At 61.4% G+C, this 56727-nt stretch carries 54 protein-coding genes and 2 pseudogenes (1 of these 56 only partly in view); 42 read left to right on the top strand and 14 right to left on the bottom strand.

All coding sequences use genetic code 11. The features are described 5' to 3' along the window. The 7 genes from nosZ to AC5ZG1_RS11205 all read left to right on the top strand — a co-directional run. Positions 1-493 carry the end of a TAT-dependent nitrous-oxide reductase gene (nosZ, locus tag AC5ZG1_RS11235; protein ID WP_496132885.1) on the top strand. 1454 nt of this gene lie to the left of the window's left edge, so only the last 493 of its 1947 coding nucleotides appear in the window; its start codon lies beyond the left edge, outside the window; the stop codon is at positions 491-493. Then, entirely contained in the window at positions 493-1890 is a 1398-nt protein-coding gene (locus AC5ZG1_RS11230; RefSeq protein ID WP_496132884.1) for a nitrous oxide reductase family maturation protein NosD, read from the top strand. Before nosZ ends, AC5ZG1_RS11230 begins: the two co-directional genes overlap by 1 nt. Next, positions 1887-2804, top strand: a complete 918-nt coding sequence (locus AC5ZG1_RS11225; RefSeq protein WP_496132883.1) for an ABC transporter ATP-binding protein — start codon at positions 1887-1889, stop codon at positions 2802-2804. The genes AC5ZG1_RS11230 and AC5ZG1_RS11225 overlap by 4 nt, the downstream gene beginning before the upstream one ends. Then, positions 2801-3634, top strand: coding sequence for an ABC transporter permease (locus AC5ZG1_RS11220; RefSeq protein ID WP_496132882.1), 834 nt, complete (start codon positions 2801-2803; stop codon positions 3632-3634). Before AC5ZG1_RS11225 ends, AC5ZG1_RS11220 begins: the two co-directional genes overlap by 4 nt. Then, a complete protein-coding gene (locus AC5ZG1_RS11215) occupies positions 3631-4182 on the top strand; it encodes a nitrous oxide reductase accessory protein NosL (RefSeq protein ID WP_496132881.1) in 552 nt (183 codons plus the stop codon). The genes AC5ZG1_RS11220 and AC5ZG1_RS11215 overlap by 4 nt, the downstream gene beginning before the upstream one ends. A gap of 10 nt (positions 4183-4192) precedes the next feature. Continuing rightward, on the top strand, positions 4193-5188 hold the full coding sequence (locus AC5ZG1_RS11210; RefSeq protein ID WP_496132880.1) for an FAD:protein FMN transferase: 996 nt from the start codon (positions 4193-4195) through the stop codon (positions 5186-5188). Between the two features lie 114 nt (positions 5189-5302). Continuing rightward, the gene (locus tag AC5ZG1_RS11205; RefSeq protein WP_130223795.1) at positions 5303-5659 is read left to right on the top strand and encodes a YbaN family protein; all 357 of its coding nucleotides are present in this window, start codon (positions 5303-5305) and stop codon (positions 5657-5659) included. 58 nt (positions 5660-5717) lie between these two features. Here AC5ZG1_RS11205 and AC5ZG1_RS11200 read toward each other — a convergent pair whose 3' ends face one another. Both AC5ZG1_RS11200 and ggt read right to left on the bottom strand, forming a co-directional pair. Then, on the bottom strand, positions 5718-6908 hold the full coding sequence (locus AC5ZG1_RS11200) for an ABC transporter substrate-binding protein (RefSeq protein ID WP_496132986.1): 1191 nt from the start codon (positions 6906-6908) through the stop codon (positions 5718-5720). A 60-nt stretch (positions 6909-6968) separates the two neighbouring features. Continuing rightward, positions 6969-8582: a gamma-glutamyltransferase gene (ggt, locus tag AC5ZG1_RS11195; RefSeq protein WP_130223793.1), complete on the bottom strand. Its 1614-nt coding sequence runs from the start codon at positions 8580-8582 to the stop codon at positions 6969-6971. Between the two features lie 163 nt (positions 8583-8745). Between ggt and AC5ZG1_RS11190 the strand changes: the two are divergent. Continuing rightward, positions 8746-8883 (top strand): annotated as a pseudogene (locus tag AC5ZG1_RS11190) (helix-turn-helix domain-containing protein); the annotation flags it as partial. 189 nt (positions 8884-9072) lie between these two features. After that, positions 9073-9651 carry a LysR family substrate-binding domain-containing protein gene (locus AC5ZG1_RS11185; RefSeq protein ID WP_496132985.1) on the top strand — a complete coding sequence of 193 codons (579 nt, stop codon included), beginning with the start codon at positions 9073-9075 and terminating at the stop codon, positions 9649-9651. A 55-nt stretch (positions 9652-9706) separates the two neighbouring features. Here the strand turns inward: AC5ZG1_RS11185 and AC5ZG1_RS11180 are convergent, their stop codons facing one another. Next, on the bottom strand, positions 9707-10090 hold the full coding sequence (locus AC5ZG1_RS11180; RefSeq protein WP_028164705.1) for a carboxymuconolactone decarboxylase family protein: 384 nt from the start codon (positions 10088-10090) through the stop codon (positions 9707-9709). Beyond that, entirely contained in the window at positions 10087-11634 is a 1548-nt protein-coding gene (locus AC5ZG1_RS11175) for an MmgE/PrpD family protein (RefSeq protein WP_456641959.1), read from the bottom strand. The genes AC5ZG1_RS11180 and AC5ZG1_RS11175 overlap by 4 nt, the downstream gene beginning before the upstream one ends. Before the next feature lie 11 nt (positions 11635-11645). Between AC5ZG1_RS11175 and AC5ZG1_RS11170 the strand changes: the two genes are divergently transcribed. From AC5ZG1_RS11170 to AC5ZG1_RS11125, 10 genes are all read left to right on the top strand, one after another. Next, positions 11646-12539 (top strand): NAD(P)-dependent oxidoreductase, encoded by an 894-nt coding sequence (locus tag AC5ZG1_RS11170; RefSeq protein WP_456641958.1) that lies wholly within the window; start codon positions 11646-11648, stop codon positions 12537-12539. A 29-nt stretch (positions 12540-12568) separates the two neighbouring features. Beyond that, the gene (locus AC5ZG1_RS11165) at positions 12569-13966 is read left to right on the top strand and encodes an MmgE/PrpD family protein (RefSeq protein ID WP_496132879.1); all 1398 of its coding nucleotides are present in this window, start codon (positions 12569-12571) and stop codon (positions 13964-13966) included. Positions 13967-14081: 115 nt separating this feature from the next. Then, positions 14082-15017 (top strand): branched-chain amino acid ABC transporter permease, encoded by a 936-nt coding sequence (locus AC5ZG1_RS11160; RefSeq protein ID WP_496132878.1) that lies wholly within the window; start codon positions 14082-14084, stop codon positions 15015-15017. Next, the gene (locus AC5ZG1_RS11155; RefSeq protein ID WP_496132877.1) at positions 15014-16792 is read left to right on the top strand and encodes a branched-chain amino acid ABC transporter ATP-binding protein/permease; all 1779 of its coding nucleotides are present in this window, start codon (positions 15014-15016) and stop codon (positions 16790-16792) included. Before AC5ZG1_RS11160 ends, AC5ZG1_RS11155 begins: the two co-directional genes overlap by 4 nt. Beyond that, the gene (locus AC5ZG1_RS11150) at positions 16779-17486 is read left to right on the top strand and encodes an ABC transporter ATP-binding protein (protein WP_028164711.1); all 708 of its coding nucleotides are present in this window, start codon (positions 16779-16781) and stop codon (positions 17484-17486) included. Before AC5ZG1_RS11155 ends, AC5ZG1_RS11150 begins: the two co-directional genes overlap by 14 nt. A 34-nt stretch (positions 17487-17520) precedes the next feature. Continuing rightward, a complete protein-coding gene (locus tag AC5ZG1_RS11145; RefSeq protein WP_496132876.1) occupies positions 17521-18756 on the top strand; it encodes an ABC transporter substrate-binding protein in 1236 nt (411 codons plus the stop codon). A 36-nt stretch (positions 18757-18792) separates the two neighbouring features. Continuing rightward, positions 18793-20028, top strand: coding sequence for an ABC transporter substrate-binding protein (locus tag AC5ZG1_RS11140; protein ID WP_496132875.1), 1236 nt, complete (start codon positions 18793-18795; stop codon positions 20026-20028). Positions 20029-20047: 19 nt separating this feature from the next. Continuing rightward, on the top strand, positions 20048-20818 hold the full coding sequence (locus AC5ZG1_RS11135) for an SDR family oxidoreductase (RefSeq protein WP_496132874.1): 771 nt from the start codon (positions 20048-20050) through the stop codon (positions 20816-20818). Positions 20819-20904: 86 nt separating this feature from the next. Next, positions 20905-21618, top strand: coding sequence for a GntR family transcriptional regulator (locus tag AC5ZG1_RS11130; protein WP_496132873.1), 714 nt, complete (start codon positions 20905-20907; stop codon positions 21616-21618). 27 nt (positions 21619-21645) lie between these two features. Next, positions 21646-22620 (top strand): tripartite tricarboxylate transporter substrate-binding protein, encoded by a 975-nt coding sequence (locus AC5ZG1_RS11125; RefSeq protein WP_496132872.1) that lies wholly within the window; start codon positions 21646-21648, stop codon positions 22618-22620. A gap of 11 nt (positions 22621-22631) precedes the next feature. On the opposite strand, the gene AC5ZG1_RS11120 is transcribed toward AC5ZG1_RS11125, so the two are convergent. After that, a complete protein-coding gene (locus AC5ZG1_RS11120) occupies positions 22632-23264 on the bottom strand; it encodes a GntR family transcriptional regulator (protein ID WP_456641950.1) in 633 nt (210 codons plus the stop codon). Positions 23265-23403: 139 nt separating this feature from the next. On the opposite strand from AC5ZG1_RS11120, the gene bioB reads away from it, so the two are divergent. The 4 genes from bioB to AC5ZG1_RS11100 are packed head-to-tail and all read left to right on the top strand — an operon-like array spanning position 23404 to position 27519. Further along, entirely contained in the window at positions 23404-24402 is a 999-nt protein-coding gene (bioB, locus tag AC5ZG1_RS11115) for a biotin synthase BioB (protein WP_496132871.1), read from the top strand. A gap of 47 nt (positions 24403-24449) precedes the next feature. Then, entirely contained in the window at positions 24450-25604 is a 1155-nt protein-coding gene (locus tag AC5ZG1_RS11110; RefSeq protein ID WP_496132870.1) for an 8-amino-7-oxononanoate synthase, read from the top strand. Next, entirely contained in the window at positions 25601-26233 is a 633-nt protein-coding gene (gene bioD, locus AC5ZG1_RS11105) for a dethiobiotin synthase (RefSeq protein ID WP_496132869.1), read from the top strand. Before AC5ZG1_RS11110 ends, bioD begins: the two co-directional genes overlap by 4 nt. After that, entirely contained in the window at positions 26230-27519 is a 1290-nt protein-coding gene (locus tag AC5ZG1_RS11100; protein WP_496132868.1) for an adenosylmethionine--8-amino-7-oxononanoate transaminase, read from the top strand. Before bioD ends, AC5ZG1_RS11100 begins: the two co-directional genes overlap by 4 nt. A gap of 16 nt (positions 27520-27535) precedes the next feature. Here AC5ZG1_RS11100 and AC5ZG1_RS11095 read toward each other — a convergent pair whose 3' ends face one another. Beyond that, positions 27536-29038, bottom strand: a complete 1503-nt coding sequence (locus tag AC5ZG1_RS11095; protein WP_496113903.1) for a UbiD family decarboxylase — start codon at positions 29036-29038, stop codon at positions 27536-27538. Positions 29039-29140: 102 nt separating this feature from the next. Between AC5ZG1_RS11095 and ubiT the strand changes: the two genes are divergently transcribed. From ubiT to AC5ZG1_RS11075, 4 genes are read left to right on the top strand one after another with little or no spacing between them, the layout of a single operon-like run. Continuing rightward, on the top strand, positions 29141-29692 hold the full coding sequence (gene ubiT / locus AC5ZG1_RS11090; protein WP_456642023.1) for a ubiquinone anaerobic biosynthesis accessory factor UbiT: 552 nt from the start codon (positions 29141-29143) through the stop codon (positions 29690-29692). Between the two features lie 2 nt (positions 29693-29694). Continuing rightward, a complete protein-coding gene (gene ubiU / locus AC5ZG1_RS11085) occupies positions 29695-30672 on the top strand; it encodes a ubiquinone anaerobic biosynthesis protein UbiU (protein ID WP_496132867.1) in 978 nt (325 codons plus the stop codon). A 57-nt stretch (positions 30673-30729) separates the two neighbouring features. Next, entirely contained in the window at positions 30730-31677 is a 948-nt protein-coding gene (gene ubiV, locus AC5ZG1_RS11080) for a ubiquinone anaerobic biosynthesis protein UbiV (protein ID WP_496132866.1), read from the top strand. A gap of 18 nt (positions 31678-31695) precedes the next feature. Beyond that, a complete protein-coding gene (locus tag AC5ZG1_RS11075) occupies positions 31696-32049 on the top strand; it encodes a hypothetical protein (protein WP_130576525.1) in 354 nt (117 codons plus the stop codon). 50 nt (positions 32050-32099) lie between these two features. Here the strand turns inward: AC5ZG1_RS11075 and AC5ZG1_RS11070 are convergent, their stop codons facing one another. Further along, entirely contained in the window at positions 32100-32801 is a 702-nt protein-coding gene (locus AC5ZG1_RS11070) for a Crp/Fnr family transcriptional regulator (protein WP_130223759.1), read from the bottom strand. Positions 32802-33009: 208 nt separating this feature from the next. Here AC5ZG1_RS11070 and AC5ZG1_RS11065 point away from each other — a divergent pair, with 208 nt between their 5' ends. From AC5ZG1_RS11065 to AC5ZG1_RS11035, 7 genes are all read left to right on the top strand, one after another. After that, positions 33010-33660 (top strand): alternative oxidase, encoded by a 651-nt coding sequence (locus tag AC5ZG1_RS11065; RefSeq protein WP_496132865.1) that lies wholly within the window; start codon positions 33010-33012, stop codon positions 33658-33660. After that, complete coding sequence (locus tag AC5ZG1_RS11060; protein WP_496132864.1) at positions 33605-34102, top strand: putative zinc-binding protein; 498 nt, start codon at positions 33605-33607, stop codon at positions 34100-34102. The genes AC5ZG1_RS11065 and AC5ZG1_RS11060 overlap by 56 nt, the downstream gene beginning before the upstream one ends. Positions 34103-34129: 27 nt before the next feature. Beyond that, entirely contained in the window at positions 34130-34426 is a 297-nt protein-coding gene (locus AC5ZG1_RS11055; RefSeq protein WP_496132863.1) for a hypothetical protein, read from the top strand. A 174-nt stretch (positions 34427-34600) separates the two neighbouring features. Next, on the top strand, positions 34601-35527 hold the full coding sequence (locus AC5ZG1_RS11050; protein WP_496132862.1) for a lactate/malate family dehydrogenase: 927 nt from the start codon (positions 34601-34603) through the stop codon (positions 35525-35527). Positions 35528-35707: 180 nt separating this feature from the next. Beyond that, positions 35708-37054 (top strand): cytochrome-c peroxidase, encoded by a 1347-nt coding sequence (locus tag AC5ZG1_RS11045; RefSeq protein WP_474417429.1) that lies wholly within the window; start codon positions 35708-35710, stop codon positions 37052-37054. Positions 37055-37112: 58 nt separating this feature from the next. Continuing rightward, positions 37113-37877, top strand: a complete 765-nt coding sequence (locus AC5ZG1_RS11040; RefSeq protein WP_496132861.1) for an ABC transporter ATP-binding protein — start codon at positions 37113-37115, stop codon at positions 37875-37877. Then, entirely contained in the window at positions 37867-38703 is an 837-nt protein-coding gene (locus AC5ZG1_RS11035) for an ABC transporter permease (protein WP_496132860.1), read from the top strand. Before AC5ZG1_RS11040 ends, AC5ZG1_RS11035 begins: the two co-directional genes overlap by 11 nt. An 82-nt stretch (positions 38704-38785) precedes the next feature. Here AC5ZG1_RS11035 and AC5ZG1_RS11030 read toward each other — a convergent pair whose 3' ends face one another. Together AC5ZG1_RS11030 and AC5ZG1_RS11025 are read right to left on the bottom strand one after the other, a co-directional pair. After that, a complete protein-coding gene (locus AC5ZG1_RS11030; protein WP_080663782.1) occupies positions 38786-39142 on the bottom strand; it encodes a hypothetical protein in 357 nt (118 codons plus the stop codon). Between the two features lie 626 nt (positions 39143-39768). Then, positions 39769-41097 (bottom strand): glycosyltransferase family 4 protein, encoded by a 1329-nt coding sequence (locus AC5ZG1_RS11025; protein ID WP_496132859.1) that lies wholly within the window; start codon positions 41095-41097, stop codon positions 39769-39771. Positions 41098-42000: 903 nt separating this feature from the next. Between AC5ZG1_RS11025 and AC5ZG1_RS11020 the strand changes: the two genes are divergently transcribed. Further along, positions 42001-42873 (top strand): hypothetical protein, encoded by an 873-nt coding sequence (locus tag AC5ZG1_RS11020; RefSeq protein ID WP_208820590.1) that lies wholly within the window; start codon positions 42001-42003, stop codon positions 42871-42873. Between the two features lie 149 nt (positions 42874-43022). Here AC5ZG1_RS11020 and AC5ZG1_RS11015 read toward each other — a convergent pair whose 3' ends face one another. Next, a complete protein-coding gene (locus AC5ZG1_RS11015; RefSeq protein ID WP_474417442.1) occupies positions 43023-43337 on the bottom strand; it encodes a hypothetical protein in 315 nt (104 codons plus the stop codon). Positions 43338-43352: 15 nt separating this feature from the next. Here AC5ZG1_RS11015 and AC5ZG1_RS11010 point away from each other — a divergent pair. Beyond that, a pseudogene (locus AC5ZG1_RS11010) lies at positions 43353-44282 on the top strand (glycosyltransferase family 2 protein); the annotation flags it as partial. Positions 44283-44489: 207 nt separating this feature from the next. On the opposite strand, the gene AC5ZG1_RS11005 reads toward AC5ZG1_RS11010, so the two are convergent. Then, entirely contained in the window at positions 44490-44618 is a 129-nt protein-coding gene (locus AC5ZG1_RS11005; protein WP_496132993.1) for a hypothetical protein, read from the bottom strand. A gap of 39 nt (positions 44619-44657) precedes the next feature. On the opposite strand from AC5ZG1_RS11005, the gene AC5ZG1_RS11000 reads away from it, so the two are divergent. Next, on the top strand, positions 44658-45395 hold the full coding sequence (locus AC5ZG1_RS11000) for a hypothetical protein (protein ID WP_496132992.1): 738 nt from the start codon (positions 44658-44660) through the stop codon (positions 45393-45395). After that, the gene (locus AC5ZG1_RS10995) at positions 45392-47740 is read left to right on the top strand and encodes a glycosyltransferase family 2 protein (RefSeq protein WP_496132858.1); all 2349 of its coding nucleotides are present in this window, start codon (positions 45392-45394) and stop codon (positions 47738-47740) included. The genes AC5ZG1_RS11000 and AC5ZG1_RS10995 overlap by 4 nt, the downstream gene beginning before the upstream one ends. A 238-nt stretch (positions 47741-47978) precedes the next feature. Here AC5ZG1_RS10995 and AC5ZG1_RS10990 read toward each other — a convergent pair whose 3' ends face one another. Next, positions 47979-48953, bottom strand: a complete 975-nt coding sequence (locus AC5ZG1_RS10990; RefSeq protein ID WP_474417433.1) for a Hint domain-containing protein — start codon at positions 48951-48953, stop codon at positions 47979-47981. Between the two features lie 179 nt (positions 48954-49132). Here AC5ZG1_RS10990 and AC5ZG1_RS10985 point away from each other — a divergent pair, with 179 nt between their 5' ends. Further along, on the top strand, positions 49133-50161 hold the full coding sequence (locus tag AC5ZG1_RS10985) for a helix-turn-helix domain-containing protein (protein WP_496132857.1): 1029 nt from the start codon (positions 49133-49135) through the stop codon (positions 50159-50161). A gap of 312 nt (positions 50162-50473) precedes the next feature. Next, positions 50474-53857 (top strand): tetratricopeptide repeat protein, encoded by a 3384-nt coding sequence (locus tag AC5ZG1_RS10980; protein WP_496132856.1) that lies wholly within the window; start codon positions 50474-50476, stop codon positions 53855-53857. An 8-nt stretch (positions 53858-53865) separates the two neighbouring features. Here the strand turns inward: AC5ZG1_RS10980 and rfbD are convergent, their stop codons facing one another. Both rfbD and rfbC read right to left on the bottom strand, forming a co-directional pair. Beyond that, positions 53866-54780, bottom strand: coding sequence for a dTDP-4-dehydrorhamnose reductase (gene rfbD / locus AC5ZG1_RS10975; RefSeq protein ID WP_130223735.1), 915 nt, complete (start codon positions 54778-54780; stop codon positions 53866-53868). After that, positions 54780-55334 carry a dTDP-4-dehydrorhamnose 3,5-epimerase gene (rfbC, locus tag AC5ZG1_RS10970; RefSeq protein WP_130223733.1) on the bottom strand — a complete coding sequence of 185 codons (555 nt, stop codon included), beginning with the start codon at positions 55332-55334 and terminating at the stop codon, positions 54780-54782. Before rfbC ends, rfbD begins: the two co-directional genes overlap by 1 nt. Positions 55335-55443: 109 nt before the next feature. Between rfbC and rfbA the strand changes: the two genes are divergently transcribed. Beyond that, a complete protein-coding gene (gene rfbA / locus AC5ZG1_RS10965; RefSeq protein ID WP_496132855.1) occupies positions 55444-56319 on the top strand; it encodes a glucose-1-phosphate thymidylyltransferase RfbA in 876 nt (291 codons plus the stop codon). Between the two features lie 25 nt (positions 56320-56344). Beyond that, positions 56345-56727, top strand: a 383-nt coding sequence (locus AC5ZG1_RS10960) for a GDP-mannose 4,6-dehydratase (RefSeq protein ID WP_496132854.1), incomplete at its 3' end; no start/stop codon positions are given.

The raw sequence follows: 56727 nt of genomic DNA, 5'->3' as shown, positions 1-56727 counted from the left end.
CCGCATGCGCCTCGTCCATGACGGCCCGAGTTTCGCCGAGCCGCATGACGCGGTGATCATTCATCGCTCGAAGCTCGACGGCCGCGTTCTCAGCATCTGGAAACGCGACGACCCGTTCTTCGAGGACGCGCGCAAGCAGGCGGTCGCCGACGGCGTCAAGCTCGAAAGCGACGCCAAAGTCGTCCGCGACGGCAACAAGGTGCGGGTCTACATGTACTCTGCTGCGCCCGCTTTCGCGCTCGACAAATTCGACGTCCAGCAAGGCGATGAGGTGACCGTCTACATCACCAATATCGATGACGTCGAGGACCTGACCCACGGCTTCTGCATCGTCAACTATGGCGTCAACATGGAGATCGACCCGCAGCAGACGTCGTCGGTGACGTTCGTCGCCGACAAGCCCGGCGTGTACTGGTACTTCTGCACCTGGTTCTGTCACGCCATGCACATGGAAATGCGCGGGCGCATGTTCGTGCACCCGCGAAACGCATGATGGAGCGGACAGCACACCATATGGCGTGCTTCGGGCTGGCGGCGCTTGCCGCCGCCAGCCTTATCGTGCAGGTATCAGCAGCGCAGCTTGCGATTGCGCCAGACGTCAGCGACGTGCAGGCGGTGCTCGACCAGGCGGTGGACGGTGATGAAGTGCGCCTCTCCGCCGGCACCTATCGCGGACCGCTGCGGATCGCCCGCCGTATTACATTTGCCGGCGAAACCGGAGCTGTCATCGCGGGATCTCGCCAGGGCAGCGTCGTGACGGTCACCGCCCCCGGCGCCGTGGTGCGCGGCCTTGAAGTGCGCGGCTCCGGGCGTTCGCTCGAGACGATGGACTCCGGCATTTTTGTCGAGCAATCCGCGCGCGACGCCGTCATCGAGGACAATCTTCTCGAGGACAATCTGTTCGGCGTCTATGTCCACGGAGCTCCCGATGCCGTGGTTCGCCACAACCGCATTGCCGGCTTGCGCCAGATCCGCATCAGCGAGGCCGGCAACGGCGTGTCGGTGTGGAATGCCCCCGGGGCCAAGGTGATCGACAACGAAGTCCGCTATGGGCGCGACGGCATCTTCGTCATATCGAGCCGCAACAATGTGTTCAGCGGCAACCGCTTCAGCAACCTGCGCTTCGCGATCCACTACATGTACGCCAATGACGGCGAGGTCACCAACAACGTTTCGACCGGGAACACCATCGGCTTCGCATTCATGTTCTCGAACCGGCTGGTCGTTCGAAACAATGTGTCCGACCACGATCGCGATCGAGGCATGCTGTTCAACGCTGCGAACGGTTCGAAAATCCTCGGGAATGCCGTGATCGGCGGATTGCAGCCGGCCGAGCGCTGGGCGACTTCCGACAGCCGCGCGGAACAAGGCATTTCGCAAGCGGACGCCGGCACCACCGCGCAGGCAAGCCAGACCAAGGCTCCACGCCTGGGCCCGGAAAAATGCGTATTCATCTACAACACCAACAACAATCGGCTGGAGAACAACTGGTTCGAAGGCTGCGAAATCGGCGTGCATTTCACCGCAGGTTCCGAAGGCAACGCCATCACCGGCAATGCGTTCGTCAACAACGTCAACCAGGTCAAGTATGCCGGCACCCGCTATCTCGACTGGTCGAAAAGCGAGCGCGGCAATTACTGGAGCGACAATCCGGCCTTCGATCTCAACGGCGACGGCATTGCCGATACGGCGTATCGGCCCAACGACCTGATCGACCGGGTGTTGTGGACCGCGCCTGCGGCCAAAGTTCTGATCAACAGTCCCGCCGTCCAGGTGATCCGGTGGGCGCAGCGACAATTTCCCGCGCTGCTGCCGGGTGGCGTCGTCGACAATCACCCGCTGATGTCGCCGCCAGCGCGCCGCAAGCTTGCGGAAGGAACTCGGCCATGAGCACGGTACGAATAACGGACGTCAGCAAACGGTATGGGCGCATCAATGCGGTGTCGGGCGCCTCGTTCGAGCTTGGCCAAGGCGAAATGGTCGCCTTGATCGGCCACAACGGTGCCGGCAAGACCACGCTGATGAAACTGATGCTGGGTTTGATTCACCCGACGCACGGCACGATCCGGGTTCTGGGCGAGGATCCCGCCGCTGGTCAGTTTTCGGCACGGCGCCGGCTTGGCTACCTGCCGGAAAACGTTTCCTTCGATGCAACGTTGACTGGCCGCGAGACGCAGCGGTTCTATGCTCGGCTAAAGCAGGAGCCGATCGCAAAGGCGGAGCATCTGCTTGACGTCGTCGGGCTCGGCGCAGCCGCGGACCGGCGGGTCGGCACATATTCGAAAGGCATGCGCCAGCGCCTCGGGCTGGCGCAAGCGCTGATCGGACGGCCGCAATTGCTGCTGCTCGACGAACCGACCACCGGTCTCGATCCGGAACTGCGCCAGACCTTCTATGACGCGATCCAGCGGCTTGCAGCCGAAGGCACCACGGTTCTGCTCTGCTCGCATGCGCTGACGGAGCTGGAGGAACGGGCGGGACGCGTGATCATCATGAACCGCGGGGTCAAGGTCGCCGATGGCTCGCTCGATGAGCTGAGGCGTCTGGCCCAACTCCCGACCCGGATCCGGCTGAAAATATCCGGCCTTGCTCCCGGCGAGATACCGGCCTGGCTACCCGCGTCCGCTCCGCACCGGCGGCTCAACGGCCACGTTGTCGAGATCGATGCGGCACCGGAGCAAAAGATCGAACTATTGCGCCGCGTTACTGCAACCGACACCTCGGTCGAGGATCTCGACGTGACGTCGCCGAACCTCGACGAACTCTACGCGCATTTCCTGCGATCGGCGGAGGGGCAGCGATGAATGCCGTTCTCACCATTATGGCCAAGGAAATCCGCCAGGCCGTTCGCAACCGCTGGGTGCTTGCTGCAACGCTGCTGCTGGCCGCCCTGGCGCTGTCGTTGACCTTCCTTGGCAGCGCGCCAAGCGGCAGCAATGTGGGCGCACGTCCGCTCGACGTGATCATCGTCAGCCTTTCTAGTCTTACGATCTTCCTGGTGCCACTGATTGCGCTTCTGATCTCGCACGATGCCATCGTCGGGGACATGGAACGTGGCACCATGCTCCTACTCCTGAGCTACCCAGTCGCTCGCTGGCAGGTGCTGATCGGGAAATTCTGCGGACATCTCGCCGTGCTCGCCTTCGCGACCAGTCTCGGCTATGGGGCCGCGGTCGCTGCCTTGTTGGCGACAGGCAGTGACATGGATCGCGAGGGGCTGGCAGCGTTCATCGCAATGATCGGCTCCTCCGTGCTGCTGGGAGCGGTCTTCATTGCAATCGGTTATTGGGTCAGCGCGCAGGTGCGCGACCGCGGCACCGCCGCTGGTGTCTGTATCGGCCTGTGGCTGTTGCTCGTGCTGGTCTACGACATGGCGTTGCTCGGCGTCCTCGTCCTGGACAGGGGCCAGAACATGTCGGGCCCCGTTCTCAACACCTTGCTCCTCCTCAATCCGACCGACATCTACAGACTCCTCAATTTGACCGGCTTTGCCAATGTCAGCGCGTTCTCGGGCATGGCGGGGCTTGCCGGCAGCGCGACGTTGCCCGTCCACGTCCTTGTGGCGGCGCTCGCGCTGTGGACGCTCCTTCCACTGACGGCCGCAAGCCTGTCGTTCTCCCGGAGGGAGCTGTGAAGCGTATTGCTGTTGTCGATGCGCTGCTCGCGCTGTTACTGCTCACAGGCTGCAACGAAAAGCAGCAGTCCGCGCTACCGCTGCCGCACGCGATGACGCCAGAGGCGATCGGCCGTTATTGCGGCATGAACGTGCTCGAGCATCCGGGGCCAAAGGGGCAGATCCTGGTAGCCAGCCTGATCGAGCCGGTCTGGTTCTCCTCGGCGCGCGATGCCATCGCCTTCACGATGCTGCCGGACGAACCGAAGGACATCCAGGCCATCTATGTCTCCGACATGGCGAAGGCGGCGAGCTGGGACAAGCCCGGCGCGGATAATTGGGTCGAGGCGCGAAAGGCGCTGTTCGTGATCGGCAGCGGCGTCAAGAGCGGGATGGGCGGCCTCGAAGCCGTGCCGTTCTCGGACCGGGGCGCCGCCGAAAAGTTTGTCGCCGAAAATGGCGGGCACATCGTTGGCTTCAGCGAGGTGCCGCGGGATTACGTGCTGGGATCGAACGAGTCCAGCGCATCGACGGATGACAAGACGGCCGCGCCGGGCTCGACAAACTGAGGAGGAGTTCATGGCCGAGATTTTATCGCGCCGCCGCTTCATCCGTATCAGCGCCGCGGCGGCGGGCCTTTTTCTCGTCGCTTTCAGACGCGGGGCAAAGGCGGACACCAACCTCGTCACCTGGCGCGGCACGATGCTCGGCGCCAGCGCCACCTTGAAGATCCATCACGAGCACCCGCATGAAGCGGAACGCCTGATCGCGGTTGCCTGCTCGGAAGCGCGACGGCTCGAGCGGCTGTTCAGCCTCTACCGGGAAGACTCCGCCCTGGTCGAGCTGAACCGGACGGGCGTACTGGTCGATCCTCCTGCCGAACTCGTGGATCTCCTGGAAATCTGCATGCGTTATGCGGAGCTGACCAACGGGGCGTTCGATCCGACCGTGCAGCCGTTGTGGCGCCTCTATGCCGATCACTTCTCGCGCGCCCACGCCGATCCCAACGGCCCTGCCCCGGCCGATGTGCAGCTCGCCCTCGCAAATGTGGGCTACCGCCGGCTTCACGTCAGCCGCGACCGCATTGCGATGCCGCGCGGGGCCGCGATCACTTTGAACGGCATCGCGCAAGGCTATGTCACAGACAGGATCGTCAACCTCCTGCGCGCGCAAGGTATCGCGCGCAGTCTCGTCGACATGGGCGAGAGCCGCGCCATCGGACCGCGTCCGGATGGACAGCCTTGGGAAATCGGGATTGCCGACCCCGATTCGATAGGGGTCACCGCGACGGTCATTCCGATCGTCGACCGCGCGGTATCGACATCGGGCAGCTATGGCTTCTGTTTCGATGCCGATGGTCGCTTCAACCACCTGTTCGACCCGTCGAGCGGCGGCTGCGCCGGACGCGACCGCAGCGTGACCACCATCGCCGCCGATGCGACTGCCGCCGATGCGATGTCCACCGCCTTCAGCTTCATGACGGAGCCGCGCATCCGATCACTGCTTATGCCCGCGAGGATCGAACGGGTACATCTCATCGATGCGCGCGGATATGCGTCTGATCTGGTCGCGTAAGACAACGCACCAGATGACCACTAGCCCTCTCGCGCAGCCGGCGCCGCCGACCTGGAACCATGATAAGCTCGGCATCCGTCACAAGCCCTCGCTCTTGCATGGTGGTTGCTGCTGATGCGTCGCGTTTATCTTGTTCTTGGCTTTATTTTCGTCGCCACCGGTTTTGTCGGAGCACTCTTGCCGGTGCTCCCGACAACGCCGTTCCTCATCCTTGCCACGACCTGCTTCGCACGATCCTCACCGCGGCTCGAGAATTGGCTTCTCTCCCATCCCCGCTTCGGGCCAGCCCTGCGTGCGTGGCATGAGCACGGCGCGATCCCCCTGAGGGCGAAGCTGCTGGCGCTTGCCGGCATGAGCGTTGGATTCCTGCTGTTCTGGATCGGAGCCGCGCCTGGCCCGATCCTGATGGCAAGCGTCGGAGTGCTGATGCTTACCGGTCTGGTCTACGTTTTCACCAGACCATCGGCTTGACTTGAACAGGCTGGTCGCGGCGCTCCCCCAAGCATCACGCCCCAGGACCAACGCAGAGCTATTTCCCTACCAGCGGACATTGGCTTTCGGGGAGCGGACGGAACGATTCCTCGCCGGACATCTCAGCCAACACCTTATAGAAATCGCCGCGATATTTGGATTCGGCGGGGGACTTCACCTTCATCAGGTAGGTCTTGTGCATCACACGACCATCGACCCGGACTTCAACGTTCTTGTTGTAGAAGTCGTTCACCGGCATTTCCCGCATCTTCGCGGCAACAGCCCTGCCCTCATCGGTACCGGCCGCCTGCACGGCCTTCAAATAGTGCATCACCGAGGCATAAGTGCCGGCCGTGATCAGATTTGGGATAAAGCCGCCGGAGCGCTCCATGAAGCGCTTGGCCCAGGCGCGCGTCTCATCGTTAGCATCCCAATAGAATGACGTGGTCAGCGTCAAACCTTGGGCGACGTTAAGTCCAAGCCCCTCGATATCGTTGATATAGATCACCAGACTCGCCAGGTTTTGCCCGGACTGGACGATACCGAATTCGCGAGCCTGTTTGATGGCGGTCAGCAGATCGGCGCCTGACATCGCCAGTCCGATTTCCTTGGCTTTGGACGCCTGCGCCTGCAAGAGGAACGAGGAGAAGTCCGGCGAGCCAAAGGGAAAACGCACGCTGCCGACCACCTTGCCGCCGTTCGCCTCGACGAAGCGGCTCGCGTCATTCTGAAGAGAGTGACCGAAGGCATAGTCGCTGGTCAGGAAGAACCAGGAAGTGCCACCCTGTTTGGTCACTTGGCTGGCGGTGCCCTTGGCGAACGCGTATGTGTCGTAGCTCCACTGCGTCGTGGTCGCCGAACAGGCCTTTCCGGTGAGCTCTGTGGTCGCTGCGCCCGAGATCAGCAGGATCTTGTTGCGCGGACGCGCAATCTCCTGCGTCGCCAGCGCGACCGCAGAACCGGCAACGTCCGTGATCGCATCGACGCCTTCAGCGTCAAACCACTTGCGACTTAACGTAGAGGCGATATCAGCCTTGTTCTGATGATCCGCGGTGACAACGACGATCGGCTTGCCGAGAACCTTCCCTCCGAAGTCATCAACGGCCATCTGCGTGGCCTCGACCGAATGCTTGCCGACGAGATAGGCGAATCCGCCCGAGTGGTCCGTCAACACGCCAATTTTGACCACGTCGTCGGAGACCTGCGCGTACGCGCTAGCGGACGACGCCAGCACAGCCGCGACGACCATTCCCAGGCTTGATGTCTTCACAATCGTTCCTCCCTCTCCAATTTCGTTGTTTTCAGCGACTCACACGGCCAGCGCGATCCCGTCGTGTCCGGGATCGGCTCCGCCGTCGAGCTTGTCGCCATCGATGCGGATGCCGTGGACGGCCGCGAATCCGAACGTGTACGGACTGCGGATCACCTCATATCCCTCGGCCTCGAGCTGTCGGGTGGTGCGATGGATGATCCGATTTGAGACATCGATCGCGTTGCTGGTTGCCGAGAACCGCGGCGCGCTCACCGCTTCGGTCATGGTCATACCGAAATCGAGGACGTTGAGGATCGCCTGCAGCACACCCATTGCAATCTGGGTGGCGCCCGGAGCGCCAATCACCAGGTAAGGCTTGCCATCACGAAGAATGATCGAAGGGCATACCGAAGTGAAGCGCGCCTTGCCGGGCGCAATGCTACCCGCCCGGCCCGGCCGCGGATCGAACACAGCCATGCATCCGTTATAAAAGAAGCCAAGGCCATCGGTGATAACGCCGGAAGGCATTCCCAGCGAATGAGTCATGGTCACGCAATTGCCGTCGCGGTCGATGACCGAAACCTGGGTCGTGTCCTTCGACGGAAATCCGGAATTGAGACGCGGCACATCTGCTTTGATCCGCGCCGCGATGTCCTTTGCCATGGCGGCAGCGTAGTCCTTCGACACCAAGCGTGAAGTGGGAACGTCGACGAAGCCGGGATCGCCGATGAAGTTATCCTTGTCGATCGTCGCACGCTTCATGGCTTCGCATACGACGCGGAGATACTCGGCACTGTTATGTCCGATATCCGCCAGATCGAAACGCTCAAGCATATTGAGCATCTCGACGAGCATGAGGCCGCCGCCGGGCGGATTATTAGTGGTGACTTCGTAGCCGCGATATGTACTTCGCAGCGGATCGAGCCATTTTGGTTGATACGATGCGAGATCCTCAGCGGTGATCAGGCCGCCATGCTCCCGCATATCGCGTGCGATGCGCTGCGCCAGTTCACCCTTATAGAAAACGTCAGAGCCACCCTCGGCAATCAGGCGGAGCGTCTTGGCATAGTCCGGATTGCGCACGAGATCGCCCACGCGCTTCGGCGTGCCGTCGTCGCGACAATAGAGGCTTCGGCCGGACGGCGAGAACGCCAATCGTTCCACACCGGACGCACGCCCCATCGTGCCGGGATCGGACCAGAAAAACTCGACATGCGGCCGCACCATCCAGCCGCGCTCAGCCCACTCGATCGCTGGAGCCACAATGTCGCGCCACGGCAGCACACCGAATCTGGCGTGTGCCTCAAAATATGCTTTCAGCGACGCCGGGACGCAGGCCGATTGATAGCCGACGTCATTCACCTTGCCCTTGAGAATGAAGCCATAGCCGTCCCGCGCCTCGCCTTCGATCAGGTGTGCCCACATATCGGGTCGCGCAGCGGCCGGCGACGGGGCATGGAAGTCGAGATATTTGTGAAAATTCTGCGTCGGGAAGTAGATGCCGGCGCTCCCGAACCCGGCGATGCCGGTCATCAGCGGGTCCACCACGCCCTGCACGAGCGCGCACGCGATCGCTGCATCGATAGCGTTGCCGCCGGCCTGCAGCATCGTCGCCCCTGCCTCCGCCGCTTCGGCTTGTGCCGCGACGATCATCGCCTTCGCTTGGGGCATGTTTCCTCCGTTTCGTTGCACGGGTTCTTGGGCGCTGCGGCAGCAGGGAACTCCAGGCCGCGTCCCGCACTCGCGTCATTGCCTACCGATTTGGCAAATAGTATTCATGCCTGTCCAATACTAAATGGGCGCCAATTGATAACCGACTGATATCAGTTCCCAGATGATTCATCCCTCGCTTCACGCCAAGACCCAATACTTCCTCGCCGTCGCGGAGACGCTAAGCTTCCGAAAAGCGGCTCAGATGTTGGGAATTGCTCAGCCGGCTCTCAGCCGCAGCATCCGGCACCTCGAGAGGCAGTTCGGCTTTCCTCTGTTTGAGCGCTCGACGCGTCATGTGGCGCTGACCCCTGCCGGCGAAACCCTCTATCGCGAAGCCGCCGAAGCGATGCGACGGTTAACACGTGCCTTTGCCCGCGCCGGCGCTGTGGCGCAGGGTCTCAGCGGCACGGTGATGGTCGGCTACTCTACGTTCGCCGCAACGGGCCCGATGTCGGATGTCATCATAGAGTTCCGCAAGAAGTACCCGGAAGCTCAAGTCGGCCTACGATTGCTTGCATCATCGGAGCAATCCGAAGCGCTGAACGAAGGCACTATCGACCTCGGCTTCATGATGGCCAATGTGTCGTCGGGTCCGCAGAAGAGCATCCCCATCTCGCGCGAGCGGCTCATCGCGCTTGTCCCCGCCAGTCACGCCTGGGCCAAGCAACGATCGATAACGCTGCGACGCATGGCGACCGCGCCGATCGTGATCGGTACCGCCAGTCGATGGCGCGGCTTCAGGATGCTTGTCGACGATATGACTGCAGCGAAAGGTCTGACATTGAACGTTATTGAGGAGGCCGACGACTTGCCGGTGCTGCTTCAGCTCGTGCGATCGGGCTTCGGCTGCACGATTCTCGATGCCTCGTTCATTCCGACGCTGCCACCGGGAATCAAGCCGCTCGAACTCAAAGATGCCAAAGCAACCCTGGATATCGCACTGGCCTGGCGAGAGGACAACCTTTCCCCGCTAACCGCGCGGTTTATCGAGGTCGCGAGAGAACTGATCAGAAACCCGACGGGCTGATCCGAGGAGGCCCGTCGGCCATCGCCCAAAAGCGGGCCGACGAGCCTCCTGCAGGTCACTTCGTCTCAACTTCGTTGAAAGCGTCGCGAGCATTGCGGAATGCGTCTATGCCGGCGGGCACGCCGCAATAGACGGCGACCTGTAGCAATATTTCCTTGATCTCGTCCTTGGTAAGTCCATTCTTCAGGGCGCCCTTGACGTGAAGCTTCAGTTCATGTGGCCGATTAAGCGCGCCGAGCATGGCCAGGTTGACGATCGAGCGAGTACGCCGATCGAGCCCGGGCCTTGTCCACAGCGCACCCCAGCAGAACTCGGTCGACCATTCCGCCATCGTCCGGGTGAATTCGTCGGCGCCTGCGATCGATTTGTTGACGTAGTCCTCGCCGAGCACTTCCTTGCGAACTTTGAGGCCTTTTTCGAACAACTCGCTTTTGCTCATAATCGTCCTTTCAGGTTTGGAGAGCGTTGCATCAAGTTGGAAACATCATCGAGCGCATCGATTTGCCGGACCGCCTCGATAACATCGTCCGGGTCCCAATCGCTTCCACCGGCCCGCACGCACGCGCGCAACTTCGCTTCGATATCGTGATCGGTGAGCGGATCGGCCAGACTGCCCCGTGGCGACGTGACGGTCTCAGTGAAGACTTCGCCCGTCACGAGGCGCACACTCACCCGCGCCGCGCCATCAGGCATCGTGTCGTCACGATCAGCCCTCACCTTCTGTCGCAACTGCACGACGTCAGGTCGGAACACCGTCTTGTGCGCAAATTCGCCAATGCCGGCCGCACCGATCAGTAAACCGCATGCCGCGCAATGATGGATACTCACGCGCGCGTCACGCTCGTTATGTACCGGCCGATTACCTCGCGCCAGCAACAACGCCGAGCCTTGCACCGTCACAGAATCGATTTGATCGGTCCGCCCACCGATCCGATCGCGAAGGCGGAAGCAAGCGTCGATGACGGCATGGAACACGATGCCGGCTGGATAGGGCTTGTAGGTATTTCTTGCGATCTCCCAGGTATTGCCGAGGCCACCAAGCAGACGGTCGAGATCGGGTTCGTCGCCCATGGTGCGCGCCCATCCGAGAGGCCCTTCGATGGCGCGGGGCGCGGCCGCATACCCCTGCTGAGCGAGCAGTGCGGCAAAAAGCCCGTTACGCGCGGCATTGCCGACGCTCACATTCTTGGCGGCGGTCGGCAGGTTCTCGACATTGCCTGCCGACTGGCTTGCGGCAATCCCGATCGCGTCGGCAATGCCGTCGGCCTGTAGTCTCAGCAGCTTTGCACAGGCGGCTGCCGCGCCAAATATCCCGCAGGTCGAGGTGATATGCCAGCCGCGCGCATAGTGGCGCGGCGAGACCGCATTGCCGATGCGGCACTCGACCTCGACGCCGAGGATGAAGGCCGTCAACACATCGTGTCCCGATAGTTTGCGCGCCTGCCCGAGTGCCAGCACCGGAGCTGCAACCGGCGCGGCCGGATGAATGATCGTTTCGGGATGGGTGTCGTCGAAGTCGAGCAGGTTGGCGGAGATGGCGTTGATGAATGACGCGCACAGGGCATCGAGCCGCTCGGAGCGGCCGATGATCGCGGAGGTCTGAGAGCCGCTGAACGGCGACAATGTCTGCAGGGCGGTCGTCACCGCCGGATCGTGGGCCGAACCCAGTGCGGTCGCGAAGAAGTTGAGAATGGACCGTTTGGCGTCGTGACCTTGCCTCGCGACATCCGCCCATGATGTGGCGGCGACAAATTCGCCGAGCGTCCGGCTGACGCTTGAAACCTCGTCTTGTGTCACCTGAGCGGATTCCTCGGTTTTCAAAAACCATAAGCCGACCCGCGGCCAACTGTCGACCACAAAATGTTCTGCTTGACAGATTGACTGACAATCCGAACAGTGAGGATCGCGGGTGCAGGAACTGCTGCCTCGATGACGACAAACGACAACAACAAGAGCGCGTTCGTCCTGGAAACGCGCGGGCACGGGAGTGAACGATGGCGGGAGAGACGCTCGGCGTCATTGGCACGGGTCGCATGGGCGGCCCCATGGCGGGGCGATTGATGGACGCCGGCTATTCGCTGGTCGTCTACGATACACAGAGCGAAGCGACGGAGCCGCTGGTCAAGCGCGGTGCACAGCTGGCCAAGTCGCCTGCCGATGTCGCCTCTCGCGCGGATATCGTGCTGGCCAGCCTGCCCACTCCAGACATTGTGAAGGCGGTCGCGCTCGGTCCGGATGGGATCAGCAGCGGGAGCCGCGCGCGAATCGTGATCGATCTGTCCACCACCGGCCCGGGCGCAGCCAAGCTCGTGGCAGAGGGCCTGCAAGCAAAAGGCATGACACTGGTCGATGCGCCCGTGAGTGGCGGCATCAAAGGTGCTGTCAACGGCACGCTGGCGGTCATGGTGTCGTGTCCGCAGACGACCTATGAGACTGTCAAGCCAATCCTGAAGAACTTCGGCAAGCTGTTCTACACCGGCGACAAGCCCGGCGTGGCGCAGACAGCCAAGCTCGCCAACAATCTGATGGCAGCGGCGGCTCTGGTCATCACATCCGAAGCCGTGGCGATGGGCGTGAAGGGCGGCGTCAACGCCAAGGTCCTGATCGATATCATCAATGCCAGCAGCGGCCGCAACAGCGCATCCGAAGACAAGTTCCCGCGTTCGGTGTTGCCCGGCACTTTCGATTTCGGCTTCACCACCGGCCTCTCCTACAAGGACGTCCGGCTGTGCGTCGATGAAGCCGAAGCCATGGGCGTGCCCATGGTGTGCGGCGCCGTGGTGCGGCAAATGCTCGCGATCACCAATGCCAAATATGGCGCCGCATCCGATTTCACCTCGATCGCCAAGGTGGTCGAGGAGTGGGCCGGAGTGCAGATGCGCGGCTGATCACAACGCTTCAGGGAGCAGCGATTGCGATGACGATCGGCCCGACCGGATCCGGCAAGGCATCGCTCGCGCGGCAGATGGCGCGATCCGCGCTTGCCGTCGATCTCGCGGATTTCGAGCCCGACGTGATCGCGAAAGCAAAGGCCTGCCTGCTCGATTTCCTGTCCTGCGCCTTCGAGGCAGGCACTCACCCCTGGAGCCGTCAGGCTGTCACGATCGCGCACACCGCTAGCGACGGCGCAACCATCATCGGTAGCTCGCGGCTTGCCTCACCGGCTGACGCCGCTTTCGCCAACGCCGTGATGGGGCATGGGCTGGTGCGAGAAGACATGCATGCCGCCAGCATATCGCATCATGGCGTCGTGATCTGGCCAACCCTGCTCGCGCTATCGGAGCAGGCTCCGCTGCGTGGCACCACCCTGCTCGCCGCCGCCATCATCGGTTACGAGACCGGTGCGCGGATTGGCCGGGCGCTCTTTACGTCCGAGCTCGCACGCTTGTACCGCCCGACGGGGTTGGTTGCACCGCTTGGTGCAGCACTGGCCGGAAGCTTCGCACTCGGGCTGTCCGAGGACGCCGCGACCAGCGCCATGGCCATCGCCGCCAACACCTCAAGCGGCTTGAACCAGTGGCCACACACTGGCGCCTCAGAAATGTATTTTCATCCCGGCTTCGCTACAAGCAATGCGGTCAAGGCAATAGGCCTCGCCGCAGCCGGCGCATTCGGGTCGGAGATGATCCTCGAAGGCGAAGCCGGCCTGTTCGCGGCCTATCGGCGCGAGACAGCGCCCATCAGCATCGAACTCTTCGGCGGCGGCGAGTGCGAGATCATGGCCGTCTACAACAAGCCGGCACCGGCCTGTAACTTCGCCCAAACCGCGGCGCAGGCCGCGCTTCGAGCCTCGCACGAACTCGCCAACACGGATGACGTCGATCGCATCATCATTCGCGCTCCGGATGCCGCTGTTCGCTATCCCGGATGCGACTCGAAGGGGCCTTACCGGAACGCACTGCAGGCCAAGATGAGCATTCCGTTCAGCGTCGCAGCAACGCTTGCGCGGGGTGAGATCGAAGAAGAGAACTACGCGGAACTGGACGATCCCGAAATCCTCCGTCTCGTTGCAGCAACCAGCCTGCGGAGTGATCCCGGCTTCACCGCCTCTTTCCCCGGCAAGCAAGGCGCGGAAGTGACTGTGTTCCTGCGTGACGGAAGAACGATCAGACACGCCCTGGCCGATGTCGTTCCGGCAACGCCTACAGATATTCGCGCACGCTTTCGAACTGCGGCAACGCGCGTCATCGGGGAAGACCGCGCGCAACGCCTCGAACAACTCGTCGATGGCTGCGAGCAGCTTGGCGATGCCAGCGTGATCGCGGCGCAATGCCGGCTGGACTCGCCGGAGCGGATTTTGCGATCGGCGTCATAGGAAACGCCAGACATTGCGGAGGTGAAATGGCGGACCGGGAGACCAGCGTTGCAGCGACGACAGCGAAGGACGGCCGGCAAAATGGCCTTATCCCTGCGCCGCGGAGATCTTGCTGATGGAAGGATTTCTGCAAGCGCTCGCCGCAGGCCTGCTGATCGGTGCGGTCTACGGCCTGATGTGCGTCGGACTTGGCCTGATCTTCGGCGTCATGCGGGTCATCAATTTCGCCCATGGCGATTTCATGATGCTCGGCATGTATGTCGCCTTCTACCTGTTCACCGCCGCTGGCGTCCAGGCCGTCTTCGGCAATGCTGTCGGACCCTTCATCGCGATCCTGCTGGCCGGCCCTGTGCTCGCGCTGTTCGGCTATGTCGTTCACCGTACCCTGATTTCGCATGTGTCGGGCACACGCACGGCCTCGCTCGAGGGTGAAGGTCACTATGCTCAGCTCATCCTGACGCTTGGCATCGCGCTGATCCTCCAGAATGGCGGCCTCATCATCTTCGGGTCGGTGCTGGCTTCGATCCGCACGCCACTGTCGAGCTCGGCGTGGGAACTCGGCCCGGTCTTCGATATGAGCATCTTCATCAACAAGGCGCGCGGCATCGACGCTGTCGTTTCGCTTTTGATCATGACGCTGCTGTCGCTCTTGATCACCCGGTCGCGGATCGGAAAATCGCTTCGTGCCGCCGCCGACAATCCGACCGCTGCGACCTATATGGGCATCGATGTTGACCGTGCCCACCGTACCGCCTTCGCGCTCGGCTCCGGCATCACGGCCATTGCCGGCGGTCTGCTCGCCACCAACTATCCGTTCCATCCGTTCGTCGGGCTCGAATACGTCATCGTCATGTATGCCGGCGTCGTTCTCGGCGGCATGGGCAGCATCATCGGCGCCTTCTGGGGCGGCATGACGATCGGGCTGGTCCAGCAGATGTCGACACTGATTTTGCCGACGCAGTTGCAGAACGCAGCGATCTTCGTCGTGTTCCTCCTCATCATTTTCTTCCGCCCGCAAGGCTTCTTCGGGCGCATGGTCGAGAGGACATGACCGTGCACCAATTTCGCTCGCTGGTCCCTGCTCTCGTCTTCACGATCGCTTATGCGGCGATCTCGCTCAGCGTCACCAACTCGTACTATCAACTGGTTCTGACGCTGGTCCCGGTATGGGCGGTGTTCGGTTTGTCCTGGAATCTGCTGAGCGGATACACCGGGCTGATCTCGTTCGGGCACGCCGCCTTTTTCGGGATCGGCGCCTATACGACAGCGCTCGGACAAATCTACTTCGACCTGTCGCCTTGGCTCCTGATTCCGGTCGCCGCAATGCTTGGTGGCATTGCCGGGCTGCTGATCGGATTTCCGACCTTTCGTCTGCAGGGCCACTACTTCGCGCTGGCGATGCTGGCCTATCCGCTCGCCATTCTCTACGTGTTCGAGTGGCTCGGCTTCCAGGAAGTCACGCTCCCGATCAAGCGCGACGCCCCCGTCGCCTATATGCAGTTTGCCGATCCCCGGCTCTACACCTTGCTGGCGCTGGCGATCATGCTTGCCACGATCCTGCTGACGCGGGTCATCGAACGTTCCCGCTTTGGCATGGCGCTGCTGGCAATCAAGCGGAACGAGGCCGCAGCCGAAGCCGCCGGCATCAATACGCTGGCCTGGAAGCTGCGCGCGATCACGCTCAGCGGCGCGATAGCTGCCGCCATCGGTGCGTTCTATGCGCAGGTGCTGCTGGTGGTCACCCCGCAATCGGTGTTCGGCATGCTGGTGTCGGCGCAGGCGCTGACGGTTGCGATGTTCGGCGGCGTCGGCACCGTCTGGGGCCCTGTCATTGGCTCTGTGATCCTGATCCCGCTGGCCGAGATCCTGCATGCCGAGGCCGGCGCACGTTTCCCTGGCATCCAGGGCGTGATCTTCGGATTTGCCATCGTCTGCGTCATCCTGGTCGCTCCGGAAGGACTGTTCTGGAAATTGCGAGATCTCCTGCGCAAGCGGCTGGCGCCAAAAGCGGCCGCGATGGTGGATGGATCGCAAGCTCCGGCGACAACCGTGACGTCGCCCCGGCCCGCCCGACAGCGAGCCGCAACCGGCGAAATTGTGCTTGAGGTCCGGAACCTCTCTCGCTCTTTCGGCGGCTTGAAAGCCGTCCAGAACGTCAGCTTCAAACTGCACAAGAACGAAATCCTCGGGATCATCGGCCCGAACGGCGCCGGCAAGACGACGCTTTTCAATCTCCTGAACGGCTTCCTGCGACCGAACCAGGGCGAAGTGCTGATCGATGGCCGCAACATGTCCGGCGAGCGCCCGCATACGATCTGCGAGGCCGGCGTCGGCCGCACTTTCCAGGTCATGCGTCCATTCCTGCGCATGTCGATCCTCGACAATGTCGTGGTCGGCGCCTATGTGCGCGCACGAACTGACGAAGAGGCGCGAAAGCTTGCCGCCGACGCGGTCGCGCGCGTCGGCCTTTCTGCGGTGGCAGACCGCGTCGCTGGCGAGCTCTCGACCAAGGAGCTGCGGCTGATGGAGCTCGCGCGCGCACTCGCAGGCCAGCCGCGCATCCTGTTGCTCGACGAGACGCTCGCGGGCCTCGGCCATGGCGAGGCGGACGAGGTCGTCGCCGTGATCCAGCAGCTTGCGCGCGACGGCATGACGATCGCCATCATCGAGCACACGATGCAGGCGATGGTTCGCCTGGTCGACAGCTTCCTCGTGCTCGACCATGGCGCCGTCATCACCGAGGGCGAGCCGGAGGTGGTCACGCGCGATGGCCGCGTGATCGAGGCCTATCTCGGCAAGAAATGGATGGCCCATGCTCCGCATTGAGGGATTGAGCGCGGGCTACTCGGCCAAGCCCGTCTTGAACGGTGTGTCCATCAATGTCGATGCAGGCCAGTTCGTCGCCATCGTTGGACCGAACGGCGCCGGCAAGACGACCCTGTTCAAGACCATTTCCGGCATCCTGAGGCCGAGCGGCGGCGGAATCTTCTTTAACGGTGTCGATCTCCTCGCAGTACCACCTGCGCAGCGCGCCCACCTTGGCATCGCCCACGTCCCGGAAGGCCGCCAGGTTTTTCCTTCGCTCACCGTGATGGAGAACCTGGAAATGGGCGCGATGACCGAGAGCGGCCGACGCGACTGGGCGGCGAACATCGAACGCATCTTCGCGTGGCTACCGGTGCTCGCGGAGCGCCGCAGCCAGTTCGCAGGCACCTTGTCCGGCGGCCAGCAGCAGATGCTCGCGATTGGACGCGGCCTCGCCTCCTCGCCGAAACTGCTGATGCTGGACGAGCCCTCGATGGGGCTTGCGCCGTCGACCGCGGATTTCGTCTTCGAGCGGCTGATCGAGATCCGCCGGCAGTCCGGCCTGACCATGCTGCTGGTCGAGCAGCGCGTGGCGGAGGCGCTGGAGTCCGCAGATCACGGCTATGTCCTCGAGGCCGGACGCGTCGTCCTCGAAGGCAACAACGAAACCCTGCGCGCCGACGACCGCGTGCGCAAGGCCTATCTCGGCATGTGACGAGCCAACGAACAATGGGGAGGGAGAAAACAAGATGAACAAGACGACCAACGGATTGACCCGCCGCACCGTGCTGTCGGGTGCCGCCGCTGTCGGCCTCACGCAGGTGGCGCGCGCACAGCAACCGGCTGAGGTCAAGGTCGGCCTGATCGTACCACTGTCCGGCATCTATACCCGGCCGGGCCAGGTGATGAAGATGGGCGCCGAGATGGGCATCGAGCACATCAATACGCAGGGCGGCATCAAGGCGCTCGGCGGCGCGAAGCTGAAGCTAGTGGTGATCGACTGCGGCGATACCACCGAGAAGGCCAAGAATGCAGCCCAGCGCATGGTGGCGCAGGAGCCCGACCTCGTCGCCGCCACCGGCGCTTATCTCTCCTCCTTCACACTGGCTGTCACCGAGGTGACCGAGCGCGCCGAACTGCCAGTGCTGACGTTGTCCTATTCGGATCTGCTGACCGACCGCGGGTTCAAGTACATCTTCCAGACCGCCGCAACGGCGAGCCGTCAATCCGAACTCGGATTGCCGACGCTGATGAAGCTCGCAGAAGCTGCCTCTGGCAAGCGGCCGAAAACGGTGGCGATGTTGATGGACAACACCGCGACCTCGGTCGCCACAGCCAAGGCGCTCAAGGAGAAGTTGTTCGCACAGCAAGGATTGCAGCTCGTCGTCGAGGAAGTCTGGACGCCACCATTATCCGATGCCACTCCCCTGATCCAGAAGGTCCGCTCCGCGAAGCCCGACCTGCTGCTGTTCATGCCCAACGCCGTCTCGGACGCGAAGCTCGGGCTCGAAAAAATCAGCGAATTCGGCCTCGGCCAGGGCAAGATCCCGACCGTCTCCTTCAGCATCACCATCGCCGAACCGGACATGCTGCAAAGCGTCAGCCCGGAGGTCGTGCAAGGCATCATGACGATCGTCGCGAACTGGGGGTCAAAGGGTCATGAGGACCTCATCGCGGAGCTCAAGGCCAAATACAAGGAGCCCTGGATGACGCAGAACGTCATCTCGACATATGGCGATATGTGGCTGATGAAGGAAGCGCTGGAGAAGGCCGGCAAGGCTGATCGCCAAGCCGTGGCGCAGGCCTTCCGCACACTGGATGCCGGCCCGTCGAAATACTATCCCGGCGGCCAGCTCAAATTCGACGACAAGGGCCGCCGCGTCGGCGCCGGCGTCGTCATCGTGCAGTGGCAATCGGGCGTGCCGGTCACCGTCTATCCGCCCGAACTCGCGCAATCGCAGCCATTCTGGCCGAAGAAATCCTGACGGCAGCCTCGTGACCATTCGCGGAGGAGAATCGTCATGACTGGAAGGAACCGAACCACAGTGACGCGGCGAACGCTGCTTGTGGGCGCGTCCAGCACGCTGATCGCATCCCGCGCGTGGGCACAGCATCCACCGGAGGTGAAGGTCGGCTTGCTGGTGCCGATTTCCGGGCTCTATGCGCGCCCGGGAACGGTCATGCGTGAGGGCGCCGAAATGGCTGTCGATCACATCAATGCCCAAGGCGGCATCAAGGCGCTCGGCGGCGCCAAGCTGAAACTGGTGGTGCTGGATTCCGGCGACACCACGGAAAAGGCCAAGAATGCCGCCCAGCGCATGGTGGCCCAGGAGTTTGATCTGGTCGCGGCGAGCGGCGCCTATCTCTCCTCGTTCACGCTCGCGGTCACCGAGGTGACGGAGCGCGCCAATCTGCCCGTCCTCACCCTCTCCTACTCGGACCTGATCACCGATCGCGGCTTCAAATACGTTTTCCAGACCTCGGCAACGGCGGGCTCGCAGGCTCGCCAGGCGCTGCCGCAGATCATCAAGCTGGCGGAGACGGCTTCCGGCAAGCGGCCGAGGTCAGTTGCGATCCTCACCGACAATACGGCGGCTTCCATCGCATCCGCGAAATCGATGCGCGAGGGCCTTTTGGCGGAAAACCAGTTGCAACTGATCGTCGACGAGACGTTCACGCCGCCACTCGCGGATGCGACGTCGCTGGTGCAGAAGATACGCTCCGCGAAGCCCGATCTTCTATTCTTCCTGCCGACCGTGATTTCGGACGCGAAACTGCTGCTGGAAAAGATGAACGAGTTCGGCCTCGGCCAAGGCAAGGTACCGACCATCTCGTTCGGCATCGCGATCGCCGAACCGGACATGCTGCAGACCGTCAGCCCGGAGCTGCTTCAAGGCGTCCTCACCTGCGTCGCAAGCTGGGGCGCCAAGGGACACGAGGCGCTGATCGCCAAGCTGAAGAGCCGCTACAAGGAGCCATGGATGACGCAGAATGCGATCTCCACCTATGGCGACATGTGGGTGATCAAGGACGCACTGGAGAAGGCCGGCAAGGCTGACCGCGTCGCCGTCGCCGAAGCCCTGCGCAACATGGATGCCGGTCCCTCGAAATACTACCCGCTGGGCGAGATCAAGTTCGACGACAAAGGCCGCCGCGTCGGCGCCGGCATGACCATCGTACAGTGGCAGTCTGGTGTCCCGGTGACGGTGTTCCCGCCGGAGCTTGCACTGGCGCAGCCGTTCTGGCCGAAGAGCTAACAGGGGGAAACGCCGCGCGATGAAGGACAAATGGGCACTCGTGACCGGGGCAACCGCGGGCCTGGGATTGGCAGTGGCGGAAAGCCTTGCCGGCGCGGGGGCCAATATTGTCCTGCATGATCTCGTCGCGCCGGACGAATCCGCTGACCGGTTGCGCGCGCAATTCGGCGTCGACGTGATCACTGCGGGAGCCGACCTGTCGCAGCGCTCCGCCATCGAGGCCATGCTGGCCGACCTGCTTCGCCGCTGCGGCGCGATCGATATTCTCGTCAACAATGCCGTGGTCCGGCATTTCTCTGATCTCGAGCACTTTCCACCGGATCAATGGGAGCACGCGCTGGCGGTGAACGTGTCTGCGCCCTTCCACTTGATCCGCCTTACGCTACCCGCCATGAAGCAACGCGGCTGGGGCCGCATCATCAACATGGCCTCCATCTATTCGACCCGCGCGGTCGAAGATCGCATCGACTACGTCACCACCAAAACGGCAATCCTCGGTATCACCCGCGCCGTCGCGCTCGAAACCGCGCGCACCGGAATCACTTGCAATGCGGTCTCCCCAGGGACGCTGCCGACCCCGGCCATCCAGAGCAAGATCGCCTCCATTGCTGCCAAAACCGGCGAGTCCCTGGAGCGCGCCACGGAAAAATACCTCGCGGAGCGCCAGCCGTCCGGCCGGTTCATCGGGATGGAAGCCGTTGGCGCGCTGGTGGTGTTCCTCTGCGGCGCAGCCGCACAGGACATCACCGGGGCTAGCCTGCCGATCGATGGAGGCTGGTCAATCGCATGAATAAAGCCGATTTCGAGAGAGCGACAAATGCTGATTCTGCCGGTAAATCGCTGGTGAACCCGCGATAGAACGAAGGCATCTCGCAAATGGACCGACGCGCCGAACTGCAGTCCACGCTTCGCATCGAAGCCGTCCCGACCGTCAGGAAGATGGTCGCGCAAAAGCTGCGCGAGGCGATCATGTCCGGGACGCTTAAACCCGGCCAGCGGCTGGTCGAGCGCGAGCTGTGCGAGATGATGGGCGTCAGCCGCCCCTCGATCCGGGAGGCGCTGCGGCTGCTGGAAGCTGACGGACTGGTCAACACGGTCCCCCACCGCGGCCCGGTGGTCAGCAGGATCAGCCTCGAGGAGGCCCGGCAGCTCTACGCCGCACGTGCGGTGCTGGAAGGGTTTGCAGGCCGCGAATGCGCCCGTCTGCACGATCCCGAAGTGGTGCGCCGGATCGGCGATGCCTTGACTCGGCTGAAAACCGCGGCCTCGAATCAAGACCTCACCGGCTGTCTCGAGGCCAAGACCGACTTCTACGGCGCGCTGATCGGCGGCTGCCGCAACGCCTTTATCGAGCGCATGCTCAAGCCGTTGCATGACCGGATCACGCTGCTGCGGATCACCTCGATGTCGCAGCCGAAGCGGATCAACAAGAGCTTGCGCGAGGTCACGGCGATCTGGCGCGCCATCCAGAGCGGCAACGAGGAACTCGCCGAACGGTGCTGCGTCGATCACGTCAACGCCGCGGCTGTCGCCGCGCTCGACATGATCGAGCGGACAACAGCCAAGGAAATGACGCTTCCCGACCCATAGGCGAAGCGCAAAGGGAGGGAGCGCGTGATGATGTCTTTGGTACGATCGCTGGTCTTGCTTCTGCTGCTGTCGCCGTGCGCGACGGCATTCGCGCAGGACTATCCCTCCCGCCCTATCACCATGATCGTGCCCTTCTCGGCCGGCGGTCCCGGTGACGTGATTGCGCGAATTCTCGGCAGCGCGATGAGCGCAACGCTGAAACAGTCGATCGTGATCGAGAATGTGGTCGGCGCCGGCGGCACACTCGGCACCAACCGCGTCGCCAAGGCGGCGCCTGACGGTTACACGCTGCTGCTGATGCATGTCGGTCAGGCGACCGCCCCGTCGCTCTACGCCAAACTGCCGTTCGATCCGGTCGGCGACTTCGCCATGATCGGCCTCGTCACCGACGTGCCGATGATCCTGGTCGCGCGGCCGAACTTTCCCGCCAAGGATCTGAAGGAATTGGTCGGGCGGATCCGCAGCGACGGCGACAAGGTCACATTCGGCAATGTTGGCCTCGGCTCCGCCTCGCAGCTCTGCGGCCTGATGTTCATGAGCACGACCGACACCAAGCTCACGTCGGTCTATTACAAGGGCGGCGGGCCGGCGCTCAACGACGTCATCGCGGGCCATATCGATGTCTATTGCGATCCGGCTACGGGGCCTACGCCCTATATCCAGTCTGGCACCATCAAGGGCTATGCGATCACCAGCAAGAAGCGCGTCGCCACGCTGCCGGACGTTCCGACTTCAGCGGAAGCCGGCGTTCCCGCCTTCGATGTGACCACCTGGTATGCCCTCTACGCACCCCGTGGCACTCCGAAGCCCGTGGTCGACGTGCTGGTCAGTGCTCTACAGACGGCACTCAAGGACCCGCCACTCGTCAGCCGCTTTGCTGAGCTCAGCATGACCCCGGTCGAGACCGAACGCGCAACTCCCGACGCGCTGGAAGCTTTCCTGAAGACCGAAATCGACAAATGGGCGCGGATCATCAAGGCCGCGGGAATCGAGCCGCAATAGGACACTTCCGCTCACGAGGTGGGAATTGCGAGGCGCTCGATGGTTTGGATGTGACGGGCGAGCAAACCACAGGCCTGATCGAGATTACGCGCTCGCAGCGCTTGCAGGATCAAGCGGTGATCCTGATTGGACCGCGGTCGCCAGCCGGCGTTACGGGCCATTGCAAACACCAAGCGAGAATTTGCGAGCTGCAAACCGTCGAGGCTGGCGAGCAGGCGCGGCATCGCGCAAGGAGCCACCAACGCGTGGTGAAAGGCGCGGTTAGCAGCCTCGAAGTCCTGGATCGTCTCGGCGTTGTCTCCCTCGATCAGCGCCAATTCGATCCGCGCCAGATGGGCTGACGTCAATTTCGGCGCCGCGTTCCGCAACGCGACGACTTCGAGCGCCGCACGCATCTCGGCAATTTCCTTCACCGAGTTGGTATCGAGCGGCGCAACGCGCACACCGCGACGGGGCACAGCGACGACAAGATGTTGAGCTTCCAGTTGCCGAAACGCCTCGCGTACCGGGACGTGGCTTGAACTGAATTCCCGCGCAATGTGGTCCTGCCGGAGCGGCGCATCCGGCTGCAGTGCGCCGCTGATGATGCGCGCGCCGATTGACTCGGCAATGCGTCCCGCTGTCGTTGTATTCTCGTCGGCCATCATAGATTATCTATCATAAAATCAGATGCACATGTCCGCGCCCTCAGCTAGCATCTGCTTCTAGGCCTCGATCATAGATAGTCTCTCAGATTATCTATAATAAGGGTTCCAAGAGAGGGCAAGTCTTATGGTTCATGCCGTGGAAGCGAAACAAAGCAACACCTGCGATATCGAAGCGGTCCGCACCGACTGGGACCGCGCTGAGGCCGAAGCGCTCTACGCCCTTCCCTTTCCCGACTTGATCTTTCAGGCCCAGAGCATTCATCGCGAGCATTTCGATCCGAACCATGTCGAAACGGCGAGCCTGCTCAGCATCAAGACAGGTGGCTGTCCGGAAGACTGCGGCTACTGCTCACAGAGCGCACATTACGACACCGGCCTGAAGGCCACGCGCCTGATGGACCACGCGGATGTGATTGCAACCGCTGAGCGCGCGAAGGAGGCAGGCGCCACCCGCTTCTGCATGGCCGCCGCCTGGCGCAATCCGAAAGACCGTGACCTCGAGAAGGTCTGCGATATGGTCAGCGCGGTGAAAGGCCTCGGCATGGAGACCTGCGTCACGCTCGGCATGCTGACGCCCGACCAGGCCGCGCGGCTCGCCGAAGCTGGGCTCGACTTCTACAATCACAATATCGATACGTCGCCCGAGTTCTACGACAAGATCATCACGACCCGCACCCTGGAGGATCGCATCGATACGCTGGCACATGTACGAGACGCCGGCATCAAGATCTGTTGTGGCGGTATCATCGGCATGGGTGAACACGTTGATGACCGCCTGGGCATGCTGGTTCTGCTCGCCAATCTACCCGTTCATCCCGAGAGCGTGCCGATCAACCTCTGGAACGAGGTCAAGGGCGTTCCGGTCAACGACACCGCGGAGCGGCCAGATCCGATCGCGCTGGTGCGACTGATCGCGGTCGCCCGCATCCTGATGCCGAAGAGCGTGGTGCGGCTTTCCGCTGGACGGCAATACATGACCGACGAACTCCAGGCGCTGTGTTTCCTTGCTGGCGCGAACTCCATCTTCATCGGCGATGTCCTCCTGACCACCAAGAACCCGCAGCGCAATCGCGATGCGAGTTTGCTGCAGCGACTCGGCATGAGATCCCAGCTTGGCCAGAGCCACGTCGCCTAGCCCCCTCTCAACTTGCCCAACTGATCGCCTGTCCGGGACACGAGGCAATGAACGCAATCCATGCAGACAAAACTGTCAGCTATCACTCCGCCTTGCAGACCTTGAAGAATGATGACCGGCTGCGCGGCCTCAAGCCGCGCGCAGGCATCGATTTCGTGTCGAACGACTATCTTGCGCTGGCGAGCGCGCCGCGCATGAGGAACGCTGTCGCTGCCGCACTCGAGGCCGGCACACCGATCGGAAGCGGCGGGTCACGGCTTCTGCGCGGAAACTGCGCGGAGCACGAACAGCTCGAAGCAGACGCTGCCAGGTTCTTCGGAGCCGAGACGTCTCTATTTTTCGGCGGCGGATATGTGGCAAACTTTGCGCTTCTGACAACATTGCCGCAACGGGGCGACCTGCTCGTGCTCGATGCTCTCGTTCACGCCAGCATTCATGAAGGAGCGCGCGCTGGCCGGGCTGAGTATTGCGAGAGCGCCCACAATGACCCGAAGTCGGTTGAGGACAGGATTTGCGACTGGCGAGCGAAAGGCGGAATGGGCCGCGTTTGGATCGTGGTCGAAAGTATCTACAGCATGGACGGCGATTTCGCGCCGCTTGAGGAACTCGCCGCAATCGCAGACCGGTACGATGCATTCCTGGTCGTGGATGAGGCTCATGCCACCGGCGTCTACGGTGCGCAGGGTCGCGGACTGACCGCCCCCTATGAGGGGCGCGAAAACCTGATTGTCATTCATACTTGCGGCAAGGCGTTGGGTGCAGCCGGTGCAATCGTCACTTTGACCCGCGTGCTGCGCGACTTCATGGTCAATCGTTGCCGTCCGTTCATTTTCGCTACCGCTCCCTCCCCCCTGATGGCTGTTGCTGTGCAGGAAGCGCTATCAATCCTGCAGCAGGAACCTGACCGACAGCAACGTCTGGCCAGCCTGGTCGCGTTCACGCATCGAGAGCTCTCCGTGCGCGGCAGCCAAAGTCCTTCACGCTCGCAGATCGTGCCCTATATCGTTGGCAACAACGCCCGTGCGATGGCTCTGGCGGCTGCGTTGCAGGCTCGAGGCTTCGACATCCGTGGAGTCAGGCCGCCAACCGTACCGGCAGGCACAGCACGGTTGCGAATTTCCATAACCCTCAACGTCGGCGAGAATGATGTGCGGGCGATGCTCGATGCCCTGTCCGAAGAGACAAGGGCCACGCCCCCATGAGCGAGCGGATCGTGGTGACTGGCACGGACACCGGGATAGGCAAGACTGTCTTCGCGGCAGGCCTCGTCGGTTTCCTCGGCGCCAAATATTGGAAGCCCGTTCAAGCGGGTCTCGACGGGGAGACCGATTCTGAGCACGTCGCGCGGTTGGGAGCCTTCTCCTGCGATCGCATCGTGCCAGAGCGTTACCGTCTCAGAACACCGGCCTCGCCCCATCTGGCTGCTGAGATTGACGGGGTTGGTATCGACACGGAGTCACTCCACGTGCCCGATACCGGTGCGTGCCCGCTTGTGATAGAGGGGGCGGGCGGGCTGATGGTGCCGCTTAGCCGCAGCACATTGTACATCGACATCTTTGCGCGCTGGCAGATTCCGGTCCTTCTTTGCGCGCGCACCTCGCTCGGCACCATCAATCATTCGCTGCTGTCGATCGAAGCGCTGAGACGTCGCGGGATCGATATTCTCGGGATTGCATTCATTGGCGACGAAAACGTCGATACCGAGAACACGATTTGTAGGATCGGACGGATACGGAAGCTTGGACGATTGCCCTGGCTTTCTCCTCTGGGCCCGGACGCGTTGCGGACCGCCTTCGAAGGCTCATTCAACCGCGATGATTTCAAGCCATGATGCACGAGAAGCGGTCGCGAATCTGGCATCCATTCACCCAGCATGCGCTGCAAGGCGTGATGACAAAGATTATCCGCGGCGAAGGCGCCTATCTTTATACCGCAGACGACCGTCGTATCATCGACGCAATCGCATCCTGGTGGGTGGTGACCCACGGCCACTGCCATCCGCAAATCGTAAGCGCCATTCAGAAGCAGGCGGAGCAGCTCAACCAGATCATCTTCGCTGGCCATACTCACGAGCCGGCCGAAGAGGTCGCTGACCTGGTTCTGAAATTGGCCCCCCGTGGCCTCGATTACGTGTTCTTTTCCGACAGCGGCTCGACCAGCGTAGAGGTCGCGCTTAAAATGGCACTCGGCTATTGGCACAACATCGGCGAGCCGCGCTCGCGCATTGTCGTGATGCAGCACTCCTACCATGGCGACACGGTGGGTACGATGTCGGTCGGCGCGCGGGGTGTGTTCAACGCGGCATACGAACCATTGCTGTTCGATGTCACCTCAGTGCCGTTTCCGGAGCGCGGCCACGAACAGGTAACGCTTGACGCACTTGAAGCTGCGTGCCGCAACGACAATCCGGCAGCCTTTATTGTGGAGCCGCTGATCCTGGGCGCAGGCGGGATGCTGATGTATCCAGCGTGGGTGCTGAGAGAGATGAAGCGGATTTGTGAGGCTTCTAATGTCTTGTTCATTGCCGATGAGGTCATGACCGGTTGGGGCCGGACTGGAACATTGTTCGCGTGTGAACAGGCTGACGTGTCGCCTGACATCGCCTGCTATTCCAAGGGTCTCACCGGCGGATCGCTTCCGCTCGCGGTGACACTCTGCCGCGCCGACATCTTTGACGCACATTATTCGAAAGATCGTACGCGGACCTTCTTTCATTCGAGCTCATATACGGCCAACCCGATCGCCTGTGCAGCAGCGAAGGCGAACCTGGATCTTTGGCAAGATCCGGACGTTCGAAAGCGCATCGCATCCGTGGCGGAAATGCAAGAAAACGGAATTGAACGATTTCGCGCGGACGCACGCTTCAAGAACGTTCGCCGGATCGGCACCATCACAGCCCTTGATTTGGCCGTACCCGACAGCGGCTACCTCGCTCACATTGGCCCGAAGCTCCAGGCCTTTTTCCGCGATCGCAATCTCTTGCTGCGGCCACTCGGTAACACGATTTACGTCATGCCGCCGTATTGCGTTACAGCGGCGGACCTCAATGAGATCTACGCCGGCGTGAGCGATGCCGCCGATGCGCTAGTCCCCGAGAAACCGGGTCTGATCTCCTGAGAAGACCGGCAAAGGTCTATCCACCCAGACCTAGGTCCGGCCACATAGCGTCGACTCGTGCCGTCACGGCGGGGTCCATGGCCAGCACTTCACCCCAGGCCCTCTCGGTCTCCGGCTGCATCTTTGCCGTCGCATCGATGCCGAGTTTGCCGCCAAGACCGGGCTTTGGCGAGGCGAAATCGAGGTAATCGATCGGGGTATCGGCAAGCGTGACGAGATCGCGTGAACTGTCGCTTCGCGTTGCGACCGCCCACATCACCGCTCGCCAGTCGCGGATATCGATATCGCCGTCGACGACGATGAGAAACTTGGTGTAGGTGAGCTGGGGCAACATCGACCATAGCCCGAGCATCAGGCGCCGCGCCTGCCCTGGATAACGCTTGGAGATCGCGACAACCGCGATCCGGTAAGAACACGCCTCCGGCGGCAGCCAGAGGTCGATGACTTCCGGAAACTGCTGCTGCACCAGCGGCAGGAACAGATGATTGAGCGCCTCGCCGATGCGCGATGGCTCATCCGGCGGACGTCCGGTGAAGGTCGAGAGATAGACCGGGCTGCGCCGCCGCGTCAGCGCCGTCACGCGGAACACCGGAAACTCCTCGACGGAGTTGTAATAACCGGTGTGGTCGCCATAAGGACCCTCGGGCGCCGTTTCCGTCGCGGACACATAACCTTCGATGACAATTTCGGCCGTGGCGGGCACCGAGAGCGGAACGGTGATGCAGCGGACCAGATCCAGCCGCTGCCCGCGCAGCATGCCGGCCAGCCGCAGTTCGGAAATGGATTCCGGCGCAGGTAAGACTGCAGCCAGCATGGTCGCAGGATCGGCGCCGATGACGACAGCAACCGGCATGTCCCGGCCAAGCTTTTTCCACTGATCGTGATGACGGGCACCGCCGCGATGCGGCAGCCAGCGCATGATGGCGCTGTCGCGGCCCAGCACCTGCATCCGGTAGACGCCCATGTTGTCCTGGCCCGAAGCGGCTGGCTCGGGCGGCGCAGTTATGACCAGCGGCCACGTGATCAGGGGCGCCGGCTCTCCGGGCCAGCAGACCTGGGTCGGCAGAATGCCGAGGTCTATGGCGTCGCCGGTTGCGATACATTCCTGCACCGGCGCCGCTGAAATCGTGCGCGGCCGGGTCGCCAGCGCGGCCCGTGCAAGGGGAAGCTTGCGCCAGGCATCGATCAGGTTCTGCGGCGGCCGCGGCGCGCGCAGTTCGGCCATCAGTTCGCCAAGCTCTCTCAGCCGGTCGGGCCGCACGCCAAATCCCCAGGCCACCCGTTCGATCGTACCGAAGAGATTGGTCAGCAGCGGTATATCCGAAGGAGCCCCATCCGCCCTGATCGGCCGCTCGAACAAAAGGGCCGGTCCTTCCTGGCGAAGAACGCGACGATGAATTTCCGTGATGTCGTGCACCACCGAGACCTTCTCGCGAATGCGTCGCAATTGCCCCTTACTCTCGAGAAAAACCAGAAAGTCGTGCATTTCCTGAAAATGCGGCACGTCGCGGCGCAGCAAGAGGCTTCTCCTTAAGACACAGAGACTCCTATGCAGCAAAATTCCAGGTCTTCTTTGTTCTTGCGCAAACAATGCCCGGGATCATCGCTCTATTCTGACACAATGAACTTTTCGAAAGTGCCCCCGACTGCGCCGTCACCGTTGCCGGTGCCTCCATTGCTGGCGCTTGCTGTGCGCCCGTTGCCGCTGCTGCCGCTTCAGACCGTACTCACGGTCGTGCTGCTTCGCATTTGCAGGGAACATCCGAGGATCTTCGACAGGCTGGGCGAGCATGCCCGAAAACGATTTGGCATCAAGCCGACCGATCTGCCCTTTGGCTTTCTGCTCGAGCCCGCCCCTTCCCGCCCGCGCCTGTCGGTGGTGCGCAACCTGCCGGATGATGTTGATGCTCGGATTTCCAGTCCGTTGGCCGGGTTATTTGGTCTGGTCGAAGGCCACCTTGACGGCGATGCATTGCTGTTTTCCCGCGACCTTGTGGTGGAAGGCGATGTCGAGGCGGTGCTCGCGCTTCGCAACGCGATTGATGACGCGCAACTCGACCCGATGGCGGAGATCGCCAGCATATTCGGACCACTGGCCGAACCGTTGAAACGCACGTTGCAGATTGCTCGAACGGTGGCCAGCGCCTCAAATCGATCGCACAAAGGGATTTGACGATGGAGCTGATCTGTCCCGCGGGCACACCAGCCGCATTGAAGACCGCGATCGATGCCGGAGCCGATGCGATCTATTGCGGCTTCAACGACGAGACCAATGCACGAAACTTTCCAGGTCTGAATTTCAGCCGCGACGAGCTCCGCGATGCGATCGCCCTTGCCCATCGCCACGGCGTGAAGGTCCTGGTTGCCATCAACACGTTCCCGCGCGCGGGCGCCGTCAGTCTCTGGCATCGGGCGATAGACGACGCCGTCGCGGCCAAGGCCGACGCGCTGATCCTGGCCGATGTCGGCCTGCTGGAATATGCAGCGCGCCGCCATCCTGGCCAACGCCTGCACGTCTCGGTGCAGGCAGCCGCCGCCAACGCGGATGCCATCGCTTTTTACACCGAGACATTCGGCGCCCGCCGCGTCGTCTTGCCCCGCGTTCTGAGCGTAGCGGAAATCGCCGGCATCGTCCGCGAGACGACCTGTGAGACGGAAGTGTTCGTCTTCGGCGGCCTTTGCGTGATGGCCGAAGGCCGTTGCTCGCTGTCATCCTATGCCACCGGCCAATCGCCGAACATGCAGGGCGTATGCTCCCCCGCGAGCCATGTCGCTTATGAACAGGTGGACGGCAGGACGAAGTCGAGCCTCGGCGGATTTACAATCAACAGTTTCGAGATCGGTGAAGCTGCCGGCTATCCGACGCTTTGCAAGGGCCGCTTCACGACTAAACACGGCACCGGTTATATTTTCGAGGATCCCGTGAGCCTCGACGCGGCAACATTGCTTGCCGGTCTGCGCGACGCCGGCGTTACGGCGCTCAAGATCGAAGGGCGCCAGCGCGGCCGGGCCTATGTCGAGGGTGCCGTGCGGCATTTTCGTCAAGCTCTTGACGCGCTGGACTCCGGCCTGCCGATCGATGCCGCGCAACTTGTACCATTCACCGAGGGTCAGGCCACAACTGTGGGTGCCTATCGCAAGACCTGGAGGTAAGTGCCCAGGGCCTCCCTCATTGAACGACTAAAGAAAACCGATCGGAGGAATGGTTTCATGCAGCTCAGCCTCGGCCCAGTTCTTTACAATTGGGCGCCCGAACGCTGGCGCGACTTCTACTTTCGCATTGCGGACGAGGCGCCGGTCAACACCGTCGTGATCGGAGAGATCGTCTGCTCGAAGCGATCGCCCTTCATCGCTCCATATCTGCCTGCGGTCATTGAGCGGCTCCGTGCCGCCGGAAAACAGGTCCTGCTTGGCTCCCTGATCCTGACCTCGCTGCCGCGCGAGCGCCGCCAGATGGCCGAACTCGTCAACACGGCAGAGCTCCTGGTCGAGGTGAACGATCTGACCTGTCTCAAGCCACTTGTCGGTCGCCCTCATGCGATCGGTCCGTTCATCAACATCTACAACGAAGCCAGCGCCGCGTTCCACGCCCAGCGCGGAGCGACACGAATCTGCCTGCCCCCGGAGCTGCCGCTGTCGTCGATCGCGGCGATTGCGGCCGCACTTCCCAACGTCCTGATCGATATCTTCGCCTACGGCCGGGTGCCTCTGGCCATCTCTGCCCGCTGCTATCACGCACGCCTTCACAAGCTGACAAAAGACAATTGCCAGTTCGTCTGCGAGCAGGACCCGGATGGACTGACGCTGAAGACGCTCGATGGCGCCGAGTTCCTGACGGTCAACGGCGTTCAGACCCTGTCGTCCACCTGCGCCAACCTACTGGGCGACGCCGAAGCCTTGCGCGAAGCCGGCGTCGGGTCATTCCGCCTCTCGCCACAGCATTGCGACATGGTCGCGGTCATCAGCATCTTCCGCGCGGTCCTTGATGGCCGCGAGGATGTGGAGAGCGGAACGCGACATCTCGCGCAGCTTTATCCGGACGTGCCATTTTCCAACGGGTTTCTCCACGGAAGAGCCGGCTTTCTTTCCGTTGTACCCGATGCCCGGTCCGGCCAGCCACACCAATTCCGCGAACCGATTAAACCGCACATGCTCTAGCAACCTTTGGGGCCTCATATGGCGATTGCAGCACGGCGCCTACCGCAGGACGGAACCATCGATGTCGTCAACCGGCTGCGGCATGTTCTCACGCAGGTCAACCTGGACTGTACGTGTCAGGATTCTCTGGCTGGGGCCCTCGATCGATTTGCGACGCTTGAAAAACGCCGCTTCTCCCGGCGGCAGCTTGTCCAGGCACGCGACTGCAGAAATCAAATCGCTGCCTTTCTATCGCTTCTATCCGAGCTTGACGCGCTTACCGAGAGCGAACCCGACCGAACCGTGTTCAGAGAGATGGAGCTTGTATTTTCCGAAATCGTCGATTGCGCCTTCGCCGGGGTCTTGGCATTGCGGCAAATCGCGACGGAGTAGGTAGTCACGCGCCGCAGTGGGACACGCTGGTTTCGGACTCGGAGCCCGAACTATTCTTCCTCCTCGTCTGCGATGGCCACGAGAGCATGCGGCTTGCACAGGACCACGCGGCACCGCCCGCAACTGACGATGCCCCGCTCCTCCCAGGCGCTGAGCGTCCTGCTGACGGTATGCAGGGTGGTTCCGACCATTTCGGCGAGGTCACGACGGGATAGCGGAAAGGCGATCTCGATGCCGCGCGCAGTTCGGCGACCCGACTGATGCGCCAGGCGAAGAAGGGTATGACCAATCCGACGCTCGACCCGTTCGGTCGACAATTCACGCAGACGGATCTGCATCTCGTGATACCGGCGCCCCAACAACGTGAGGGCGTTGATGGCAACAACGGGATAACGCTCCATGATCTGTCTGACGATGGCACTCGTCCAGCCGATCAGATGGCTATCGTCCACCGCGGTCACCGTGCCGGGATGGGTATCACTGCCCACAAGTGCCGCATAGCCTGCGACCTCTCCCGGACCAATATAGCGGATGATAATCTGCTGACCGTCCTGGGCCATCTGCGACGCCCGCAACCGGCCCGCGATCACGACACAAAGGGACGTCGTGCGGTCGCCCTGTTGAAACAGGATGTCGCCGGCGGCGAGCCGCCTTCGTCCCGCTGACGCCTGAAGGAATCGGAGCGCTTCCGGAGGAGTCCCCTGAAACAGTTCGGTCCGGGCGAAAAGATCGAGGTCCGGAGAGTAATCCATGCCGCCGACTTCATGCTACACATCTGGCGGTGTACCTCCGCTGTCACATAGTAGTGTGGGGCAATGCCCTCCAATTTGAGCCAGCGCAAATAGTTGGATCGATTATTCCCGATAATGCCAAGGCTTGTCCTACAAGAGGAAAGCCCCTGCCCGCCGACCCAGAGACGGGGCGACTGATGCCGAGGCGTGCCCCAACACGGGATCGAAAATGCTGCTCGTCAACAAGACGGATCTGTTTCGACATCACATGCCAGACACTCTGGCTGACCGGATTGCGCTGGGCATCGTGCGCGCGGGCGCATCGATGGCCGGCACCCTCTTTGGCGGTCGATACGGCCATCGTGTCGTTGTGCTCGAGACCGTGGCCGCGGTCCCGCCGATGGTCGCCGCAACGTTGCTGCATCTCAAATGCCTGCGCCTAATGCTCGACGATCGCGGCTGGATCCGGACCTTCATGGACGAGGCGGAGAACCAGCGCGTTCATCTGATGTCGTTTATTGCGCTGGCTCAGCCTCGCGCCTGGGAACGTATCCTGATTGCCATCGCGCAAGCGGCATTCTACAATGCTTTTTTCATTCTCTACTTGATATCCGCCCGGACAGCCCATCGCCTGGCCGGATATTTCGCCGAGCAAGCGGTCCGGGGTTACTCGGAATACCTCATTCGGCTCGGATCTGATGATCGCAGCAGCGACGCGGCACCCGCATCGGCCATCGCGTATTGGAATCTACCGCCGGATTCGGATGTCACTGACATGATCCTCGCCATGCGCGAGGATGAGGCCATCCACCGCGACTTGCACCATGCCTTCGCCGACGCGCTGGCGGCAGGTCAGGCATTTCCACGCGGCAACGCCTGAGGCGATTTTTCTGGCTCAATTGGTGACCTGCGACAAGAAACGGAAAATGGCGCGACGAACCGATCTGCCCCTGGTCTATTCCTGCTCTGGCTGTTCAAGCGCCGCTCAGCTGGCGAACCATCTCGCGATCCGACTGGATCGAACCGGGAAAGCGGAAATGTCCTGCGTCGCGGGGGTCGGAGGCGACGTTCCTTCGCTTGTACGAGTTGCGACCTCGGGGCGGCCAATCGTCGCGATCGATGGCTGCGCGCTCAAATGTGTTCAGAGTTGCCCGGCGCGACACGGTGTCCAAGCAGCAAGTCACTACGATCTCACGCAGTTCGGCGTAAAGAAACGATTCAGGATGGACTTTGATCCTGCTCAAGCTGACGAGCTATTCGAACGCATCGCCGACGCTCTGTCAGAGAGATTCACCGAAATGGTCGTCGAGAATCGTACATAGTTCCAGGCCATGCACGATCCGTCATCGATGGCATCCGGCCGTATACCCAGCGGCTCTGGCGCGAGCTTCCACCTGCTTCCAAGTGGCGCTTCCCGCGTCGATCCCCTTTGCATCGGCATCGAGACCGGCGCCGATTGTGCGATCGTCAATCGCGACGGCGCTCCGTCCCGGCGGCTATTCGCCGTGGGTCCACTCGCCCGCGCCGCCTTCCAGGAGATCATTGCGATTCCCGATATCCGCACTCAATGCTCCACGCTGGCCGCCCTGCTTGCCGCCCAAGACGAGGAACGGCAGTTCGAGCGTATCGGCGCGCAATCGCCTTAGCTGGTGAATTCATCCGCACGACGGACTGTCGTCTGCCACACGCGTCAGCACTTTCGAATAAGCACGACGCTTGCGCTGAAGCGCCGGTGCATTCGCTTTATCGCTCAGCACGCTGCTACTATACTGACGTGGCGGAAGGGCGTGTGTCCGATACCTGCGCTGGAGCAATAGAGCATGCGAAAAGTCGGAATTGTCGGGGCTGGCGCGGTCGGCGCCGCCTGCGCAATGGCGCTGGGTCTTCGGCGCAGTGCGGACGAAGTCGTCCTCGTGAACAGGACACAGGCGAGGAGCGTCGGGATCGCCACGGATATTACGTATGGAGCGGCGATGGGGGACGTGACCGCCGTTCGAAGCGGCGACATCGCGGATCTGACCGGTTGCTCGGTCGTTCTCCTCACTGCCGGCGTCAACGAAAAGGCCGGAGGCGCAACCGATCGGAGCGACAAGGAAGGCCGGCTGAAGCTCCTCACCGCCAATGCCAAGATTTACCGGGAACTCGTTCCCGCCATCGTCGCTGCTGCGCAAGACGCGGTGATCATCGTCGTGACCGATCCACCTGACCCGCTCACCGATATCGCCCGCACTGCTGCCGGGCATGAGCGCGTGTTTGGCACCGGGACGTTCCTTGACAGCCTGCGCTTCCGGACGCATCTCGCCCGTCACTTCGGCGTTGCTCCGACCGCCGTAGATGCCTTGGTGCTTGGCGAACATGGCACTTCAAGCGCCTTTCTCTGGTCCTCCGCGCGAATTGGCGGCAGTCCGGTCGAAGCACTTCTCGATCGGCCGGCGGAGACGAAAGAGCAGATTGAACGGGATGTCCGGCAGGCCAACATCACGATCATCGAGGGCATCGGTGCCAGCCAGTACGGGATCGGAATCGTATCCGCGCGGATCGCCGAGGCGGTTCTGCGGGATGAGAAGGTTATGCTTCCGGTATCGAGTCCCCAGAAAGCATTTGGGGTCAGCCTCTCCCTGCCCTCGGTGATCGGAGCAGCCGGCGTCGAGCGCGTTCTCACGCCGCAGATGAGCCAGCAGGAAGAGGCAGCGCTACACGCAAGCGCCCGGCGCATCGCGGACGCGTCCACTCGTTTGAAGCAGTAGGACGATCGCTTCCAGCCGCGCGTTCGTTCGGACAAACCTGCGTGCGGATCGGAAATACAGGCCACCGCCACACGTTTACCGCAATAGCGGTGCCTTGCGAATGCCGAAGGGACGGCCGACCGCCCGCAAGGTCGTGCCTCGCCTCCTCGCGAGGACGAAGTTGTCCTGAATCCACCTTCTTTGGAATATCTGCTCAGCGCAACGGCAAAGGCATATCGGATGCGCGCCACGTCATTCGCGGCCTTGTTACTCCTGTTGCCTACTCTGTCGGCGACTGCGGCTTCGACCGTCAGCGAAGATACCAGCTTCGGACCACCGCCGGCGCTGGAGCCAGGCAAGGCGCCCCCACTGCCCCAACCGGGGCCGCTGGCGGAGCCCCGCTCGTCAAATCAGGTCGGCTTTCCCGCGGCGCTGACGGCATCGGCAATCCCACCAGCCAGCCCGCTTACGCCTGACGCGGTTGCGTTGGGTGAGAAACTGTTCTTCGACGGGCGGCTGTCGGATGACGGCACCGTCGCCTGCGCCACATGTCATGATCCGGCACGCGCCTTCACAGATGGGCGGCCTGTATCGATCGGGATCCATGGCCGCGCCGGTCAACGCAATGCGCCAACGATTCTGAATGCGCTCTATAACAAGACACAGTTTTGGGATGGCCGGGTCGATACGCTGGAGCAGCAGGCGGCCCTGCCGGTCACCAACCCGTTCGAGATGGGTTCGTCCAGTATCTCCGCTGCCGTATCCCGGATCGCCGGCGATAAGGACTATCAGGTGCAGTTCATGCGGGCCTTCGGCCGGGACGTGAACGAACAGGATATGCTGCGCGCAATCGCGACCTATGAACGGACATTGGCGTCTTTCGATTCTCCCTTCGACCACTTCATCACCGGAGACGCCGGCGCGATCAGTGACTCTGCCAAACGCGGCTGGGAATTGTTCAATACCAAAGCCCGCTGTAACCTCTGTCACGCCTTGGCGGACGATAAACGCGATGTGACTGTTTTCACCGATAACGATTTTCATAACATCGGCATCGGAATCCTCCGGCACCGCGTTGGCCCCCTGGCGCAGCAGGCGGAACGCGAGCTTGCACAAGGACGCCTGCCGGATGTCGACACCGCCGCGATCGCGAGCGATATGTCTGTCCTTGGGCGTTTTCTGATCACGAAACGGCAGAACGACATCGCCGCATTCAAGACACCTGACTTGCGCAATATCCTGGTGACGGGACCTTACTTCCACGACGGATCGATGCAAACGTTGTGGGACGTCGTCGATCACTACAACAAGGGTGACGGCCTCACCGATCCCTGGCTCGACGAAGACATCCAGCCGTTGGCCATGACGGAGGCAGAGATTGATGATCTGGTCGCATTTCTTGCTTCACTGACAAGTTCTCCCTACAAGGAGGCCGGCGACCACGAGTACGCGCGGCAACTCGCGTTATCCAGGGTTGATCGCCCACAGCGGGACACTGCGCGGGCTTTCGGCCCGAAGCCGTCGCAGCCGAAGCCGCCACCATTTTGATGGGATCGCAAGTTTAGCGTACCAGGATTGATCAGCGCATTGTATCGAAAGAGGCCCTGTGACAAACTCCGCCTTATCGAACGATCCCGGCGAGGCGGCAGCGTTCGCGCACGCGCCCGGCCAAGGCGAGAACCGTCCCAAGCCAGGGATCGCGATGCTCGAGACCAGGCATTTGTCGCGGAGCGTCGGACAGCGGCTGCTCGTCAATGATGTCAGTGTGCAGGTCTCGGCTGGTGAGATTCTCGCCGTCGTCGGCGCGAGCGGAGCCGGGAAGTCGTCCTTCCTGCGGCTGCTCAACCGGCTGGACGAACCCACGGCCGGCACGGTTCTGCTGGCGTCCACCGACTACCGGTCAATTGCGCCGCAAGAGTTGCGGCGGCGGGTCGGCATGGTCATGCAGACGGCCTTTCTATTTCCCGGCACAATCGCTGCGAACATCGCTTTCGGACCGCGCCAGCGCGGGGAAGTCATGGCCCCGACGCAGATCGCAACGCTGCTCGAGCGGGTCGGCTTATCCGGATTCGCTAACCGTGACGTCGGCAACCTTTCCGGCGGCGAGGCCCAGCGCGTGGCACTGGCTCGAACGCTGGCAAATGCTCCTGAGGTTCTGCTGCTCGACGAGCCGACCTCCGCGCTCGATGAGACGTCCGTGCGCGGGGTCGAGGAGCTCATTCTCGGTATCATCCGAGAACGGCGAATGGCCTGCGTGATCGTCACACACAACCGTGAGCAGGCCATCCGTCTCGCAGACAGAACCACGATCATGGAAGCAGGCCGACTTGTCGCGATCGGCGCAACCAGGGAGGTGCTGCATGCTGACTGAGCTGGAGAGCAGCATAGGAAGCGACGTTCTGATGGGCCTTGCCCAGGCCGCCGGCGCCATCGCGCTATGCGCAGCCGTAGTGGCGCTTTGCCGGTGGCACGCCGTCCGCGTCGAGCGCGAGGCTGCCGTGTCGATGGCGCGCGGCCTCGTGCAGATGGTTCTCGTTGGGATGGTGCTGGCGGTGTTGCTGCATGGCAACTTGCTGATCGGCACGCTCATCCTGTTGATGATGACGGTCGCCGCGGCATTCACGGCTGCTCGCCGCCTCCAGGGATTGGAAGGCGCGCTGCTGCTGTGCTTCTGGGCAATCACCGCCGGCGCCGGAACCGTGATCGCGGCGATGCTTGCGACCCGGAGTCTTCGGGCCGACATTGCGATCCTCGTCCCTGTCGGCAGCATGATCATCGCCAATGCGATGAATGCATGCGCGCAGGCCGCAGAGCGCTTCCGGGCCGAGATCGTCGCCCATGTCGGACAGATCGAGGCAGGCCTCTCGCTGGGCGCGGAGCCTGCCGTTACGGTTACGCCTTATCTTCAGAGCGCCGTCTATGCGAGCCTTCTGCCTCGACTCGATATGCTGAAGTCTCTCGGTTTGGTGTGGATCCCCGGAGTCATGGCCGGCATGATGGTCTTCGGCGCGAGTCCGGTCTATGCCGCCATCTACCAATTCGTGGTCGTAGCCATGATCCTGGCTGCGTCTGGGATTACCGGTCTCACGGCTACCCTCCTCATGCGGTCACGCGTGTTCACCTCAGCGGCGCAGTTGGCGCTTCGGCCTGCGGAAGCGTCAACGTCGGGCCCGGCGGCGACGCGGGCTCATCCATAAGTCGGACAGGCTCGGTCATCACACGCCCTGCGCAAACCCGTTCGGACTTGTCGGCGCGAGCTGGTCGAACTGCTCGACTAGATCAACTCATGCTGCCAGGCATGAAGCATCGCGGTTTCGGATGACCATCTTGATAATAGGGCCACACCATGGTCCGACCCGAGAGGTTCGGCCCATCTACGACAGCTTCCCTGGGAACGTCGACCCATTCGCCATCGATGCGCACCCGATAGTGACCATCCTTGCTTTCCCAATCGGCGTCATCGACGCGCTTGGCATCTGTGCCGTCACAGCATGGGCCCTTGCCGCTGTGCAGGCTCTCATACCAATGGTTCAACTCGGGGTGCCCAGAATCGTGAGCGCGGGCGGACCCGAATGTAAAAATTGACAGCACGACAGCAAGAATAAGAAGCGCTGGCCGCCTGCAATCCGTACTCATTCCAAGACTAATCCGTGCTGCGATCATATCCGATACCCAACTCCAGTATGCTGGTCGCGAGGCTCGCAAATCACGTGCCACCAGGTCACTGGTGCAGCACTAATTTTGATCTCCGCGATGATTATTTTGCGGGCAGGCTGATCGCATTCAGAGTCTCCTCGTTGCGATCGAAAACAATCGCTGCGCAACGATCGGTGACGAACGCTGCGAGCGCTCCCTATGCCAGCCACATCATTGTTCTGCTTTTCGTGGAGATATGACCGACGTTGTCTACGTCAATTATATGATTTATCTCATACCATCACGTTGCCGAGAGAAGTCACACTCATCGCGCCTGACTTCGCTGGGTTGTCAGCGGATACGGCGATGTTCGTAGTCGCTCGCGATCGATTGATCGTTCGGGTCCGACATCATCACGCCTGTGTCACCGCGAGAACGAACTTCTCGAAATAAATGTGCCGTCGACCAGCCAAACGTAGCAACATGCCTGCGACCGCGATCAACCGTTTCGGATGGCCAGCACACATAACGGTCGACGTCGCCATTTTTCGGTGCGTCGGAAAATAGATGTCCTGGATAGAGTCCCGCGTGCCGCGCGGCCTACGAAGGGCCGGCGCCCTCTTCGCCTACATTCCCAATCCCGCCGCGGCGGACGATTTCCGGGAAGCACGCTTGGTGCCTTGCGGCAGGTCTGACAGCGAGCGTCCCGGCCAAAAGTTCCGTGGCGATGACATCGATGGCAACTTCAGATCGAGAAGGCGACGCATTCGCGGTATGCAGACCTGCTCTGCGTCATAGTGATCGATAACGAAGCGGCGGGCGGCCTGTCTCATTGACGAGAACTTGGCGGGCTCCTGCAACGCCTCAATCACGCGCTCGGAAAGTTCATCGACCGCAAAAAAAGGAACCAGCAGCCCGTTCTCGCCGGAACTGATGACCTCGCGCACTGGCGGCGTATCAGACCCAATCACCAGGCAACCGGCGCTCATCGCTTCCAGCGCCGACCAGGACAGCACGAAGGGATAAGTCAAATAGACATGTGCCGATGATACCTGGAGCGCGGAAATGAACGTCTGATATGGGACGCCACCCATGAAATGAACACGTGATAGATCCAACTGATCGCGGACCTCATCGAGGAAGATCGACTTCCAGGTCTTGCCAGCCGGCGGAGGAAGTCCATACGACAATCCATCCCTGCCGATGACGACGATCTGCGCGTTGGGTCGCCGCCTGAGGATTTCGGGGAGAGCACGCATAAAGACGTGATAGCCTCTGAGCGGTTCGAGATTGCGTACGACAAACGTCACAATTTCGTCCGACGATCCCACTTCCCGGCCGTTCGGCAGCATGAGGCGCGTCTGCGGATTCGGTCGCACCCGCGATGTATCAATTCCTTCATGAATCACTTCGATCTTGCTTTGATAATGCGAGGGAAAGGTCGATTGCTGCCAAGTGGTAGGCGAGATTCCAAGGTCGCAATCTGCCAGCGCTAGCAATGTCGTCGCATTCTTCAACTGCAGTCCGATATGGCCATCCAATCCGGACATCGGAAATTCCGGATCGAATCCGATGTCCCGCCCCTCGGCCCCGTAAAAGAACTCGCAATAGACCAACAATCTTGCCTTGGGGAACATCGTGCGCAGTGGCAGGGTCTCTCCCCATCCCGGATGGCCCAGAATCAAGTCGGGTGCGAAGCCCGACGCCGCCAAGGTCGAAAGACTGTAAAGCACTTGCTCAGCGCGGCGGCACTCAAGGTCGAATCGCCTTGCGAAAGGATGGGTTCCGGAAACATCTGCTTCGGGGAGCATATATTTAATCAACTTAACCGAAGGCATCGGCTGCGCGCTCGATGCACCGACAGCAACGAGCTCGAAGCCGGGTTCGTTAGCCAACGCGGCCGCCAGATTGCGGTACTGTGCCGGGAAGTTATTGTGAACGAATAAAATCTTCATCGACGATGCTGTGGCCTGTCTGCTTCAAGCGGTACGATCAATGCAGAACGAACTGAAGCTTGCGCGTCGTGGTTATAGCAAGAATTTTCTGTAGCGAAGGCATCAATCGCTAATCGCCGAACGATAGTTCGGCATTCGCACTATGTAATGACAAAGTTCCCTATGATTAGAATGCTGCAATTCTGCATCAGCAAGAAGCTTTCGTTCGATCTGACATCTTCCTGCCCCAAAATTCGTCGATTAGTCGCAACTCCATGCAACTTTTGGTTTTGCTTTGGGCATCCAAATGTTGAAACTCAGTGTAGTCTCAGGAATGCAAGGGCAAGCGTGTGGGCAACGCTATGAAATTCAAACGACCTCCTTCCGACTGCCAACCGCAAATCCAGCATCTCGATCTGAGCAGCGCTGAGAACATGGCCGACTCCATCGCACTGCTGAGAGATGAAAACGACAGGCTCCGGCGGATGGTGGCATTATTGAGTGCAGAGACTGAGTATATCCGTCGCTCTCTCTCGTCATCAGTATCCACTCATTGGCGCTCGTCCTCACGCTTGAGGGCACTTCCTTGACTTGCCGTTGCTGACGGAGCAGGTGTCTTGCTGTGGATAACCAGCTTCGCGCTTCGGCAAAGTCGAGTTGGCAGTCACATCATTCTCGCCTCAAGCGTCTTGGATGGCTCTCTCCGCTGCGTTTCGGCGCGCCGGAGCACGTTCGGCTGCAACACCCACGATTGAAACGCGAAAAGACACGAATTGCGATCTGTGGTTGCATGGCCTGCTTAGCCATTTGCCCGAAGTTTGTTGAGCTCGCGATATCAAACATGTCTAACTTTTGGGCGACGACATATGATATGCTCGCTAACCGAAGTAGATTACAATTGTTACGATTTGTTCGGGGGTGTTGATGAGCGACGCTGAGCAGCAAAAAGTGGTGAACCTCGACCGCGGACTGTTCTTCGTGAATTACAGGAGTGCGGAAGACTCCCTCTCTCCACCTCATGTTACGGTCGCACCGGCGCTAGGCCACGAAAGGCGGATGGAGATCATCCTGCATCCCGATGCGACCGAGCCAACCCTTTGGGAGCCGAATTCCGGCTTGGTTGTCCGAGTCAACACGCCCGGCACTTTGCAGGTCCAAGTCCAGCCCATGCGACTTGGAGGATCGCAAGCCGCCGTGGTTCGCATCGAACCGATCCAATCCGGCCGAGCCCGCGTCGTCACGGCGCAAAGCGAAAGCCTGGGCTTGCATGCCAATGCCACGACGGAAGGCCTGAAGGTGCTTGGCCATGTGGCGGGTCGCGGCGACGTCACTGTCGGACCCAACGCATGGATTGCAGGTCCAACGGCACCGTCCCGCGTGGAAGGCGTGGCCCTGGAATGGCCGGAGAAGCCGGTCGGTCTTGATATCCGCTATGCGGTTCAGTTCGCCAACGGTCAGGCCGGGAGCGGCAGAATGGTCCCGCTCGGCGCCTACGCCGGTACACGCGGGCGGGCCCTGCCCATTACGGGCGTGGTCCTGGAAATGAGCGGCACCGACGAATTGGAGTTCGTCGCGGAGGCAGGGTTCTTGAACGCACCGACCTTGCGCGCAGTCGGCAAACGCGTGGTGCTGTCAGGTCCGACCAATCGCGAACCTCTGGTTGGCATTCGCATTGGCATCGAACGGATTGCAGCCGCGGAACAGGTCGCGGCGCCTGTGAAGCCGCGAAAGCCTGCCGGTTCGGGGCGGGTCCGTGTGTTCCGCAGCCGGCCGCGCCAAGAGAGTCCGGTTACCTGAAGCGATCCGGACACTCAGACTTCGGAGCGCCGGCAAGCGACCGCAATCGGTCAGGGCACGGTTAAATGGTTCTCGGCACCATCATTGGCGCCCCAGCGCTCGTCGGACCTCGCTCACATATCGCGCTCGAGCGCCTGGCGGCGCAGGCGCTAACCGCTCAGGACTTTATCGCAGCATTCAAATATGCGGATCGACGCTGCCGTATTGAACCGCCGCCGGCCGCCCATTGCTTCATTCTCCGCGCGGAGGCGAACTGGAAGCTTGGACGCGGCGAAGCGGCGCTCGCCGACCTCACCGAAGCGCTTCTTGTCGATCCTTCCGACGTCGGCGCCAACCGTCGAATGCTTGCCTGGGCCACTGACGATCGGCGGCGGGTCGCGGCTGCCAGTCTGATAAGCCGTGACGGCAATCCGGCGATCCTGCGAGCTGCCATCGCTGAGCTTCGGCGTGCCGGGAATCGGCATTGGGCCGCCTGTTCGGTGTTTGACAATCATGTGACAGGTTGGATCGCCTGGACCAAGGCGGCCACGATCGAAGCGAGCCTTGCGACCGAAGACGGCACGTTAACGAGCCTTCTCGAGCCCAATTCATTTCATCCCTTGGCCAGCAGGGACGTTCAGGCGACCGCCTTTCTCGTTAGGCGGCCACCTTCCAGGACCCCTCAGACGCTGACATTGAAATTCGACGGCGAGATCTTCCAGATCCGGCGGCTCGCCCCCAACCAGTCTCCGCAGGCGCGGGTCCGAGCACACGCGCGTCCCTCCGCTCCGCCAAGGCCTCGCACCTCCGCCCCCACCGTCATCGTTCCTGTCTATCGGGACGTCCAAGCAACGATCGACTGCTTTGAAAGCCTCGTTAAGGCAAGAGCTTCGCGCGCGTCAAGAAAAGAGCCGTTCCGCATTCTAGCCGTCGATGATGCCAGCCCCGAGGTGGAGTTGCGACGCTATCTCCAAGAGCTTGCTGCGGCCAACACGATCGACCTCGTTGTGAACGCGGTAAACCTTGGCTTCGTCGGAGCGATCAATCGTGCGCTGGAGGAGGCGCCGACGGGCGACGTCGTGTTGCTGAACTCCGATACCGTCGTAGCACCCGGCTTTGTTGATCGATTGGCGACGGTGGCGCGTTCGGCACCGAATATCGGGACGGTCACGCCGCTTTCCAATAATGGCGATATCTTTTCGTTCCCGATGCCGAATGACGTCAATCCGATGCCGAGCTATGAGCAAATACTCGAGATCGATCGTATCGCGGGCATTTTCGGCGCCGGCGATGCAATCGACGTCCCAAGCGGCATCGGGTTTTGTCTCTATATCACGCGCGCCTGTCTCGATGCCGTGGGCGGGCTGTCGGAAACGTTTGAGCGCGGCTATCTCGAAGATGTCGATCTCTGCCTTCGCGCGCGCGCCAAGGGCTTTCGCAATGTTTGCGCGCCGTCGGTCTATGTCGGGCATCACGGCTCTAAATCCTTCCAGCACGAGAAGCGAAGCCTGGTGCTTCGCAACCTGGGCGTTCTGGACCAGCGATTCCCAAACCATCGGAACGAATGCCGCGCGTTTGAGAGCGCCGATCCGCTGCGACCAGCGCGCGCTGCACTCGAGGGCGCACTGCCCTGGTCGTCAGAACCGTCCGTGCTGATCGTTGGCAATCAACGCTTCTGCGCAGCCATAGCCGAGGAGCGAGCGCGCCACCTCTGCCAGCATGGCGAGCGCGTGGTTCTGCTCTTGCGAGAGCGCGATGTCTTCCATCTCAAGGCCGCGGACGGCACGAGCCCGCAATCGATTCATTTGAGGCTCGGCACGGAAACGGACATCGCCGACGCCGCCGAACTCCTTAGACGGCTGCATGCAAAACGCGTCGACATCGTCGAGCCGAATCCGTTGCCGGAACTGATCGATCTGATGCGGGCACTCAACCTTCCGCTCAATTTCTGGCTGGTGAGAGGAAACCTTGGCGAAGCGGCCGTCGCGCTTCCCGGCGGGACGCCCCTCCTCGTTCCCAGCAAAGCGGCCAAGGCTTTTGCCCAGGCTCGGTGGCCCAAACGCAACATTGTCCTCCAGGATTGGCCAACTCCCTCGCTCGACCTGCCGCCGTTTTCCGGCTCGCGAAAATCGCTTGTCATCGTTCCCTCTGCGCCCTCGCCCGTATCCTTGCGCATCATGCGGAGCCTGGCAGATTGCCTGCATCGGCGGAAACCATCCCGATCGATCGTTATCGCTGGCACGACGTATGACGACGATCGCCTGATGTCGTACCCAAATGTCTTCATAACCGGCGCGGTTGCAGCCGGCGAGCTTGGCGATATTCTGGCACCGCACGATCCGGGCTGGCTGCTCACCGATTTCGAAGAACCAATATTCGGCCATCCTCTGATTGAGACTGCAAAGCAAGCTTTAAGACCTGTCGCATATCGCGACTGGTCGGGCGGATCGCCCAGCCCGCGCAAAGGCGACCTTGCCCTTCCTGCCAATGTAGACGAGGCAGGACTTGTCGATGCGGTAGTCGATTGGGTCGAACACTCATGAGCATCGCGCGCGTCATCCACACCGCACCGGCGGCCAAACCGAAACTGATCAGCCGGCTCGCGCTCGCTCACGACAGTACTGTGTCGGGCTTCGTGTTCGATCCCGAGGCCCCCGAGCGCCGCTTCACCGTCGATATCCTGCTCGATGGTCTGGTCCTGAGAACGACCTACGCCGATTCCCTCGTCATGGAGCTCTTTGAGCAAGGACTAGACGGCGCTTACGGATTTGCGGTGACGCTCGAACCGAATCTGCTCCAAGCCGCGAGCGTCCTTGAGGCACGCCTCGCCAATCTCGGAACCCCCGTCGGCCATCCTATCGACCTGGAGAATGACAGCGCACTTGTCGATCTTCGACCGACCAGCGAATTGCGCTGGCTCGGTGGTTTGCATTTCGAAGGCTGGATCGACAGCGAAATCGCCGCCACGCTTGAAGCGATCGTCGATGGAGAAACTGTCGCACAGGTCCGCGCGACGGCCTGGACGCACATCGGCGACAATGCCAACGGGCAAGGATCCCGCAACGCCCGCGCTTTCGATTTCCATGTCCCGCAGCGCTTCGCCGACGGACGTGTCCATAGGATTGGATTGCGCAAAGAGGACGGCGAGCAGGTCCCGGCAACGGCAGTCTTTGTCGCGTTTCCCGATGGCCTTGCCAGAATGATTGACGCGATCGGAGGGCACGGCGCCGAGCGCCTCCGCGGCAAATTATACGATCAGCTCATTCCGGCCTCGCTTCCCCTCGCCGACTATGCGAATTGGCGCGATCGCTTCCCGTTGCCAGAACCGCAGACGAGCCGGCTTCAACTGGCTGTCGTCATCGCCGGCACCGACGGAACTCAGCAAACGCTCTCCACCCTGGAAACGCAGAGCCACGAAAACTGGACTGCAGGCGTGATCGACGGTCAGCCGCTTTGCATCGACAGTGACGCCCTCCTGGAGTTTCTCGAAGACGCCGCATCTGATGCGCAACACGTCGTCGTCACCATGGCGGGCATGTCGCTCGAACCGAACGCGCTGGCTCGCATCGCAGCCGCATTCGACGCCTATCCGGATGCTACGGCCGCGTACGGCGATCTTGACTTCCTCGCCGGCGATGGCCGCCTGTGGCCGCTTGCGTTTCCGGCGTTCGACTACGAGAGGATGCTCGAGCAAGGGTATTGTGCGCACCTGTTCGCGGTCCGACGAGAAGCGCTGCTTGCCGGGCTTGAGGCTCGTCCCGACAATCTCTATCGACTTTTCAACTGCCTGCTCGACCATACCGATCCACGACAGGCGAACATCCTGCACTTGCCGGGAGCCTTGGCGACGCTACCGAAATTCAATCGGGTGAATGCCGCCTCTCGGCTTTCCGCCGCGAGCCACATGCATCTGCACGCGCGCGGCATCGGGGCGGAGGTGAGCCAGCAGCAAGGCAATCTCTTCCCCGCGGTCCGAATCAAACGGCCGATCGCGCACGAGCGGGCGACCGTGATCATCCCGACCCGCGACCGCCTCTCGTTGTTGCGCACCTGCCTTGACAGCATTGCGCCGGCGGTCGAGCGCTGCCGTGCCGATATCCTCGTCGTCGATAATGATAGCGCCGACCCGGAGACGATCGACTATTTCGCAGATCTGCGCCGACGCGGCATCCGGACTTTGCGGATTGAGGGGCCGTTCAACTTCGCACGGCTCAACAATCAGGCCGCCACGATGCTCGACAGTGACGTCTTATGTCTGCTCAACAACGATATCGAGGCAAGCTCGGACGACTGGTTTGAGGAGATGCTGACGCGGCTGGCCGAACCGAACGTCGGTGCCGTCGGCGCGCTCTTAACCTGGCCCGGCGGCGTTGTGCAGCATGGCGGCGTCGTCTTGGGAATGAACTTCGCGGCGACCCACGCATACACCGATAGATTTGGCGATGATCCCGGTTTTGTTGATCAGCTACTCGTCGCGCACGAATGCAGTGCGCTAACCGCGGCCTGCCTCGTGACCCGACGAAACGACTATCTTGCCGTCGGCGGAATGGACGAAGCTCGCTTCGCAGTCGCATTTAACGATGTCGACTATTGTCTCCGCCTGCGCCAAACCGGAAAGCGCATTGTCTTCACGCCGCACGCGAAGCTGGTCCACGCCGAATCCGCCAGCCGAGGCAAGGACGATCGGGCGGATCGCCGAGACCGGTTCGAGCGTGAGCTCAGTCTGCTTCGCGCGCGCTGGGGCGAGTTGCTCAATGACGACCCGACCTACAATCCGCAGCTCTCACGCGATGGAATCCCCTATAGCGGCCTGGCTTGGCCCCCGGGACCGCGCGACCCCAGGTTCAACAATCTTCCTCCTGCACGCGACATACCGCCAGGATTTTAGCGGCATCGCTGGCCACAGCATCAGCTCGCCTAGAGCGTGATGACTTTTCTTCGAATCAACCTCCCGCTCTAGCTCTTTGTTTGAGCGTGATCTTTTTTCGGAAAACCGGTCTCCACTTTTCCGGATCACGCTCTAATCGCCGCCCCGACGACGTCGGCGAAAGGATATTGCCCTTTGCACGGACGGGGGTCGGACGGCGGCCGTCTTGTCTCGATCAACGTTGAGGCTTCAACAAATCCTACGCCACCTCGACGGCAGTTTGGCTGGCGCCGATCGCTTGCACCCGGGCGGCAAGCATAATGCGCGTCCGAACAGGCACCTGACGCTGCGACTTCGCGCGCGGGTATGGCAACTCTCTGACCGATTTACCGTTTGGATAAAGGGCTTCGTGCTCGGCCCAATTGTCGAAATGCAACCGCTCGATGTTGTCGACGAACGTCTCGGCCGGCGTGCTCTCGGCGAAAATCAACGAGTGATCCTCGACCTCCACATGATAATAGGCGAAGGTCGTCGGTACATTGTGCTCTCGGACGATGGACGTGCCGTTGACTAGCGCGCTCGCCTGAATCAGAGCACCATCGACGAGGACCGCATGGTCCGGCGAAATCAGGAGATCCCGGGAGGGCACGCCCTCAGCCAGTGCGCCGGCCTTGATGCGGATCGGCAGAACGCGCATCTTGTCGGCGAACCTCGTCGAAACCGTCTGAATACCGAGCCAGTCGACTGTCGCCACTCCACCATCCTGAGTTAAGACCTGGTCACCGCGCGTCAAAGTCTCGACAGGTACTTCGCCAGCCGGCGTGCCAATCAGAGTACCGGCCATGAAACAGATGGTCGTACTGCCGCTGGTAATGGTCACATCACCGTTATGCCCGTTCAGCTTGCCCGAATACTGGGTGTCGGTCAAAAAAAACGAACGTCCATCGCCGTCCAGGATGATAATCCCGCTGATCGTGTTGCCGTGATCCTGAACGGTCGCTGCGCCAACGAAAGTGTATTTTCCCGTCTCAAGATCACCCAAATCAGCGCCAATCTTCGCGACCTTGATCTTGTCGCCGGCAAAGATCTCACCGCCGTTCGGATCTTTGACCTTCACGCCGCCTGCCACGTAATCCACAAAATCGGTCTTCGGATTGGCATCGTCAATTCGGTAGCTCGCCTTACCGCCGTAGGCCAATGCATAGGCGTAGTGAAACGTCTCGCTAGTCGCCATCGAACCCCTCACTCTGAATGTTATGGATAAGTTAACATTATAAAAACACGTTAGCGTTCCGATAACCTTTGCGCAATCCGGAAAGGGGCCGCTGAGACGGTTCGGCAAAATATTGCGATAATCTGCAAATTCGCTTATCGATCATCCCTGATAATATTAGCTTTGAAAGATAATTGGGAATGATGATTAGATCGTACCGGTGGAAGCCAGCCGGTGATCAGGAAGAAGCGCAGACATGGCTCGCCACCTACCATCCCATTTATGTAAGTAGTAAAGTCCCCCTCCTTGGCCCCGGAGGATCGCAAGAGATTTGGGCCGGTCGAATCTTTGTGCTTAGCCAGACTAGCTGCGCGCATGCCGAGCTGGTCCGGGGGGCAACGGCGGTCTCAGGCCGCGCAGTCGATCACTTCGCCCTCCAAGTCGTGATGGGCGGCTTTGTTGAAATGCATCATCATGGAGGCACGGTGACTGCCCGCGCCGGGGATTTGCTTTTGTTGGACCTTCAGGCGCCGGTTCGGCTCATCCGCGGCACCGATAACGGTCCCAGTGCTGACCTGACGCTCTGGATACCACGAGCGAGCCTGCCGGCGAAGTTCGCGGATCTGACCGCCAGACATGGCACGCTGGCCAAGGCAGCCGCCCCGGGCGCCTCCGTGGTCTCCGCAGCCTTGCAGGCCATGCTTGCACAGGTCCACCTTGTCACTGCCGCGGAGATGGATGAAATCGCGTCGGGCATTGCGTTGCTGGCGGTACAGATACTGACCTTGGAGGCGAGACGCAATTCAGCCGTTGAGCCTTCGGATTCGCTGCCTCTCGACAGCTTTGTCATCATCAGTCGCTACATTGAGAATCATCTTGCCGCGAAGGACCTGAGCGCCGACAGTCTGGTCAAGACGTTCGGCCTATCCCGAGCCTCTTTATATCGTCTCTTTGAACCAACTGGTGGTGTTGCATCCTACATCCGCGCACGCCGCCTCGCCCGCGTTCAACAGGAGATCACGGCTGGGGGACTCGGCAACAGACGGATAGCCCCGATCGCCTACCGCTACGGATTTCGTAGCATTCCCGCATTCAATCGGGCCTTTAAGAGCACGTACGGCCAAACGCCCCGAGAGGCGCTCACGGCGAAACGATCAAGCTTACCCTCCCCCGCTGGTTCGTCTCACGCGTTGGGACAACTTGCGCAATGGCTCTTGGACGTTTCGTGACAATCTTGCCGCGATAAATCCGGCCGTTGACAATTCCTCTTTGCGGGACGACGACTGCAGCAATAGCCCGCGCAACCGATGTCGGTTCATCTACGCCAGCGGATAATGAATTGCGTCGCCCTCCACGATTAAGCCGTCTTTTTGAGCTGCTTTTAACAAACGGTCGTTGTTGTTTTAGCCGCCCGATCGTAGGCATGCACCCGTCGTTTAGCTGATTATCTGTCGCTTTTCTGTCATGTTCGATCTTGAAGACCGTTTCGCTTGGCTGATGCGCTCGATCTGTCCAATTCAAACGCTGGAGTCACACCCAGCATGAATGACGGACAGCCGGCAAAAATGCTTATCGAGCAAGGCCGGCGAATTCGAGCGACGGGCGATCGCACAGCTTCACTCGCCGCATTCCTCAGGGCGACGGAGAGCGACCCTTCCAACGTCATTGCAACCGTTGAAAGCGGCTATGATCACCTGCATCTGGCACAGATCCCTCAGGCACGCTCCATGTTCGAGCGCTCGCTCGCGCTGGATCCAGATAACAAGCCGGCCTTGATCGGCCTCGGTCATACCCTGCGACATCTGCGGGAGTTCGAAGGTGCCGCACAATCGTTCCAGCGAGTCCTGCAACTTGAGCCTGGCCATGCCGGTGCCAACGAAGGACTAGGCTATGCACTGAAATCCTTGGGCAGGAACGAGGATGCGCTCGCAGCATTCCAGGCTGCAGCCCGCGCCAATCCGAGAGACATCAGACCACATATTGAAGTTGCACACATGCTGCGCGATCTCGACCGCAACGAGGAGGCCGTCACCGCGCTGCGTGATATAGTCGCGCAAGACCCCAATAACACTGCCCATCTGTTGACGCTTGCGCGTTTGTTGCGGCAAACTGGCGCGGCAGTCGAAGCACTCGACACTTTCCGAAAGCTTGCGGAACTCGATTCCGCCAATCTCGGGTTCAGAATCGAGCTTGGGCATCTTCTTCGTGAAACCGACCTCATCGACGAGGCGCGGGACGTCCTTGAAAAGGTTCTGCAGGAGGCGCCTCTCAATATCAGCGCGCTGAATGCTCTCGGGTGGACGCATCGCAAGGCAAATTCTCTTGAAGCTGCCCAGGTCTGCTTCGAGAAAATTCTTGAGATCGAACCAACCAATGTCGGAGCTTTGCACGCGCTCGGTCTCGTCGAACGGCAGCGCGGCGGCCATGAAAATGCGCTCGTGCTGTTTGCTCGCGCGAAGGAAGTCAGCCCAAAGGCCTTCCATATTCGCCTCGAGGTTTGTCACTGCCTTCAGAACTTGAAACGCTTCGGCGATGCCATCGACGAATTCAGAGAGGTTCTGCGCGAGTGGCCCCGAAGCCGCGAAGCTCATCTTGGCCTCGGTTATGCCATGCGCGCTTCCGGCAAGGTCGAGCAGGCACTGGACGCGTTCGACGAAGCCGCCCGCGATGATCCCTCCCACCCAAACGGCTTGATCGAAGCGGGACATACTCTGCTCCGTCTTGGTCGACCAGCCGAGGCCGAGCAGCGGTTTCGCGGCGCGCTCGATCGATCACCAGGCAACGCGGCCGCGTTGGTCGGTCTGAGCTATGCCCTCCGCCGCCTTGGGCGCGCCGGCGAGGCGGAAGAAGCTTTGCGTCAAGCTCTTCTGCGGGAGCCTGGCAATCACGGTGCGCGTATCGCGCTGGCGCACCTTTTGGAGGCTGGATACCGCCTCGAAGAAGCCGCCGAACTTTTGCTAGAACTCATCTCCAGACAACCCGAGCATGCCGAGGGTCTCGCCGCGCTGGGCAATATCCGTCGGCGTCAGGGCGATCGCGAGCAGGCTTTGGCGTTTTTCCGCCGAGCTTCGAAGGCGGATCCGACGAATATATCTCGCCTGACCGACATCGCGATCGAGCTTCGCGATGTCGGGCGGTTTGAAGACGCCGAAATGCTGCTCGATAAAGTCCTCGCCGTCAGTCGGGCCGATGCGCGGGCATTGCTGCAGCGCGGGCAACTGCTGCGTCGCCAGGAACGCCGATCTGAGGCTCTTGCCGCCTTTTCGGAGTTGCTGAGGCTTGACCCAAACAGTGCGCAGGCGATGGTCGAAGCTGCCGCCGAAGAGCGTGCCCTTGGCCGCCCGGATGTCGCCAGGCAATGGCTGGAAAAGGCATTGGATATCGAAGTCGATCACCTCGAGGCGCTGCTTGCTCTGGCCGACATCGCCTTGCAGAGTGACGATGCCGATACGGCGCTTGCGCTATATCGGCGGGCTGGTAAGTCGCATCCGACAAGCGTCTGGGCTCGGCTGGGGGAAGCGCGCGTCTGCTTTGAGCTTGGCGAGCGCGATCGGGCGTTCCAGGTCGTGACGGCGGCGCGCGAGTGCCTTGGTCCTCACCCTGAAATTGCGGGCGTCGAGGTTGAGTTTCTCAGGCATATGCGCGACTGGACGAGGGCCCAGGAAGTGCTCGATGACGCGCTCGCCGAAGCACCGCGGCCGAATTTCTGGTTGTGGTCCCACAAAGTGCAGATTGCAACGATGACCGGCCAGTACGACGCTGCCGCGCGTCTCCTGCAACAGGCGCCGGCATCGGGCACCGTCGCTGAGGCCCGCGTGGCCCTGCTCGGCGGACAGCTTGCCGAGGCGCAGTTCCGCTACGAAGAGGCGATTTCGCTTTACCAGCAGTCGATCCGTTTGAATTCCGGAGATGCCTGGTCGCACTTCGAGCTCGCCCGCGCCGCCCTCATGAATCTCGACGTCGATGTCGCCCGTGCCGCGCTCGGCGCCTTCATCCAAGTCAGCCAATCGTCATTGTTGCTGCGCGGGCAGTCGCTCAGCCCATCGCAGAACCATGTCGGCCAGCTGCTCGATGAATTTCTGCTCGATAGTGAGGCTCTGGCGACGCTGCGTCGCATCCGCCTTCGTCCGCCCGATTCGCAATTCGAACCGTTGAGGGAATTGATCAGGCAACACCCGGACTATACGCCCGCAGCGATCATCGCCGCGATCGCGCTGCGCCAGACCGGCCAGTTTCAGCAGGAAGCAACTGTCCAAAGCTCCCTGAAACGTACCATCCCATGTACGATCGCGCAGTTCTGGGATGTTACGCCCCCGGAGGATGTCCGCGACCTAATGAAGTCATGGCAAGAGCTTCATCCGACGTATCAGTGGACATGTTTTGACGACCAGAAGGCGGTTGCGTTCCTGAACGAACATTACGGACGCGAGATCGTGGACGCCTATTTCCGCGCGCCATTCCCTGCACAAAAGGCGGACATCTTCCGTCTGGCATTCCTGGTTGCTCGTGGCGGAATCTATGCCGACGCGGACGATCGTTGCCTGATGCCGGTCGACAGCTTCATTCGGCCCGATGCGACGCTGGTTGTTCATCAGGAAAATTACGGTTCCATCGGCAACAACTTCATCGCGGCAACGCCGGAGCATCCGGTGCTGGCTCGGGCGCTGGAGCTTGCTGCGGCGGCTATACGCCGCGGTGATCGCGACCTCATCTGGCTATCGACCGGTCCCGGACTGTTGACTCGTGCGTTTGCTCAAGAGTGGGCGGCGCAGCGGCCGGTCGGCCTACTCAGAAGAACGCAGGTGATGAACCTCGGAGAGCTGCAGCACTCGGTCGGAATCCACTGCCCGGTCCGCTACAAGTCGACCGAACTGCACTGGAGCCGATCGGCCTTCGCACAGAAGGCCCTCCGCCGGCGAGGGTAAATCAGTCGTCAGCGGCTCGCCGGTGCTTGTAGCTTGACCGCGAACTCCTCGAGCTCCGCTGTCAAGGCATCCTGCCAAGCCGGCGTGGTCACTCCAAACCGATTTTTCAGCCGCGACAAATCGAGCCGAGAGTTACCGGGCCGCTTGGCCTTGGTCGGGAAATCGGCGGTCGCGATCGGAACGATGGTCTCCACGGCGAGCTCCACACCGCGCGACTTCAGGCCGGCGACGATGGCGCTCGCGAAGCCATGCCAACTGGTCTCGCCGGTGCAGACAAGGTTAACCACACCACTGTTGCGCACAAGCAGCCCGTTCAAGTCCGAGAGGTTTGGCAGCACGATGCCGGCGATCGCGTCGGCAATCGCGCTCGCCGACGTCGGGGCGCCGATCTGGTCGGCGACGATGCGCAGCTCTTTGCGCTCGCCGGCCAGCCGCGCGATCGTGCGCAGGAAGTTGGCTCCCCGGGCGGCATAGACCCAGGACGTGCGCGCGATCAGATGCGGCCCGCCGGCCGACTGGATCGCCGCGTCGCCGGCCAGCTTGCTGGCGCCATAGACTGAGAGCGGGTTCGTGGGACTGTCCTCGCGCCACGGCTTGTCACCAGAGCCGTCGAAGACATAGTCGGTGGAGAAATGCACCAGCGGCACGCGATGCTGTGCCGCCCATTTCGCGATCATCTCCGGCGCCTTGGCGTTGACGAGGAAGGCGAGTTCGCGTTCGTCTTCGGCGCGATCCACCGCGGTATAGGCGGCAGGGTTGATGATGAGATCTGGTCGGAAACTGTCGAGCCTCTCAGCGAGCGTCTCAGGCTTAGATAGGTCAAACTCCGCGCGGGGCGGCGCGATGGTCGTGCCATGCTTCGCCAGCAGCGGCAGCAATGCGCCGCCCACCTGGCCATTGGTGCCCGTCAACAATATCCGCATCAGATTTGCCCATAGACTGGAAGGTTTTCCACGTCGGCTAACAGCGGTGCCACGGCGTCCTTGGCCGACAAAGACGGCTTTTCGACGCCCCAGTTGATGCCGATCGCAGGATCGTCCCAGCGGATCGAGACCTCATCCTTGGGACTGTAAAGATCGTCGCATTTGTAGAAAAAGTCGGCGGTTTCGGAGAGAACGACAAAGCCGTGCGCGAAGCCACGGGGGACCCAGAGCTGTCGCCTGTTCTCTTCGCTCAATTCGACGGCAACATGGCGTCCAAAATTCGGGCTGCCGACCCGCACGTCGACGGCGACATCCAGCACCTTGCCGCGTAGCGCGGTGACTAGTTTGCCCTGCGTAACCGGATTCTGCAGATGCAGCCCGCGCAGCACGCCAAAGCTCGAGCGTGACATGTTGTCCTGCACGAAAGGCCGCGCGATCCCGTGCTCGGCGTACCGGAAGGACTGATAAGTTTCGACGAAAAAGCCGCGCTGATCGCCGAACAGCTTGGGTTCGATGATGAGGACTTCGGGAAGCTCGGTCTGGATGACATTCATTTTACAACACTTCGAAATTGCTGGCTCACGATGCTATCACTGCATTGATAACAACCTTGTGCACTTCACATTATATGTTATGTTTTGTGATAGCAAAACGTGAGGGGCTATGAAGGGCATTATCCTCGCCGGCGGGACGGGCTCGCGCCTTTACCCCGTGACGACGGTCGTATCAAAGCAGCTTCTGCCGGTCTTCGACAAGCCGATGATCTATTATCCGCTGTCGACGCTGATGCTAGGCGGAATTCGGGACATTTTGATCATTTCGACGCCGCAAGACAAGCCGCTGTTTCAGCGGCTGCTCGGTGACGGCGGCGAGATCGGCTTGCGCTTCGCCTATGCCACGCAGGAGGCGCCCCGTGGGCTTGCGGACGCATTCATCGTAGGCCGCGACTTCATAGGCTCGGACTCGGTCGCGCTTGTGTTAGGCGATAACATTTTCTACGGGCACGGATTGCCGGAGATGCTGTCTGCCGCTTCGTCGCGCAACCAGGGCGCGACCGTGTTCGGCTATGTCGTCAATTCGCCCGAGCAATATGGGGTCGTCGAACTCGATCACACCGGCCTCGCGCTCTCGATCGAAGAGAAGCCGAAACAGCCAAAGTCGAACGTAGCCGTCACTGGGCTATACTTTTATGACAACGACGTCGTCGAGATCGCGGCTCGGATCAAGCCGTCGGCCCGCGGCGAGATCGAGATCACCGACGTCAATAACGCCTATCTCGAGCGCGGTGATCTCTATGTCGAGGTGCTCGGCCGCGGCTTTGCCTGGCTCGATACCGGCACGCATTCCTCCCTAGTCGAGGCGAGCCATTTCGTCCAGATCCTTGAGCAACGCCAGGGTTTGCGCATCGCCTGCCCCGAAGAGATCGCGCTGCGCCAGGGCTATATCTCGCTTCAAGCGTTCGAGAAGGTCGCCGAGAAGACCGCGAAAAGCAGCTACGGCGAGTATCTGAAGTCCGTTGCCCGCTCGTATCAGGGCTGATTCCACTGCATGGAGGCGATAGATCATGCGCTTTAAGGGCTCGACTATTTTTGTCACCGGCGGCGCCGGCTTCATTGGTTCAGCCGTGGTGCGTCATCTTCTGCGAGACAGTCACGCCCGCGTGGTCAACATCGACAAGCTCACCTATGCCGCCAATCTCGACTCGCTGCCGGCAGCGAAAGAGAACCTGAACTACGCCTTCGAGAAGCAATGCATTTGCGATGGCGCCGGGCTGCGCCGCCTGTTCGAAAAATACCAACCGGACGCTGTGATGAACCTCGCCGCCGAGAGCCATGTCGACCGCTCGATCGACGGCCCCGGCGAATTCATTCAGACCAACATCGTCGGCACCTTCACCATCCTGCAGGAAGCGCTGCGCCATTGGCGCACGCTCTCGCCCGAGAAGCG

Source organism: Bradyrhizobium sp. Leo78 (assembly GCF_059512425.1).
This window is presented reverse-complemented; position numbering and strand designations above follow the sequence as displayed.

Coding starts and splice junctions, on each gene's coding strand:
- AC5ZG1_RS11185 (WP_496132985.1), top strand. CDS start 9,073: ATGTCGGATGTCATCATAGAGTTCCGCAAGAAGTACCCGGAAGCTCAA.
- AC5ZG1_RS11140 (WP_496132875.1), top strand. CDS start 18,793: ATGACTGGAAGGAACCGAACCACAGTGACGCGGCGAACGCTGCTTGTG.
- ubiT (WP_456642023.1), top strand. CDS start 29,141: ATGAACTTTTCGAAAGTGCCCCCGACTGCGCCGTCACCGTTGCCGGTG.
- AC5ZG1_RS11130 (WP_496132873.1), top strand. CDS start 20,905: ATGGACCGACGCGCCGAACTGCAGTCCACGCTTCGCATCGAAGCCGTC.
- AC5ZG1_RS11165 (WP_496132879.1), top strand. CDS start 12,569: ATGACGATCGGCCCGACCGGATCCGGCAAGGCATCGCTCGCGCGGCAG.
- AC5ZG1_RS11015 (WP_474417442.1), bottom strand. CDS start 43,337: ATGCCGATTCCCGGCACGCCGAAGCTCAGCGATGGCAGCTCGCAGGAT.
- AC5ZG1_RS11020 (WP_208820590.1), top strand. CDS start 42,001: ATGAGCGACGCTGAGCAGCAAAAAGTGGTGAACCTCGACCGCGGACTG.
- AC5ZG1_RS11120 (WP_456641950.1), bottom strand. CDS start 23,264: ATGGCCGACGAGAATACAACGACAGCGGGACGCATTGCCGAGTCAATC.
- AC5ZG1_RS11145 (WP_496132876.1), top strand. CDS start 17,521: ATGAACAAGACGACCAACGGATTGACCCGCCGCACCGTGCTGTCGGGT.
- AC5ZG1_RS11205 (WP_130223795.1), top strand. CDS start 5,303: ATGCGTCGCGTTTATCTTGTTCTTGGCTTTATTTTCGTCGCCACCGGT.
- AC5ZG1_RS11110 (WP_496132870.1), top strand. CDS start 24,450: ATGAACGCAATCCATGCAGACAAAACTGTCAGCTATCACTCCGCCTTG.
- ubiU (WP_496132867.1), top strand. CDS start 29,695: ATGGAGCTGATCTGTCCCGCGGGCACACCAGCCGCATTGAAGACCGCG.
- ubiV (WP_496132866.1), top strand. CDS start 30,730: ATGCAGCTCAGCCTCGGCCCAGTTCTTTACAATTGGGCGCCCGAACGC.
- AC5ZG1_RS11075 (WP_130576525.1), top strand. CDS start 31,696: ATGGCGATTGCAGCACGGCGCCTACCGCAGGACGGAACCATCGATGTC.
- AC5ZG1_RS11225 (WP_496132883.1), top strand. CDS start 1,887: ATGAGCACGGTACGAATAACGGACGTCAGCAAACGGTATGGGCGCATC.
- AC5ZG1_RS11210 (WP_496132880.1), top strand. CDS start 4,193: ATGGCCGAGATTTTATCGCGCCGCCGCTTCATCCGTATCAGCGCCGCG.
- AC5ZG1_RS11065 (WP_496132865.1), top strand. CDS start 33,010: ATGCTGCTCGTCAACAAGACGGATCTGTTTCGACATCACATGCCAGAC.
- AC5ZG1_RS10990 (WP_474417433.1), bottom strand. CDS start 48,953: ATGGCGACTAGCGAGACGTTTCACTACGCCTATGCATTGGCCTACGGC.
- rfbA (WP_496132855.1), top strand. CDS start 55,444: ATGAAGGGCATTATCCTCGCCGGCGGGACGGGCTCGCGCCTTTACCCC.
- AC5ZG1_RS11220 (WP_496132882.1), top strand. CDS start 2,801: ATGAATGCCGTTCTCACCATTATGGCCAAGGAAATCCGCCAGGCCGTT.
- AC5ZG1_RS11030 (WP_080663782.1), bottom strand. CDS start 39,142: ATGAGTACGGATTGCAGGCGGCCAGCGCTTCTTATTCTTGCTGTCGTG.
- AC5ZG1_RS11100 (WP_496132868.1), top strand. CDS start 26,230: ATGATGCACGAGAAGCGGTCGCGAATCTGGCATCCATTCACCCAGCAT.
- rfbD (WP_130223735.1), bottom strand. CDS start 54,780: ATGCGGATATTGTTGACGGGCACCAATGGCCAGGTGGGCGGCGCATTG.
- AC5ZG1_RS11125 (WP_496132872.1), top strand. CDS start 21,646: ATGATGTCTTTGGTACGATCGCTGGTCTTGCTTCTGCTGCTGTCGCCG.
- AC5ZG1_RS11025 (WP_496132859.1), bottom strand. CDS start 41,097: ATGAAGATTTTATTCGTTCACAATAACTTCCCGGCACAGTACCGCAAT.
- AC5ZG1_RS11155 (WP_496132877.1), top strand. CDS start 15,014: ATGACCGTGCACCAATTTCGCTCGCTGGTCCCTGCTCTCGTCTTCACG.
- AC5ZG1_RS10980 (WP_496132856.1), top strand. CDS start 50,474: ATGAATGACGGACAGCCGGCAAAAATGCTTATCGAGCAAGGCCGGCGA.
- AC5ZG1_RS11230 (WP_496132884.1), top strand. CDS start 493: ATGGAGCGGACAGCACACCATATGGCGTGCTTCGGGCTGGCGGCGCTT.
- AC5ZG1_RS11055 (WP_496132863.1), top strand. CDS start 34,130: ATGGCATCCGGCCGTATACCCAGCGGCTCTGGCGCGAGCTTCCACCTG.
- AC5ZG1_RS11070 (WP_130223759.1), bottom strand. CDS start 32,801: ATGGATTACTCTCCGGACCTCGATCTTTTCGCCCGGACCGAACTGTTT.
- AC5ZG1_RS11150 (WP_028164711.1), top strand. CDS start 16,779: ATGCTCCGCATTGAGGGATTGAGCGCGGGCTACTCGGCCAAGCCCGTC.
- ggt (WP_130223793.1), bottom strand. CDS start 8,582: ATGCCCCAAGCGAAGGCGATGATCGTCGCGGCACAAGCCGAAGCGGCG.
- bioD (WP_496132869.1), top strand. CDS start 25,601: ATGAGCGAGCGGATCGTGGTGACTGGCACGGACACCGGGATAGGCAAG.
- AC5ZG1_RS11035 (WP_496132860.1), top strand. CDS start 37,867: ATGCTGACTGAGCTGGAGAGCAGCATAGGAAGCGACGTTCTGATGGGC.
- AC5ZG1_RS11160 (WP_496132878.1), top strand. CDS start 14,082: ATGGAAGGATTTCTGCAAGCGCTCGCCGCAGGCCTGCTGATCGGTGCG.
- AC5ZG1_RS11135 (WP_496132874.1), top strand. CDS start 20,048: ATGAAGGACAAATGGGCACTCGTGACCGGGGCAACCGCGGGCCTGGGA.
- AC5ZG1_RS10995 (WP_496132858.1), top strand. CDS start 45,392: ATGAGCATCGCGCGCGTCATCCACACCGCACCGGCGGCCAAACCGAAA.
- AC5ZG1_RS11180 (WP_028164705.1), bottom strand. CDS start 10,090: ATGAGCAAAAGCGAGTTGTTCGAAAAAGGCCTCAAAGTTCGCAAGGAA.
- AC5ZG1_RS11005 (WP_496132993.1), bottom strand. CDS start 44,618: ATGGAAGACATCGCGCTCTCGCAAGAGCAGAACCACGCGCTCGCCATG.
- rfbC (WP_130223733.1), bottom strand. CDS start 55,334: ATGAATGTCATCCAGACCGAGCTTCCCGAAGTCCTCATCATCGAACCC.
- AC5ZG1_RS11060 (WP_496132864.1), top strand. CDS start 33,605: ATGCCTTCGCCGACGCGCTGGCGGCAGGTCAGGCATTTCCACGCGGCA.
- AC5ZG1_RS10985 (WP_496132857.1), top strand. CDS start 49,133: ATGATGATTAGATCGTACCGGTGGAAGCCAGCCGGTGATCAGGAAGAA.
- AC5ZG1_RS11200 (WP_496132986.1), bottom strand. CDS start 6,908: ATGGTCGTCGCGGCTGTGCTGGCGTCGTCCGCTAGCGCGTACGCGCAG.
- AC5ZG1_RS11170 (WP_456641958.1), top strand. CDS start 11,646: ATGGCGGGAGAGACGCTCGGCGTCATTGGCACGGGTCGCATGGGCGGC.
- AC5ZG1_RS11050 (WP_496132862.1), top strand. CDS start 34,601: ATGCGAAAAGTCGGAATTGTCGGGGCTGGCGCGGTCGGCGCCGCCTGC.